This window comes from Pantoea sp. CTOTU46764, from assembly GCF_031974595.1.
In the GTDB taxonomy this organism is placed as follows: Bacteria; Pseudomonadota; Gammaproteobacteria; order Enterobacterales; family Enterobacteriaceae; genus Pantoea; species Pantoea trifolii.
In genome coordinates this window covers 1-56,154 of the sequence record NZ_DALYOQ010000006.1, presented here as the reverse complement: position 1 = coordinate 56,154, position 56,154 = coordinate 1, and the positions used below count along the sequence as shown (strand labels likewise).

Annotated in this window: 50 protein-coding genes, 1 pseudogene and 1 riboswitch; of the genes and pseudogenes, 21 read left to right on the top strand and 30 right to left on the bottom strand. The window is 56.2% G+C overall.

The window, feature by feature from the left end; translation table 11 throughout:
* The 5 genes from RTM06_RS03995 to RTM06_RS03975 all read left to right on the top strand — a co-directional run.
* Positions 1 to 465: alkaline phosphatase family protein (locus RTM06_RS03995; protein WP_312180094.1), on the top strand; the 465-nt coding region annotated here is incomplete at its 5' end.
* A complete protein-coding gene (locus RTM06_RS03990) occupies positions 465 to 1,310 on the top strand; it encodes an ABC transporter permease (protein WP_008109927.1) in 846 nt (281 codons plus the stop codon). The genes RTM06_RS03995 and RTM06_RS03990, both read left to right, overlap by 1 nt.
* A 10-nt stretch (positions 1,311 to 1,320) precedes the next feature.
* Positions 1,321 to 2,106, top strand: a complete 786-nt coding sequence (locus tag RTM06_RS03985; RefSeq protein ID WP_312180092.1) for an ABC transporter permease — start codon at positions 1,321 to 1,323, stop codon at positions 2,104 to 2,106.
* Positions 2,107 to 2,108: 2 nt separating this feature from the next.
* Complete coding sequence (locus RTM06_RS03980; protein WP_312180091.1) at positions 2,109 to 3,101, top strand: ABC transporter ATP-binding protein; 993 nt, start codon at positions 2,109 to 2,111, stop codon at positions 3,099 to 3,101.
* Positions 3,102 to 3,209: 108 nt separating this feature from the next.
* The gene (locus RTM06_RS03975; RefSeq protein WP_008109921.1) at positions 3,210 to 4,835 is read left to right on the top strand and encodes a Na/Pi cotransporter family protein; all 1,626 of its coding nucleotides are present in this window, start codon (positions 3,210 to 3,212) and stop codon (positions 4,833 to 4,835) included.
* Positions 4,836 to 4,878: 43 nt separating this feature from the next.
* Here the strand turns inward: RTM06_RS03975 and gntU are convergent, their stop codons facing one another.
* From gntU to gntR, 3 genes are all read right to left on the bottom strand, one after another.
* Positions 4,879 to 6,219 (bottom strand): gluconate transporter, encoded by a 1,341-nt coding sequence (gene gntU / locus RTM06_RS03970; RefSeq protein WP_154182470.1) that lies wholly within the window; start codon positions 6,217 to 6,219, stop codon positions 4,879 to 4,881.
* A 2-nt stretch (positions 6,220 to 6,221) separates the two neighbouring features.
* Positions 6,222 to 6,758, bottom strand: coding sequence for a gluconokinase (gene gntK, locus RTM06_RS03965; protein ID WP_008109916.1), 537 nt, complete (start codon positions 6,756 to 6,758; stop codon positions 6,222 to 6,224).
* Positions 6,759 to 6,900: 142 nt separating this feature from the next.
* Positions 6,901 to 7,896: a gluconate operon transcriptional repressor GntR gene (gntR, locus tag RTM06_RS03960; RefSeq protein WP_154194851.1), complete on the bottom strand. Its 996-nt coding sequence runs from the start codon at positions 7,894 to 7,896 to the stop codon at positions 6,901 to 6,903.
* A 175-nt stretch (positions 7,897 to 8,071) separates the two neighbouring features.
* On the opposite strand from gntR, the gene RTM06_RS03955 reads away from it, so the two are divergent.
* Together RTM06_RS03955 and RTM06_RS03950 are read left to right on the top strand one after the other, a co-directional pair.
* On the top strand, positions 8,072 to 9,643 hold the full coding sequence (locus tag RTM06_RS03955; protein ID WP_312180084.1) for an AbgT family transporter: 1,572 nt from the start codon (positions 8,072 to 8,074) through the stop codon (positions 9,641 to 9,643).
* Positions 9,644 to 9,870: 227 nt separating this feature from the next.
* On the top strand, positions 9,871 to 10,365 hold the full coding sequence (locus RTM06_RS03950; protein WP_312180082.1) for a GNAT family N-acetyltransferase: 495 nt from the start codon (positions 9,871 to 9,873) through the stop codon (positions 10,363 to 10,365).
* Positions 10,366 to 10,448: 83 nt separating this feature from the next.
* Here RTM06_RS03950 and ggt read toward each other — a convergent pair whose 3' ends face one another.
* Positions 10,449 to 12,200 carry a gamma-glutamyltransferase gene (gene ggt / locus RTM06_RS03945; RefSeq protein WP_061718397.1) on the bottom strand — a complete coding sequence of 584 codons (1,752 nt, stop codon included), beginning with the start codon at positions 12,198 to 12,200 and terminating at the stop codon, positions 10,449 to 10,451.
* A 328-nt stretch (positions 12,201 to 12,528) separates the two neighbouring features.
* Between ggt and RTM06_RS03940 the strand changes: the two genes are divergently transcribed.
* Positions 12,529 to 12,807, top strand: coding sequence for a DUF2756 domain-containing protein (locus RTM06_RS03940; protein ID WP_312180078.1), 279 nt, complete (start codon positions 12,529 to 12,531; stop codon positions 12,805 to 12,807).
* Here the strand turns inward: RTM06_RS03940 and ugpQ are convergent.
* The 10 genes from ugpQ to RTM06_RS03890 form a co-directional block, all read right to left on the bottom strand.
* Entirely contained in the window at positions 12,804 to 13,547 is a 744-nt protein-coding gene (gene ugpQ, locus RTM06_RS03935; protein ID WP_312180077.1) for a glycerophosphodiester phosphodiesterase, read from the bottom strand. The two genes, RTM06_RS03940 and ugpQ, sit on opposite strands and share 4 nt — an antisense overlap.
* On the bottom strand, positions 13,544 to 14,617 hold the full coding sequence (locus RTM06_RS03930; protein ID WP_008109908.1) for a sn-glycerol-3-phosphate import ATP-binding protein UgpC: 1,074 nt from the start codon (positions 14,615 to 14,617) through the stop codon (positions 13,544 to 13,546). The genes ugpQ and RTM06_RS03930 overlap by 4 nt, the downstream gene beginning before the upstream one ends.
* Positions 14,618 to 15,463: a sn-glycerol-3-phosphate ABC transporter permease UgpE gene (gene ugpE, locus RTM06_RS03925; protein ID WP_008109907.1), complete on the bottom strand. Its 846-nt coding sequence runs from the start codon at positions 15,461 to 15,463 to the stop codon at positions 14,618 to 14,620.
* Positions 15,460 to 16,347: a sn-glycerol-3-phosphate ABC transporter permease UgpA gene (gene ugpA, locus RTM06_RS03920; protein WP_008109906.1), complete on the bottom strand. Its 888-nt coding sequence runs from the start codon at positions 16,345 to 16,347 to the stop codon at positions 15,460 to 15,462. Before ugpA ends, ugpE begins: the two co-directional genes overlap by 4 nt.
* Positions 16,348 to 16,410: 63 nt before the next feature.
* Complete coding sequence (gene ugpB, locus RTM06_RS03915; RefSeq protein WP_312180075.1) at positions 16,411 to 17,727, bottom strand: sn-glycerol-3-phosphate ABC transporter substrate-binding protein UgpB; 1,317 nt, start codon at positions 17,725 to 17,727, stop codon at positions 16,411 to 16,413.
* Between the two features lie 304 nt (positions 17,728 to 18,031).
* A complete protein-coding gene (livF, locus tag RTM06_RS03910) occupies positions 18,032 to 18,745 on the bottom strand; it encodes a high-affinity branched-chain amino acid ABC transporter ATP-binding protein LivF (RefSeq protein ID WP_256698129.1) in 714 nt (237 codons plus the stop codon).
* A 1-nt stretch (position 18,746) separates the two neighbouring features.
* Positions 18,747 to 19,514, bottom strand: a complete 768-nt coding sequence (livG, locus tag RTM06_RS03905) for a high-affinity branched-chain amino acid ABC transporter ATP-binding protein LivG (protein WP_008109900.1) — start codon at positions 19,512 to 19,514, stop codon at positions 18,747 to 18,749.
* Positions 19,511 to 20,782, bottom strand: a complete 1,272-nt coding sequence (locus tag RTM06_RS03900; protein WP_008109899.1) for a high-affinity branched-chain amino acid ABC transporter permease LivM — start codon at positions 20,780 to 20,782, stop codon at positions 19,511 to 19,513. The genes livG and RTM06_RS03900 overlap by 4 nt, the downstream gene beginning before the upstream one ends.
* Complete coding sequence (livH, locus tag RTM06_RS03895) at positions 20,779 to 21,705, bottom strand: high-affinity branched-chain amino acid ABC transporter permease LivH (protein WP_008109897.1); 927 nt, start codon at positions 21,703 to 21,705, stop codon at positions 20,779 to 20,781. Before livH ends, RTM06_RS03900 begins: the two co-directional genes overlap by 4 nt.
* 66 nt (positions 21,706 to 21,771) lie before the next feature.
* Positions 21,772 to 22,899 (bottom strand): branched-chain amino acid ABC transporter substrate-binding protein, encoded by a 1,128-nt coding sequence (locus tag RTM06_RS03890; protein ID WP_008109896.1) that lies wholly within the window; start codon positions 22,897 to 22,899, stop codon positions 21,772 to 21,774.
* A 402-nt stretch (positions 22,900 to 23,301) separates the two neighbouring features.
* Between RTM06_RS03890 and panM the strand changes: the two genes are divergently transcribed.
* Positions 23,302 to 23,688, top strand: coding sequence for an aspartate 1-decarboxylase autocleavage activator PanM (gene panM, locus RTM06_RS03885; protein ID WP_312180070.1), 387 nt, complete (start codon positions 23,302 to 23,304; stop codon positions 23,686 to 23,688).
* A gap of 149 nt (positions 23,689 to 23,837) precedes the next feature.
* Here panM and rpoH read toward each other — a convergent pair whose 3' ends face one another.
* From rpoH to ftsY, 4 genes are all read right to left on the bottom strand, one after another.
* Positions 23,838 to 24,695, bottom strand: a complete 858-nt coding sequence (gene rpoH, locus RTM06_RS03880; protein WP_008109892.1) for an RNA polymerase sigma factor RpoH — start codon at positions 24,693 to 24,695, stop codon at positions 23,838 to 23,840.
* Between the two features lie 239 nt (positions 24,696 to 24,934).
* Positions 24,935 to 25,918 carry a permease-like cell division protein FtsX gene (gene ftsX, locus RTM06_RS03875; RefSeq protein WP_008109891.1) on the bottom strand — a complete coding sequence of 328 codons (984 nt, stop codon included), beginning with the start codon at positions 25,916 to 25,918 and terminating at the stop codon, positions 24,935 to 24,937.
* Entirely contained in the window at positions 25,908 to 26,576 is a 669-nt protein-coding gene (gene ftsE, locus RTM06_RS03870) for a cell division ATP-binding protein FtsE (RefSeq protein WP_008109888.1), read from the bottom strand. Before ftsE ends, ftsX begins: the two co-directional genes overlap by 11 nt.
* A gap of 5 nt (positions 26,577 to 26,581) precedes the next feature.
* On the bottom strand, positions 26,582 to 28,027 hold the full coding sequence (ftsY, locus tag RTM06_RS03865) for a signal recognition particle-docking protein FtsY (protein ID WP_256698127.1): 1,446 nt from the start codon (positions 28,025 to 28,027) through the stop codon (positions 26,582 to 26,584).
* Positions 28,028 to 28,259: 232 nt separating this feature from the next.
* On the opposite strand from ftsY, the gene rsmD reads away from it, so the two are divergent.
* Positions 28,260 to 28,856, top strand: a complete 597-nt coding sequence (rsmD, locus tag RTM06_RS03860; protein ID WP_256698126.1) for a 16S rRNA (guanine(966)-N(2))-methyltransferase — start codon at positions 28,260 to 28,262, stop codon at positions 28,854 to 28,856.
* Positions 28,846 to 29,115, top strand: coding sequence for a DUF1145 family protein (locus RTM06_RS03855; protein WP_256698125.1), 270 nt, complete (start codon positions 28,846 to 28,848; stop codon positions 29,113 to 29,115). Before rsmD ends, RTM06_RS03855 begins: the two co-directional genes overlap by 11 nt.
* Before the next feature lie 40 nt (positions 29,116 to 29,155).
* Here RTM06_RS03855 and RTM06_RS03850 read toward each other — a convergent pair whose 3' ends face one another.
* Complete coding sequence (locus RTM06_RS03850) at positions 29,156 to 29,512, bottom strand: DUF2500 domain-containing protein (protein WP_312180065.1); 357 nt, start codon at positions 29,510 to 29,512, stop codon at positions 29,156 to 29,158.
* Positions 29,513 to 29,676: 164 nt separating this feature from the next.
* Here RTM06_RS03850 and RTM06_RS03845 point away from each other — a divergent pair, with 164 nt between their 5' ends.
* Entirely contained in the window at positions 29,677 to 30,306 is a 630-nt protein-coding gene (locus RTM06_RS03845) for a lysoplasmalogenase (protein WP_256698123.1), read from the top strand.
* Positions 30,307 to 30,398: 92 nt separating this feature from the next.
* Complete coding sequence (locus RTM06_RS03840; RefSeq protein WP_312180063.1) at positions 30,399 to 32,675, top strand: zinc/cadmium/mercury/lead-transporting ATPase; 2,277 nt, start codon at positions 30,399 to 30,401, stop codon at positions 32,673 to 32,675.
* Here the strand turns inward: RTM06_RS03840 and tusA are convergent.
* The gene (gene tusA, locus RTM06_RS03835; protein WP_036649974.1) at positions 32,672 to 32,917 is read right to left on the bottom strand and encodes a sulfurtransferase TusA; all 246 of its coding nucleotides are present in this window, start codon (positions 32,915 to 32,917) and stop codon (positions 32,672 to 32,674) included. The genes RTM06_RS03840 and tusA overlap by 4 nt on opposite strands.
* 193 nt (positions 32,918 to 33,110) lie before the next feature.
* Between tusA and RTM06_RS03830 the strand changes: the two genes are divergently transcribed.
* Both RTM06_RS03830 and RTM06_RS03825 read left to right on the top strand, forming a co-directional pair.
* Positions 33,111 to 33,776 carry a 7-cyano-7-deazaguanine/7-aminomethyl-7-deazaguanine transporter gene (locus tag RTM06_RS03830; protein ID WP_256698121.1) on the top strand — a complete coding sequence of 222 codons (666 nt, stop codon included), beginning with the start codon at positions 33,111 to 33,113 and terminating at the stop codon, positions 33,774 to 33,776.
* 116 nt (positions 33,777 to 33,892) lie between these two features.
* Positions 33,893 to 34,450, top strand: a complete 558-nt coding sequence (locus RTM06_RS03825; RefSeq protein ID WP_256698120.1) for a DcrB family lipoprotein — start codon at positions 33,893 to 33,895, stop codon at positions 34,448 to 34,450.
* Between the two features lie 97 nt (positions 34,451 to 34,547).
* On the opposite strand, the gene glgP is transcribed toward RTM06_RS03825, so the two are convergent.
* The 6 genes from glgP to asd all read right to left on the bottom strand — a co-directional run bounded on the left by glgP (position 34,548) and on the right by asd (position 45,449).
* Positions 34,548 to 36,995, bottom strand: coding sequence for a glycogen phosphorylase (gene glgP / locus RTM06_RS03820; RefSeq protein WP_293791942.1), 2,448 nt, complete (start codon positions 36,993 to 36,995; stop codon positions 34,548 to 34,550).
* 21 nt (positions 36,996 to 37,016) lie between these two features.
* On the bottom strand, positions 37,017 to 38,450 hold the full coding sequence (glgA, locus tag RTM06_RS03815; protein ID WP_312180054.1) for a glycogen synthase GlgA: 1,434 nt from the start codon (positions 38,448 to 38,450) through the stop codon (positions 37,017 to 37,019).
* Positions 38,451 to 38,513: 63 nt separating this feature from the next.
* Entirely contained in the window at positions 38,514 to 39,806 is a 1,293-nt protein-coding gene (glgC, locus tag RTM06_RS03810) for a glucose-1-phosphate adenylyltransferase (protein ID WP_312180052.1), read from the bottom strand.
* Between the two features lie 10 nt (positions 39,807 to 39,816).
* Positions 39,817 to 41,796 carry a glycogen debranching protein GlgX gene (gene glgX / locus RTM06_RS03805; protein ID WP_312180050.1) on the bottom strand — a complete coding sequence of 660 codons (1,980 nt, stop codon included), beginning with the start codon at positions 41,794 to 41,796 and terminating at the stop codon, positions 39,817 to 39,819.
* A complete protein-coding gene (glgB, locus tag RTM06_RS03800) occupies positions 41,796 to 43,982 on the bottom strand; it encodes a 1,4-alpha-glucan branching enzyme (protein ID WP_312180048.1) in 2,187 nt (728 codons plus the stop codon). The genes glgX and glgB overlap by 1 nt, the downstream gene beginning before the upstream one ends.
* A gap of 357 nt (positions 43,983 to 44,339) precedes the next feature.
* Positions 44,340 to 45,449 (bottom strand): aspartate-semialdehyde dehydrogenase, encoded by a 1,110-nt coding sequence (gene asd / locus RTM06_RS03795; RefSeq protein ID WP_154194825.1) that lies wholly within the window; start codon positions 45,447 to 45,449, stop codon positions 44,340 to 44,342.
* 196 nt (positions 45,450 to 45,645) lie between these two features.
* On the opposite strand from asd, the gene RTM06_RS03790 reads away from it, so the two are divergent.
* On the top strand, positions 45,646 to 46,239 hold the full coding sequence (locus tag RTM06_RS03790) for a YhgN family NAAT transporter (protein ID WP_008109858.1): 594 nt from the start codon (positions 45,646 to 45,648) through the stop codon (positions 46,237 to 46,239).
* Between the two features lie 63 nt (positions 46,240 to 46,302).
* On the opposite strand, the gene panS is transcribed toward RTM06_RS03790, so the two are convergent.
* The 4 genes and pseudogenes from panS to RTM06_RS03770 all read right to left on the bottom strand — a co-directional run bounded on the left by panS (position 46,303) and on the right by RTM06_RS03770 (position 49,931).
* Positions 46,303 to 47,226 (bottom strand): ketopantoate/pantoate/pantothenate transporter PanS, encoded by a 924-nt coding sequence (panS, locus tag RTM06_RS03785; protein ID WP_008109856.1) that lies wholly within the window; start codon positions 47,224 to 47,226, stop codon positions 46,303 to 46,305.
* A 277-nt stretch (positions 47,227 to 47,503) separates the two neighbouring features.
* Positions 47,504 to 47,686 (bottom strand): annotated as a pseudogene (locus tag RTM06_RS22750) (aquaporin); the annotation flags it as partial.
* Between the two features lie 298 nt (positions 47,687 to 47,984).
* Positions 47,985 to 49,340, bottom strand: a complete 1,356-nt coding sequence (gene lysC / locus RTM06_RS03775; protein WP_176973482.1) for a lysine-sensitive aspartokinase 3 — start codon at positions 49,338 to 49,340, stop codon at positions 47,985 to 47,987.
* A 112-nt stretch (positions 49,341 to 49,452) separates the two neighbouring features.
* Positions 49,453 to 49,647, bottom strand: a riboswitch (Lysine riboswitch).
* Between the two features lie 149 nt (positions 49,648 to 49,796).
* Complete coding sequence (locus tag RTM06_RS03770) at positions 49,797 to 49,931, bottom strand: hypothetical protein (protein ID WP_265300584.1); 135 nt, start codon at positions 49,929 to 49,931, stop codon at positions 49,797 to 49,799.
* An 89-nt stretch (positions 49,932 to 50,020) separates the two neighbouring features.
* On the opposite strand from RTM06_RS03770, the gene pgi reads away from it, so the two are divergent.
* From pgi to RTM06_RS03745, 5 genes are all read left to right on the top strand, one after another.
* Positions 50,021 to 51,667 (top strand): glucose-6-phosphate isomerase, encoded by a 1,647-nt coding sequence (gene pgi / locus RTM06_RS03765; protein ID WP_312180039.1) that lies wholly within the window; start codon positions 50,021 to 50,023, stop codon positions 51,665 to 51,667.
* A gap of 523 nt (positions 51,668 to 52,190) precedes the next feature.
* A complete protein-coding gene (yjbE, locus tag RTM06_RS03760; protein ID WP_008109848.1) occupies positions 52,191 to 52,439 on the top strand; it encodes an exopolysaccharide production protein YjbE in 249 nt (82 codons plus the stop codon).
* Positions 52,440 to 52,512: 73 nt separating this feature from the next.
* Positions 52,513 to 53,160, top strand: coding sequence for a YjbF family lipoprotein (locus RTM06_RS03755; protein WP_312180036.1), 648 nt, complete (start codon positions 52,513 to 52,515; stop codon positions 53,158 to 53,160).
* Positions 53,157 to 53,894, top strand: coding sequence for a capsule biosynthesis GfcC family protein (locus RTM06_RS03750; RefSeq protein WP_312180034.1), 738 nt, complete (start codon positions 53,157 to 53,159; stop codon positions 53,892 to 53,894). The genes RTM06_RS03755 and RTM06_RS03750 overlap by 4 nt, the downstream gene beginning before the upstream one ends.
* The gene (locus RTM06_RS03745) at positions 53,894 to 55,984 is read left to right on the top strand and encodes a YjbH domain-containing protein (protein WP_312180032.1); all 2,091 of its coding nucleotides are present in this window, start codon (positions 53,894 to 53,896) and stop codon (positions 55,982 to 55,984) included. The genes RTM06_RS03750 and RTM06_RS03745 overlap by 1 nt, the downstream gene beginning before the upstream one ends.
* Positions 55,985 to 56,154 lie beyond the last annotated feature (170 nt).

The following is a 56,154-nucleotide window of genomic DNA, read 5'->3' as shown; positions in this document are numbered from 1 at the left end:
CCCGATCGGCCCATTCAGTACGGCCACTTTTACTGGGACGACGGTTATCCGGATTCCCACCTGTTCGAAGACGCAGAAAGCCTGCGTTTGCGGCACGATCCTGACTTCCTGCTGATCCACCCGATGAACATTGACGATGCCGGGCACAAGCACAGCTTGTCATCGCCGCAATATCGCAACCGCGCGCGCATGGCCGATGGTTATCTGTCGCAGTGGATGCCGGACTGGCTGGCGGCTGGCTATCAGGTGATTGTCACCGCCGATCACGGCATGAACGATGACCGCTCGCACGGCGGCATTTTGCCGGAAGAGACCCAGGTGCCGCTGTTCGTGTTTGGTAAAGGTTTCTCGCTGCAGCCGGATCTCCAGCCGCAGCAGACCGAACTGTGCGGCATCGTGTGCACCTTGCTCGGCGTCGAACATGACAAACCGCTATGTCGCGCGTTACTGGCGGAGCCGCAGTAATGAAAGGCAAAACGCTCGCCGCGCTATTGCTGCTGCCGTTTGCGCTGTTCTGGGTGGCATTCCAGCTCGCGCCGCTGCTGTGGATTGCCATCAACAGCTTCTGGAGCGACATCAATGAGCGTTGGGGCTTCGACAACTACAGCGATATCCTCACCTCGCCGTTCTATTTGCAGGCGTTTCGCCTGTCGCTCGACATCTCCATCTGGTCGAGCATTTACGGATTGCTGATCTCGCTGGTTGCCGGATACTCGCTACATCGCCTCGGCAGCGGCCGTTTTCAGCGCTTTTTGATGTCATTTACCAACATGACCAGCAACTTTGCCGGTGTGCCGCTGGCGTTTGCCTTTGTCATTCTGCTCGGACTGAACGGTTGTCTGACGCTGCTGCTGCGCCATTATGGCGTGCTGGAGGGCTTCAAACTGTTCTCGCGTGACGGCATGGTGCTGGTTTACACCTGGTTCCAAATCCCGCTCGGCATTTTGCTGCTCTATCCGGCATTTGATGGGCTGCGTCAGGATTGGCAAGAGTCCGCCGCGCTGCTGGGTGCAGGCCGATGGCGCTATTGGTGGCACATCGGTTTGCCGATTTTGTTCCCGGCGCTGCTTGGGACGTTCGTGATTCTGCTCGCCAATGCGCTCGGCGCGTACGCCACCATTTACGCGCTCACCACCGGCAACTTTAACGTGGTGCCGGTGCGCATTGCTGCGCTGGTATCCGGCGATATCTCGCTTGATCCCAACACCGGCGGCGCGCTGGCGATGCTGCTGGTGTTAATTATGGCGTTGATTACCGTGGTGCAGCAGTATCTGGTGCGCCGCAGCTATCTCAACGCCAAACCTTCCTGAGGAGCCAACCTTGTCGCGCGCGGAAAAATTTTACCATCGCCTGATTGTCTGGCTGCTGCTGGGCATTTTAGCCGCGCCGCTGCTGGCGACGCTGCTGTACGGCATTTCCACCAGCTGGAGCGATACCATCCTGCCGCAGGGCTTTACGCTGAAGTGGCTCAGCGCGCTATGGAGCGATCCGCGTTTCCTCACCGCGCTCGGTCATTCGTTACTGGTTTGCTTCGGTGCGCTGCTGTTCTCGCTGGTGCTGGTGCTGCCTGCCATGTTTGTGATCGCTTACTACTATCCGAAGCTGGATGCGGTGATGAACGTGCTGATCCTGATGCCCTTCGCCGTGCCGCCGGTGGTTTCGTCGGTCGGCCTGCTGCAGCTCTATTCGTCGTCGCCGCTGATGCTCACCGGCACACCGTGGATTTTGATCGGCTGCTACTTCACCATCGCCTTGCCGTTTATCTATCGCGCCATCTCCAACAATATGCAGGCCATCAACCTGAAAGAGTTGATTGATGCCGCCCAGCTGCTCGGCGCCAGCACCTGGCAAGCGGCGCTGTTTGTGGTGCTGCCGAACCTGCGCAAAGGCGTGTTTATCGCGGTGCTGCTCTCCTTCTCCTTCCTGATTGGCGAGTTTGTCTTCGCCAATATGCTGGTCGGCACCCGCTATGAAACCTTGCAGGTGTATCTGTTTAACATGCGCAACGGCAGCGGCCACTTCACCAGCGCGCTGGTGATCTCCTATTTTGCCGTCGTCCTGCTGGTCACCTGGCTGGCGAATGCCCTCAATCCTGAACGAGGCTGACCATGAGTTATTTGAGCGTCACCCAGCTGAATAAAAGCTACGGCCCAACCGCCATTTTTGAAAATATCGATTTCAGCGCCGAAGAAGGCGAATTTGTCACGCTGCTCGGTCCTAGCGGCTGCGGCAAATCCACGCTGCTGCGCTGCATCGCCGGATTGACCGAAGTGGATAGCGGCAAAGTATTGCTGCAAGGTCAGGATATCGTGCCGCTGCCGCCGCAGAAGCGCACCATCGGCATGGTATTTCAGAGTTACGCGCTGTTCCCCAACATGACGGTTGAGAAGAATGTGGCGTTTGGCCTGAAGATGCAGAAACTGGCGAGCGGCGAGATTCAAAAGCGCGTGATGGAGGTGCTGGCGCTGGTGGAACTCACCGAGTTCGCGCGGCGTTATCCGCATCAGCTCTCTGGCGGACAGTGTCAGCGCGTGGCGCTGGCGCGTTCGCTGGTGACGCGTCCACGCTTGCTGCTGCTGGATGAACCGCTGTCGGCGCTGGATGCGCGCATTCGTCGCCATCTGCGCGAACAGATCCGCAATATTCAGCGCGAGCTGAAACTCACCACCTTGTTTGTCACCCACGATCAGGAAGAGGCGCTGACCATGTCCGATCGCATCGTGTTGATGAATCGGGGCAAGATCGTGCAGAACGGCAACGCGGAAATGCTCTATACCCAACCGGCCGATCTGTTTGCCGCTGGCTTTATTGGCAACTACAACCTGCTGAGCGCGGAACAGGCAACGCAGCTGACCGGACAACCTTACAGCGGCCAGGTAGCGATTCGCCCGGAGTCGATCCAGCTGTGCGCATCGCAGGCTGGCATTCCCGCCACCATCCTCAGCCACAGCTTGCTTGGCAACGTGATTCGCTACCGCGTAGCAGCACAAAATATCGAGCTGTCTGTTGATGTGTTAAACCGCAGCGCAGCAGATTTGCACCCCGCAGGCATGCAGATTGGGCTACAGTTAGAGATGTCGACGTTGCGCCAGGTTGCTTAATTTAAACGAAAAAAGGCGACACAACGCGGCGAAGGTTTTACCGGTTGTGCTCACCGTCAGGCTGGCAATCGGTGTGATTTGAGCCTGACGGATGAGGAGCCTCTATACGTGTTAACTCTGCTTAATCTACTCTCCGCCGTTGCGCTGCTGGTGTGGGGCACACACATTGTGCGAACCGGCATCATGCGCGTTTACGGTGCCGATCTGCGTCGCGTACTCAGCCGCAGCGTCGAAAAAAAACCGATGGCGTTTCTTGCCGGCATCGGCGTGACAGCGCTAGTACAAAGCAGTAACGCCACCACGCTGTTGGTTACCTCCTTTGTTGCGCAGAATCTGGTGAGCCTGACGCCCGCGCTGGTGGTGGTGCTGGGCGCGGATGTCGGGACCGCGATCATGGCGCGCATCCTGACTTTTGATTTGTCGTGGCTGTCGCCGCTGTTTATCTTCTTTGGCGTGGTGTTCTTCCTCAGCCGCAAGCAAACGCGCGTTGGGCAGCTGGGCCGCGCCAGTATTGGGCTCGGACTGATTCTGCTGGCGCTGCAGCTGATTGTGGCGGCCGCCAAACCCATCACTCAGGCGGCGGGCGTTCAGGTGCTGTTCTCAACGCTGACCGGCGACGTGATGCTCGATGCGCTGATTGGCGCGGTGTTCGCCATCATCAGTTACTCCAGCCTTGCGGCGGTACTGATTACCGCCACGCTGACCGCCACCGGCGTGATCTCCTTCAAAGTGGCACTCTGTCTGGTGATTGGTGCCAACCTCGGCAGCGGCTTGCTGGCGATGATCAACGCCAGCGGCTCCAACGCGGCGGGCAAACGCGTCGCGCTCGGTAGCCTGCTGTTTAAGCTGATTGGCAGCATCGCCATTTTGCCGTTCGTCAATGTGGTAGCCGACGTGCTGGATAAAATGCCGGTCAACGATGAAGAGCTGGTCATCTTCTTCCACGTCTTCTACAACCTGATCCGCTGCTTGGTCATGGTGCCGTTTGCCGATCCGATGGCGCGCCTGTGCCGCCGTATGATCGCCGATGATCCTGAAAACGAAACGCATCTGAAACCCAAACACCTCGACAGCAGCGCACTGGATACGCCCGCGTTAGCGCTGGCTAATGCTTCGCGTGAAACGCTGCGCATCGGCGATGTGGTCGAGCAGATGATTGAGTCATTCAATAAAGTGGTGCACGGCGACCTGCGCGAAGAGCGCGCGGTGCGGCGGCTGGATGATGATGTGGATGTGCTCTACACCGCGATCAAACTCTATCTGGCGCGTATGCCGAAAGAGGACTTGCCGGAGGATGATTCACGCCGCTGGGCGGAGATCATTGAGATGGCGCTCAACCTGGAACAGGCGGGCGACATTATCGAACGCATGTGTGCCGACGTAGCGGATAAGTCGCTGACCGCGCGCCGCGCCTTCTCTGCGGAGGGATTAGAGGAGTTGCAAACCTTGCAGGAGCAGGTGCTGTATAACCTGCGCCTGAGTTTGTCAGTGTTTCTGTCGCACGATGTCACTAGCGCCAAGCGCCTGCGCCGCTCTAAGCATCGCTTCCGCATCCTGATTCGCCGTTTTTCGCACGCGCACGTTGAGCGTTTGCATCTGCAGAATGTGCAAAGCATCGAAACCAGCTCGCTGCATCTGGGTTTACTGGGCGATATGAAGCGTTTGAATTCGCTGTTCTGCGCCGTGGCGTACACGGTTTTAGATCAGCCGGATGACGAGCGGGAAGAGGATTAAATGTCGTTTCGTAGGGTCGCCATTGATGGCGACCACACCAAATTTACGACAACAAACTAAACGCAATCATGCCAACAATCGCGCCGGTGGTGCCCAGAATGGTTTCCATCAGCGTCCATGTCTTCAACGTTTCGGCTTCGGTGGCGCCGGTAAAGCGACCAAACAGCCAGAAACCGGCATCATTCACGTGACTGATAATGATCGAGCCGCCGCCGATACAGATCGACAGCGCAGCCAGCTGCGCGCCGCTGTAGTGCAGCGGTTCAATCACCGGCATCACTAAACCAACGGTAGTTAAACAGGCCACGGTGGCCGAACCCTGAATCACGCGAATTGCGCCAGAAAGGATGAAGCACGCCAGCGCAATCGGCATACCTGCGCCGGTCAACGCATGCCCTAAAACCGGGCCAACGCCCGAATCCACCAGCACCTGCTTAAACACGCCGCCCGCACCAATCACCAGCAGAATAATGCCCGCCGGTTGCAGCGCGCTGCCGCACACCTGCATCACCTTCTCTTTATCCATGCCCTGACGATAAGCCAGGCCATAAATCGCCACCAGACAGGCCAGCAAAATCGCGGTGAACGGATGGCCGATAAACTCCAGCCACTCATACAGATGGGAACCCGGCGTAGTGAAGCGTGCGCCGATGGTTTTCAGGCCCACCAGCAGCAGCGGGAACAGAATCAACGCCAGGCTGAAGCCAAACGACGGCAGTTTGCCCTCTTCCACTTCCGGCTGATGATCTTCCGGTGGCGCGCTAAAACTAACGTGACGCGCGATAAAGCTGCCAAACAGCGGACCTGCAATCAGCATGCCCGGAATCGCCGCGCACAGGCCCAGCAGAATCATCCAGCCAAAATCGGCGTGCATCTGCGCAGCCAGCAGCATCGGTGCCGGTCCCGGCAACAGAAACGCGGCAGAAGCCGCAACGCCGGCAAACAGCGGGATCACCAGCTTAACCAAATTGCCTTTAGTACGACGCGCTACGGCGAACGCAATGCTGATCAGCAACACTACCGCCACTTCAAAGAACAGCGGCAATGCACAGATCAATCCGGCGACGCCCATCGCATAGTGTGCGCGGCTTTCACCAAAGGTTTTCAACATGCGGATGGCGATCTGATCAACTGCGCCGGTTTCATGCAGGATTTTGCCGAACATCGCGCCCAACGCCACCACAATGGCGAGAAAGCCGAGCGTTCCGCCCATGCCTTTTTCCATGGTTTCAGCGATTTTATCGAGCGGCATGCCGGAGAACAGACCGGCACCAATGGAGACTAACATCAGGGCAACAAAGGCGTGCATACGCGCTTTCATCACCAAAAACAGCAGCAGCAGGACAGAGCCTGCTGCGGTTAACACTAACGTTGCGGTACTCATGACTAACCCTTATTGATTGCACCCTCAATGGTCGCAACCGTGGCCGCAACTACCTCATCCAGTGAATGATTGATATCAACCACCAGTACATCGGGCTCATCCGCGCCGGGTTCCTGCAGCGTGGCGAACTGCGTCACCAGCATCTGCGGTTTGAAGAAGTGGCCTTTACGCGCTTTCAGGCGGGATTCGATGGTTTCGAAGTCGCCCTGCAGATAGATAAATTTCAGGTTCTCGTTGCCCTGACGCAGAATGTCGCGATAGGACTTTTTCAGCGCCGAACAGACGATGATGGAGATCTCTTGGGTACGCTGCATGGCAAATGCCGCATCATTCAGCGCCTGCAGCCACGGCTGGCGATCTGTATCATCCAGCGGATGACCATCGGCCATTTTCATGATGTTGCTGCGCGGATGGAGGAAATCCCCATCGAGGAACGCGGTGTTTAACTGGTGAGAGACCTGATTGGCGACGGCAGATTTTCCGCTGCCGGAAACGCCCATCAGGATAAAGACGTGGTGTGATGGAGATGGCGTAGTCATTGTTTTGCGCTCCGGCAGTGAATTCTGCCCAATGTTACCGATAACAAATCGAGTTGCCATTGTCAGAGCCCACTTAAAGGCTGGCAACCCTTCTCAGGCGGAAAAGCACGAAAGTGTGAACTGACTCAAAAAATCGCCAAAATCAGATGCTGTCACCTTCGGAGATTTCAAATCCAACATCCAGCGGTTGCGTCATCGTGCGATCGCCACCAATCCGCGCCAGCAGCATCGCTGCCGATTCCCGTCCCATACGCTCGCGCGGCGTTAACACCGTGGCCAGGCGCGGATTGACCACTTGCGTGATGTCGTGCCCGTGAAAACCAGCAATTGCCATCTGCTCCGGCACACGCAATCCCTGACGCTGACACTCAAACATCGCGCCCACCGCCAGGTCATCGTTGGTACAAAATAGGCTGTCGGTTTCGGGATAACGCTTTTGCGCTTCACACAGCAGTTGCGCGCCGGCGCTGAACGAAGAGGCATCCTCCATCATCACGCTGTGTGGCGTGAGCCCCGCTTCGCGCATCGCTTTTTCGTAGCCCTGCTGCTTCTGCAAGGTACGTTCATCAAGGCGCGCGCCGAGATAGACGGTGTGGCGATGGCCTTTTTTCAGAATAGCATGCGTCATCTGCCGCGCGGCTTCGACGTTATCGAAGCCCACCGCCATATCGAGGCACGGCGTTACCGAATCCATCATCTCAATCACTGGAATGCCCGCCACTTCCAGCATGCGCAGCGTGCCTGGCGTATGGGTACGCTCGGTGAGGATTACGCCATCAATGTTCCAGCCGAGCAGCGATCGCAGCTGCAACTCCTCTTTCTGCGCGTTATAGCCAAAGTGCGCCACCAGCGTTTGATAACCCGCTTCGTCGGTGACGGCTTCGATCCCGCGCAAGACGTCGGCGAAAACCTGGTTAGTCAGCGAAGGCAGCAGCACGCCGATGGCGCGGCTGGTGGCGTTGGAGAGCATGTCGGGTGCGCGATTGGGGATGTAACCGAGCTCATCCAGCGCCACGGCAATCTTATCGCGCAGCGCTACCGAGACCTGATCTGGGTTGCGCAGGTAGCGGCTGACGGTCATTTTTGTGATGCCGACGCGATCGGCAACGTCCTGTAATACCGGTCTTTTCTTCTTCATCTTATGCGCCTGAGATCAGAGATAAACCGAGTTTATCATTTTTTTGTCAGGTGCAGGTTTTGCGGGCCCCCTCCTCAGGCAGAACTAACGAGAATGGTCTTGTAGCCAATCAGAGAAGGAACAAAGAGCATCGGCAGTCCTGCACAGTAGACTAAATGACGAAAAAAGGACCATTATGACGGACCATTCCTCTACACCAGCCAAACGCCCAATTGAGCGTTTTCTCAATACCGTTGAGTGGCTAGGAAACTTATTACCGCATCCGATTACGCTCTTCGCGTTGTTTGCATTGTTCATCATCGTCGCCTCCGCGATTGCCGCCGCCTTCGGCGTCAGCGTGATCGATCCGCGCCCGGTAGGTGCGGCGGGCCGCGCACCAGATGGTGTGATTCACGTGGTTAGCCTGATGAGTGCCGAAGGCTTGCAGCGCATCGTCAGCCATCTGGTCACCAACTTCACCGGTTTTGCGCCGCTCGGCACCGTGCTGGTTGCGCTGCTCGGCGTGGGGATTGCCGAGCATTCAGGGCTGCTCTCAGCGGCGATGCGTGCGCTGGTGTTCAACGCACCGAAAAAGCTCATCACCTTCACCATCGTCTTCGCCGGCATCATCTCAAACACTGCGTCTGAACTGGGCTATGTGGTGCTGATTCCGCTAGCTGCGATGATTTTCCACTCATTGGGACGTCATCCTCTGGCGGGTCTGGCAGCGGCCTTTGCTGGCGTTTCCGGCGGCTACAGCGCCAACTTGCTGCTCGGCACCATTGATCCGCTGCTGTCTGGCATCACCCAAAGCGCCGCACAGATTATCGATCCTAACTACCATGTTGGCCCGGAAGTGAACTGGTACTTCATGTTTGTCAGTACCTTCGTGATCTCCATTCTTGGCACCTGGATTACCAACAGCATCGTCGAACCTAAGCTTGGCAAATATCACGACGGCGAAGGCGAGGCGGTGCGTGGCGATATGGGCGCGCTATCGGCAGAAGAACGTCGCGCGCTGAAAGGCGCAGGCTGGGCGGTTCTCGGTGTTACGCTGCTGCTGATTCTGACCGTAATTCCAGGCTATGGGGTGTTGCTCAACCCGAAAACCGGCACGCTGGCGGGCTCGCCGTTCCTGAAAGGCATTGTGGTGTTTATCTTTGTTTTCTTCGCCATCCCCGGCATGGTTTATGGCCGCATGATTGGCAATATGCGCAACGATCGCGACGTGATCAATGCCATGTCTGCCAGCATGAGCAGCATGGGCATGTATATCGTACTGGTGTTCTTTGCCGCGCAGTTCGTGGCGTTCTTTAACTGGAGCAACTTCGGCACCGTGGTGGCGGTGAAAGGCGCCAATTTGCTGGCATCACTGGATATGGGCGCGCCGCTGCTGTTTGTCTGTTTCATCATGATCTGCGGCTTTATCAACCTAATGATTGGCTCCGCCTCGGCGCAATGGGCGGTGACCGCACCGATTTTCGTACCGATGCTGATGCTGGTCGGCTTTGCGCCGGAAGTGACTCAGGCGGCTTATCGCATTGGAGATTCGGTAACCAACGTAATTACGCCAATGATGAGTTACTTCGGCCTGATTATGGCGGTGGCGGCACGTTATCGTCGCGATATGGGCATCGGTACGCTGGTGGCGATGATGTTGCCGTATTCGGTGGTGTTTATGATTGGCTGGACGCTGCTGTTTGTACTGTGGGTGTTTGTCTTCAACCTGCCGGTCGGGCCCGGTGCAGCAACCTGGTACACAATGTAAAAGGCAAAAAAAAGCCAGCACCCGAGCTGGCTAAATAATACCTGGAAGCAATGTGAGCAATGTCGTGCTTACCCGGTTGTCAGGAGACGTTTCCGAGCCCGCATGACAATAATAATCATTATCATTCGCGTCTGTAAAGTATTTTTGCGGATTATTTTGCGTTGACGAAGCGCGTGAATTCCTTGATGTTACAGGGGATTTATTCCATTTTGCACAAGGAGCGCTCTATGAGTCAGATCGTCATTCGTCACGCCATTCCCGAAGATGCCGCCGCTTTAACGCGCATGTACAGCCAGCCTGAACCGCAGGCCAGCACGCTGCATCTGCCGTTTCAATCCCCGACGCTGTGGCAGGAACGCCTCAGCAATCTGCGGCCGGGTGTGCAGATGCTAGTGGCGTGTATTGACGATCAGATTGCCGGGCAACTCACCCTTGAAGTGCTGTCAGTGGCGCGCCGTCGCCATGCGGCGACGTTTGGCATGGGCGTCGATTCTGCCTTTCATCGGCGCGGCGTCGGTAAAGCGCTGATGTCAGCGATGATCGATTTGTGCGACAACTGGCTGCAGGTGACGCGCATTGAGCTGACGGTGTTCGCCGATAATCATAAAGCGCTTGGCTTGTATCAGCAGTTTGGCTTTGAGATTGAAGGCACCGCGCGTCGACACGCAATGCGCGACGGCGAAATGGTGGATACGCATTATATGGCGCGCTTGAAAGGTTGATGTGAATTCGCCAGTTGCTTGTAGAGTGCGCATTAATGCGCACCTGGAAACCAGGTCGCCATGAATGGCGACCCTACAAGTGATTAATAACCTGCGCTCAAATCATCCACCGAGCGCGGATCCGACGCGCCATAGCGCGTGCCATCCGGCCCAATCATAATGCTTTGCGTGCTGCCCATCGCCGGCATCACTTTCACATGCTGGCCTTTAGCTTCTAGCAGGCGCAGCGTATCCGGACTGAAGCCTTTCTCCACGCGCAGCTGATCCGGCAACCATTGATGATGGAAGCGCGGTGCGTTGGTCGCTTCTGCAACGTTCATCCCAAAATCGATGCTGTTCACCACCATTTGCAGCACGGTGGTGATAATGCGGCTGCCGCCTGGGCTGCCGGTCACCAGCCAGGTTTTACCGTCTTTAGCCACAATCGTTGGCGACATCGATGACAGCGGACGTTTGGCCGGTTGCACCGCATTCGCTTCACCGCCAACTAAGCCGTAGACGTTGGGCGTGCCCGGTTTGGCCGAGAAATCATCCATTTCATTGTTCATCAAAATGCCGCTTTGCCCGGCGACAATGCCGCTACCGAAATAGGTATTCAGCGTGTAGGTCACTGCCACCGCGTTGCCATCTTTATCCACCACCGAGAAGTGCGTGGTTTGATTGCTTTCATACGGCGCCAGTTTGCCCGGTTTGATCTCGCTGGATGGACGCGCTTTATTGACGTCAATCTGCTGCGCCAGGGTTTTGGCGTAGGCTTTGCTGGTCAGCGCCTGCTGCGGCACTTTGACGAAGTCAGGATCGCCAAGATATTCCGAGCGATCGGCATACGCGTACTTTTCCGCTTCCGCCATCACCTGCATGGCATCGGCGCTGCCAAAGCCAAACTTCGCGAGGTCGAAGTTTTCCAGGATATTGAGGATCTGCACGATGTGAATCCCGCCGGACGATGGCGGCGGCATGGAGAATACTTCGTAGCCGCGATAGGTGCCGCTCACCGGTTTGCGTTCAACCGCGCGATAAGCCGCCAGATCCGGCTTGCCGATCAGGCCGCCGTGCTGCGCCATTTCACCGGCAATTTCATCAGCGATCTTGCCCTTATAGAACGCATCCGGACCTTGCTGCGCAATAAGCTGCAGGCTGTGTGCGAGGTTTTTCTGCACCAGGCGTTCGCCCTTCTGGTACGGCTTACCGTCAGCTTTGTAGAAAATCGCGCGGCTGTTGTCGTGATTGATCAGCGTCTCTTTGCCGTAGGTGGCGAGATCGTCGGCCAGCGCATCGTTCACCACGATGCCATCGCGCGCCAGTTTAATGGCGGGCGCCAGTAATTTGCTCAGCGGCAAGGTACCGTACTTCTGTGCCGCCAGCGCAAAACCGGCAACGGTGCCCGGCGTGCCTGAGGCTAAGTGAGAAGTGAGTGACAACTTACTATCAGCGTTGCCCTGCTTGTCGAGGAACATATCGCGTGATGCGCGCGCCGGTGCCATTTCGCGGAAGTCGATAGCGGTGGTACGTCCGGATGCGGTACGCAGCAGCATAAAGCCCCCGCCGCCGAGGTTACCGGCCTGCGGATGCGTCACCGCCAGCGCGAAACCGACCGCAACGGCTGCATCCACAGCATTACCGCCCTGCTTGAGAATATCGACGCCAACTTCTGTCGCCATCGCGTCCACCGATGCCACCATGCCATGTTTGGCTTTTACCGGGTGAAAGGTATCGCTATCAACGCCATACGAAACCGGCGGCGCGTTGGCGGGCGCGGCTTGTGCACCCTGCACCACGGTAAAACTCATCAATAATGCCCAGCCGAACTGCCGCACGTTGCCCTGTATCCTCATCTGCCACCATCCTTTTAAAGTTATTTATACCCTTCATACTTCAAGGTGCAGATGCGTTGGCTGCTCTCGTTCACCCGAATCACTTACTTATGTAAGCTCATCGGGACTCTCTCGTTTGCCGCCTTCCTGCGCCTTGAATTATTTTGGGTATCCATTTGTTATTTATTGATGCAAGTGTTTGCAAACACGGTAAAAAGCGTAGCAGTAAGCTAAATTCGGCGCACTCCTGGATCATAGGTTTGTGATATCGCATAAACTTATGACTGCAGCGCGTGTTGCCACCTTGGCAGCATCAGCACACAGCAGGCTGCATGAATGGAGGAAGACCATGAACAAATGGCTAATTGTGATCGCAGCATTGCTGCCGTTAAGCAGCATGGCAAATACGTTGAACAGCACCAACGACCCGAACAAACCCGGCTATAACCCGAGCCAGCAACGGATGCAGTCGCAAATGCAGAGTCAGCAGCAACAGCAGAAGCTCAAGTTGCAGCAGAGTCAGCAACAGCAAAGTCAGGATGTACAGCGCAAGGTGCAGGAACAGCGGGATAGCGCCCAGCAGCGGGTGATTCAGTCGCAGCCGGGCCAGAATCAACAGCAGAACTAGCGGAAATCGGGCCCGATAATATCGATGCGGTCGGTGCAGATAGCATCGACGCCCCAATCTAACAGCTCGCGCGCCCGCGCGGGCTGATTCACGGTATACACCAGAATATGCAGACCGGCTGCTTTTAGCTGCGCGGTGCGTTCGGCATCGAGTAATTTGTGGTTCAGATGGATCGACACGCAATCCAGACGCGAAGTTAGCGCCTGCCAATCGTCGTGCCACTCATCCAACAGCAAACCGCGCGGCAGTTCCGGCGCCGCTTCCATTGCCGCTTCCAGCGCGGCGTAAGAGAACGAGGAGAGCAGCGGCGCGGTTTGTCCTTGCCACAGTTCGCGTGCGGCCAGCGCCACATTGCGGCCGGTTTCCACATCCTGCCCAGTGGTGGGTTTGATCTCGATATTCGCCATCATCTGACGCTGGCGACAACGCTCGGCCACTTCACTCAGCAGCGCCAGCGGTTCGCCTTCGTAATCGCGGCTAAACCAGCCGCCGGCATCCAGCTGTGACAGCTTATGCCACGACAGCGCGCCCGCCACGCCCCAACCGTTGCTGGTGCGATCCAGCGTGTCGTCGTGCAGCAGGAAAATCTGCTTATCTTCCGATAGCTTGGCATCAAACTCGATCATGGTGTGACCGTGCTGCGCACCGACATCAATCGCCGCGAGGGTATTTTCCGGGGCCAGTTTGCCGCCGCCGCGATGCGCGACAATGTGCGGATAAGGCCAGTTGTGTTGACTCATTCCAGACGCTTTCCATAGGTTGAATCGAAGAAGTGTAACGCATCTGACGGCAGATGCAGCCACAAGGTGCTGCCCGCCTGCGGGCGCTCGCTGTGCGGCAAACGCACCACCATGCGCGCATTACCGATGCGGCCGTGCGCCAGATTATCCGCGCCGAGCATCTCCAGCGTCTCCACCACCAGCGGAATGCCGCCCGCGTCGCGGCTGCTGAGCTTGATGTGCTCGGGACGAATGCCGAGCGTCAGCGGACGATTGGCCCATTTGGCTTTGCTTTCACCCAGCAGCAAGCTGTTGAGCGCATCCAGCGTGAAACGCGTGCCATCACTGCTGATTTGTCCCGGCAGCAAATTCATGGCGGGCGCGCCGATAAACGAGGCCACGAATTGGCTGGCCGGACGCTCATACACTTCCACCGGCGTGCCCACCTGCTCCACTACCCCTTTATTCATGACCATTACGCGTTGCGCCAGCGTCATCGCTTCCACCTGATCGTGCGTCACGTAGATGCTGGTGGTTTTCAGGCGACGATGCAGCTGTTGCAGCTCAAGGCGCATCTGTACGCGCAGGCGCGCATCCAGATTCGACAGCGGCTCATCAAACAGGAAGACCGCCGGTTCACGCACGATAGCGCGCCCCATCGCCACGCGCTGACGCTGTCCACCCGACAACTCGCGTGGACGGCGATGCAGCAGATGATCCAGCTCGAGGCTGCGTGCCGCTTCCATTACGCGTTGATCGATCTGCACTTTGCCCATGCCGCGAATTTTCAGGCCATACGCCATGTTTTCGCCCACCGTCATATGCGGATAGAGCGCGTAGTTCTGGAACACCATGGCGATGCCGCGATCTTTCGGTTCCATGTTGGTGACGCGTTTGTCGTCGATATAGATATCGCCCGACGAAACGCGCTCAAGGCCCGCCACCATGCGCAGCAGCGTCGATTTACCGCAGCCGGAAGGGCCGACCATCACCATAAATTCGCCATCGTTAATGGTGATATTAAGTGGCTGAATGATCTGATTTTTGCCGTCATACGATTTGGTCACGGTCTGAAGGGTCACGCCTGCCATTTATTTATCACTCTCTACCAGGCCACGCACAAACGCACGTTGCATCACGAGTACCACCACCACCGGTGGAATCAGGGTTAATAACATTGCCGCCATCACTTCATTCCACTGCGTCGGCCCGCCGCTGCTGTTGATCATGCTTTTCACTCCGGCGACGGCGGTGCTGAGGCTGGCATCGTTGATGATCAGCAGCGGCCACAGATATTGGTTCCAGCCGTAGATAAAGGTGATCACGAACAGCGCGGCGAGATTGGTTTTGGACAGCGGTAACACGATGTCCCAGAAAAAACGCATTGGGCTGGCACCGTCGATGCGCGCCGCTTCAATCAGCTCGTCCGGCAGCGACATAAAGAACTGACGGAACAGGAAAGTGGCGGTAGCCGACGCCATCAGCGGCAGCGTTAAACCGCTGTAGCTGTCGAGCATATTCAGCGTCGAGATCACTTCCACCGTCGGGAAAATGCGCACTTCCACCGGCAGCATTAAGGTGATGAAAATCAGCCAGAAAAACAGCGAGCGCAGTGGGAAGCGGAACCACACCAGCGCGAAGGCGGAGAGCATCGAGACGCTGATTTTACCGATGGTGATGCCGAGCGCCATCAGCAGGCTGTTGAGCATCATCATGCCAAACGCCGGACCGCTGCCATTCACGCCGTGCGTCCAGATACGCGAGATGTTCTCCCACAAATGCGTGCCCGGCAGCAGCGTCATCGGCACCTGATACACCGCCTCGTTATCCAGCGTCGCCGCGACAAAAGCGATGTAGAGCGGGAACAGAATGGTCAGCACGCCCAACACCAGCAAGGTATGGCTGAAGATGTCCAGCCCGCGTCGATTCTCAATCATTGGTATTGCACCTTACGCTCGACAAAGCGGAATTGCAGGATAGTCAGGCCAATCACCAGCAGCATCAGCACTACCGATTGCGCGGCGGAGGAAGAGAGATCCAGCCCGGTGAAGCCTTCGCGATAGATTTTGTAGATCAGCGTGGTGGTGGCCTGCACCGGCCCGCCGCCGGTGGCGGCATCGATCACCGGGAAGGTATCGAAGAAGGCGTACACCAGATTGACCACCAGCAGGAAAAAGCTCACCGGCGTGATCAGCGGCAGGGACAAATTGAAGAAGCGACGCACCGGACCGGCGCCATCGATCGCCGCCGCTTCCACCAGCGATTTGGGAATCGACTGCAGCGCGGCGAAGAAAAACAGGAAGTTGTAGCTCATTTGCTGCCAGATCGACGCCAATACAATCAGGAACATCGCCTGACCGCTGTTTTGCGCGTAGTTCCAGTTGTAGCCCATTTGGTTCAGCAGATGGCTAAACAAACCGAGGCCCGGATTAAACAGGAACATCCACAACACCGCCGCCACCACTGGCGCGACCGCGTACGGCAGCAGCAGCAAGGTTTGGTAGAGCTTGCGCAGGCGAATTACGTAATCGACCAGCGCCGCCAGCAGCAGGGAGAAGGTCATGCCGCAAATCGTGACCAGCGCACTGAACTCAATGGTGGTCCAGAAGGAGGCCAGATAGTATTCGTCGCTGAACAGGCGTTTAAAGTTTGCCAGCCCAACGAAGGTGCTCGAGATGCCAAAAGGATCAATGCTTTGCAGCGAATACCATAAGGCTTCACCGGCTGGCCACAGAAAGAAGATGGCCGTGATCACCAGTTGCGGCAGCAGCAGCAAATAGGGCAGAAAACGGGAGCGAAATACCGGGCGCGATGAGGACATAGCAGGCTCAATCAAAGAAGAAAATCGGGGCGAACGCCAGGCGTCGGCCCCGAGATAACAGCGTTACTTCACTTGCTGCTCAAAACGGCGCAGCAGTTCGTTACCGCGTTTCACAGCGTTATCCAGCGCAGCTTGCGGCGCCTGTTTGCCGGTCCACACGCCTTCCAGCTCTTCGTCCACGATGGTACGAATCTGCGGCATGTTGCCCAGACGCATGCCTTTGGTGAACGGCAGCGGATCTTTGTTCAGCATCTGACGCGTGGCGATGTCCGCGCCTGGGTTCTTGTCATAGAAGCCCTGTTGCTTGGTCAGCTCGTACGCGGCAGTGGTGATCGGCAGATAACCGGTTTTCTGGTGCCATTCGGCAGCGATTTCTGGCTGGGCGAGGAACTTCATGAATTCCGCCGCGCCTTTGTAGGTGTTGGCATCTTTGCCTTTCATCACCCACAGGCTCGCGCCGCCAATGATGGCGTTCTGCGGTGCGTTCGGTACGGTTTCATCGTACGGCATCATGCCCACGCCGAAGTTGAATTTGGCGTAGTGTTTGATGTCGGCCAGCGAACCGGAAGACGCGGTGGTGATGCCGCAATCGCCGTTATAGAACTTGGCGGTAGATTCATCTTTACGACCGAAGTAGGTGAAATCACCCTTCTTGTTCATCGCTTCGAGCATTTCGATGTGGCGCACCTGCACCGGCTTGTTGAATTCCAGCACCGCATCGGTACCGTCAAAGCCGTTGTTTTTGGTGGCGACCGGCAGCGCATGCCAGGCGCTGAAGTTTTCAATCTGAATCCAGCCCTGCCAGCCGCTGGCGTAACCGCAGGTCAGGCCCGCTTTGCGCAGCGCTTCAGCATCTTTTGCCAGCTCCTGCCAGGTTTTCGGTGGCTGATCCGGGTTCAAACCGGCTTTCTTGAACGCGTCTTTGTTGTAGTACAGCACCGGCGTGGAACTGTTGAACGGCTGAGAGATCAGCTGGCCTTTGCTGTCGCTGTAGTAACCGGCAACGGCTGGCACGAACTGCTTCGGATCCATCTGCACGCCAGCGTCTTTAAACACCTGGTTGACCGGGACGATAGCTTTGGACGCCATCATGGTCGCCGTACCGACTTCATACACCTGCAGCAGCGCAGGCGCTTTACCGGCGCGCACCGCCGCGATACCCGCCGCTAAGCTCTGCTCGTAGTTGCCTTTGTAAGTCGGAACGATTTTGTAATCGGGATGAGCCTGGTTAAAACGTTGTGCCAGAGAATCAACTTCTTTGCCTAACTCGCCTTCCATTGAGTGCCAGAAAGGAATCTCAGTTGCAGCCAGCGCATTACCGCTGAGCGCCAGACCGAGTACGACACTCATCAGGCGGGAACGAAGCGTAAAAGCGGACATAAGGTTTTTCCTGTGCTGTTAAGTACGCGCGAATGCGCGCATTTTTTAGTTCGCGACGTAACATGACACGGGGAAATGACGGATTAATAACAGGTTTATGACGGGGATGTGACAGATGGGTTGGGAGTGCTGGCTGGTACGTGCTGGCTGTTCTTTCGTACGTGCAGGCTGTCCCCCTCCTCGGTCCTCCCCCATTAATGGGGGAGGAAGATGCTGCCACATGTCAGTGTTGAAGCTGCATGTGGCAGCGTCTCCTTCCCCCGCTTGCGGGGGAAGGCCGGGATGGGGGACAGCGAGCACTAACTTACGCGCCTAAATAAGCACTCCGCACCGCTTCGTTGGACAGCAACGCTTCGCCGCTATCCTCCAGCACTACATGACCGTTTTCGAGCACATAACCCCGATCAGCCAGCTTCAGCGCCTGGTTGGCGTTCTGCTCGACGAGGAAGATGGTCATGCCCTCTTTACGCAACTGCTCAATGGTGTCGAAGATCTGCTGGATGATAATCGGCGCCAAACCCAGCGACGGCTCATCCAGCAGCAGCAAGCGCGGCTGGCTCATCAACGCGCGACCAATCGCCAGCATCTGCTGCTCACCGCCAGACATGGTGCCCGCGCGCTGCGCTTTACGTTCTGCCAGGCGAGAGAACAGCTGATAAACGCGGTCGATACGCTCCAGATACTGCTGACGCGTGGCGAAGAAGCCGCCCATCGCCAGATTCTCTTCCACCGTCATGCGCGAAAACACGCGACGGCCTTCCGGCACGATCGCAATCGCTTCACGCATGATTTTCGCGGTTTGCCAGTCGGTGATCTCTTTACCATCAAAGGTGATAGTGCCGCTGGTGGCGCGCGGTTCGCCGCACAAGGTGCCGAGCAGCGTGGTTTTACCCGCGCCGTTGGCACCGATCAGCGTGACGATTTCACCCTGATTGATGTGCAGATTAATGTTGTGCAGCGCCTGAATCGGACCGTAATGGGCGCTGACACTCTGCAAAGTTAAAATCGGGTTTGCCATGTTACGCCTCACCTAAATAAGCACGGATCACATCCGGATTGTTACGCACCTGTTCCGGCGTGCCGTTAGCCAGCGGCGTTCCCTGATTCACCACGTAAATGCGGTCAGAAATACCCATCACCAGCTTCATATCGTGTTCAATCAGCAGCACGGAAACCTTGTGCTCACCGCGCAGTTCGGCGATCAGCTCATCGAGTTCGTGCGTTTCTCGCGGGTTAAGACCGGCCGCCGGTTCATCCAGCATCAGGATTTCCGGGCGCGTCACCATGCAGCGCGCAATCTCCAGACGACGCTGCTGACCATAAGCGAGGTTGCCCGCCTGACGGTTAGCCAGATCCAGCAGGCCGATGCGGTCCAGCCAGGTGGCTGCGCGATCCAGCGCTTCGCTCTCACCGCGACGGAAAGCCGGGGTTTTGAATAGGCCGGAGAACACGCCGCTTTTCAGATGCTGATGTTGTGCCACCAGCAGGTTTTCAATCACCGTCATTTCACGGAACAGACGTACGTGCTGGAAAGTCCGCACGATGCCCATGCGCGCGATTTTCTGGCCAGGCAAACCTTGCAGCTGCTGATCGCGCAGTTTGATGGTGCCGCCGGTCGGTTTGTAAAAACCGGTCAGGCAGTTGAACACCGTGGTTTTACCGGCACCGTTCGGGCCGATCAGTGAAACAATTTCCTGTGGATGGAGCTCAAGCGCCACATTGTTGACGGCTAACAGGCCGCCGAAGCGCATCATCAGGCCTTCAACGGCTAATAAAGGCTGACTCATGCCTGCTCTCCTTGTTTACTGCTTTTCAACTTCAGATGCGGACGCTTCATCGGCAGCAGACCTTGTGGGCGCCAGATCATCATCAGCACCATCAAACCACCGAGCACCAGCATGCTGTATTCGTTCAAATCACGCATCAGCTCGCGCGATACCACCAACAGAATCGCCGCAAGGATCACCGCCAGCTGCGAGCCCATGCCGCCCAACACCACAATCGCCAGCACAAAGGCCGACTCGACGAAAGTGAAGGATTCCGGGCTGACGAAGCCCTGACGCGCCGCAAACAGCGTGCCTGCAAAACCGGCGAACACCGCGCTGATGGTAAATGCCGTCAGCTTGATGCGCGTCGGGCTCAGGCCGAGCGAACGGCAGGCGATCTCATCTTCGCGCAGCGCTTCCCATGCACGGCCCAACGGCATACGCAGCAAACGGTTGATAACAAACAGCGTCAGCACCACCAGCAGCAGCGCCACCAGATAAAGGAAAATTACACGGTCGCTGGGATCGTATTTCAGGCCGAAGAAGTCATGGAAAGTGCTCCAGCCGCCTTCGCTGACGCGGCGGCCAAACTCCAGACCAAACAGGCTTGGCTTGGGAATCTGCGCAATGCCGTTCGGGCCGCCGGTGATCGCGGTGTTATTCAGCAGCAGGATACGGACGATTTCACCGAAGCCGAGCGTGACGATCGCCAGATAGTCACCGCGCAGGCGCAGCACCGGGAAGCCGAGCATCAGGCCAAACGCACCGGCGACTAAACCGGCCAGCGGCAGACTTTCCCAGAAACCAAAGCCGTAATAGTGATTCAGCAAGGCGAAGGTGTACGCGCCGATGGCATAGAAACCGCCGTAGCCCAGCACCAGCAGACCAGATAAACCCACCACCACGTTCAGCCCAAGACCGAGCATCACATATATCAATGTCAGCGTGGCAATATCGACGCTGCCACGCGAGACCAGAAACGGCCAAATGACGGCGGCGGCAATCACCAGCGCCATCAACAGCTTCTGTTTTGGCGTCGATCCATCAAAGCCCGGCAGGACAAAACCTTTGCCGCTGCGCTTGAATTTACCCTGCACCAGCGGACGCAGCAGCTGGAAGACAAATACCACCGCACAACCAATGAAGATCCAGTTCCAGCGCACCGCGCCCGCGTTGGCGACCACCAGTTTGGTGCCGTCCAGATCGAGGCGCACGCCCATAAAGAAGGTGGCGAGAATCAGCAACATCACCGTGGAGATCACGGCGTTGACCAAACCGAGGCGTTTCATACTTTCTCCACCTCCGGACGGCCAAGAATCCCGGTTGGCATCACCAGCAGCACCACGATCAGCAGCGCGAAGGAGACCACATCTTTATATTCGGTCGAGAGATACGCTGAGGTCAGCGCTTCCGCAATACCCAGCACCAGGCCGCCAATCATCGCGCCAGGAATACTGCCGATGCCGCCCAATACTGCGGCAGTGAAGGCTTTCATCCCGGCCATAAAACCGATGAACGGGTTAATCGAGCCGTAGAATTGACCGAGCAATACGCCCGCCACCGCCGCCATCGCCGCACCAATGATAAAGGTGAGAGAGATAACGCGGTCGGTATTGATGCCCAGCAGGCTGGCCATTTTCAGGTCTTCTGCGCAGGCGCGGCAGGCGCGGCCCATGCGCGAATAACGGATAAACAGCGTCAGCGCCAGCATCGACAGGAAGGTCACCACCCAAATCACCAGTTGCATGGTGGAGAGCGTGGCAGCAAAGCCGTTGCTCTCGCCCAGCGTCCACTGGCCGGTGATCAGGCTTGGCAGCGCGAGATCGCGCGAGCCTTGCGTCAGGCTGACGTAGTTCTGCAGGAAGATCGACATACCGATCGCGGAGATCAGCGCGATCAGGCGTTTGGACGATCGCACCGGCTTGTACGCCACGCGTTCGATGCTCCAGCCATAGGCGCTGGAGATGATCACCGCCATGACGAAACCGGCGGCGATCATCAGCCACGAGGTATCGATGCCCATCATCATCAGGGCGGCAATCACGATAAAGGAGACATAGCTACCGATCATGTACACCTCGCCGTGGGCGAAGTTGATCATGCCGATAATGCCGTAAACCATGGTGTAACCGATGGCGATCAGCGCGTAGGTGCTCCCGAGGGTAACCCCGTTGAACATCTGCTGAATGAAATAGAGAAACTGCTCGGACATAGTGAGGACCTGCTCTGGAGCTGAATAATTCCCCCTCCCGCGCGCGGGAGAGGGAATTTGGGGGGATTACTTAACTGCGGTAGAAGAGCCGTCTTTGTGCCATTTGAAGACACCAAATTCGAAGCCCTTCAGATCGCCTTTCTCATCCCAGTTCAGGTTGCCCATCACGGTTGGAACGGCAGCACCTGCTTTCAGGTTCTTAGCAATCGCATCGGGCTCATCGCTCTTGCTGCGCTCAATACCGGCCACCAGCGACTGAATCGCCGCGTAGGTGGTCCAGACGAACGGACCGGTTGGATCTTTGCGATTCGACGCGGTGTTGGCTTTAATCGCATCAACAATCGCTTTGTTCTCTGGCAGCTGGTCATAGCGCTTCGGCAGTGTTACGAACAGGCCTTCAGACGCATCACCGGCGATGTTAGACAGAGAAGCATTGCCCACGCCTTCCGGGCCCATGAAGCCGGCATTCAGGCCTGCGGATTTTGCCTGACGCAGAATCTGGCCCAGCTCCGGGTAGTAACCGCCGTAGTAAACGAAATCGACGTTCTCTTTCTTCAGACGCGCAATCAGCGTGGAGAAGTCTTTATCACCGGCGGTGATACCTTCAAACAGCACCACGTTGCCGCCTTTGGCTTTCAGGGTTTTCTGCACGGATTCCGCCAGACCCTGACCATATTGCTGCTTGTCATGCACCACAGCGATGCGTTTTGGTTTGATGTGGTCGAGGATGTAGGTCGCCGCCGTTGGGCCCTGATCGGAATCCAGACCGGTAGTACGCAGCACGTCAGCATAGCCACGCGCAGTCAGTTCTGGCGCGGTCGCGGCTGGGGTAATCATCAGCACGCCTTCGTCGTTATAGATGTCTGAAGCAGGCTGAGTAGAGGAGGAGCAAAGATGGCCGATAACGTATTTAATGCCGTCGTTAACCACTTTGTTGGCAACCGCAACCGCTTGTTTTGGGTCACAGGCATCGTCATATTCCACGCCAACCAGTTTGTCACCGTTAACGCCGCCTTTGGCGTTGATGTCCTTAATCGCTTGCGCGGCACCGGTAAACTGCATATCACCGTACTGCGCGACCGGACCGGTTGATGCGCCGACGATGGCAATTTTGATGTCTTTTGCCAGCGCCGCATGGCTCATCGCCAGGGCAACGCAGCCCGCCAGTAATGCGCGTCCTTTACTCATTTTCATGCGAACTTCCCCATCTGTTGTGTCGTGTTTGTTGTGATTGTTTATTTTCTGCCAGTCAAAGAGGAAAACTCATTTTGCAATAATGGGTTAGCACGCTTTTCTGGCATTTATAGGTAATAAGGCTTTATTTTTCAGGTTATTAAACAGGAACTTTCTTCTGTAAATCAACTGACATATTCAGAATTGGCTGAGTGGATCAGCAGAATCGTCTGGTTGTTATGGCCGATTTTTCAGCAGGATACCAGCGCGTTATGCTGGCTTTTTTGGCTAACATTGATGGCTTACTCCACAATCCTGGCAAACTGGCTGGCATTTGACCTATTTTCATCAGAAAAAAGTGACAGCGCTCTGACTGTCTAAATTCGCTACACTATCGCCTTTGCACTAGTACAGGTATTAGGTATGAAGCTGACAATCCAGCGCTTAGCATCGTTAACCGCTCAGGATCGTATCGATTTAGCTAAAGTCTGGCCGGAAATCGATATTGTGCAACTGGAAGCGCAACTCAGCGACACGCAGCGTCTGTATGCGGCGCGTTTTAACGACAGATTGCTGGCGGCGCTGCAGCTGACCCTCCGCGGCACGCAGGGGAAAATCACTCATTTCAACGTGCGTGAAGTCACTCGTCGACGTGGCGTAGGACAATATTTGCTGGAAGAGACGATGACGCAGAACAGCGCGTTAGCGCATTGGTGGATTGCCGATGACGGCGACGCCGAGCAGGATGTGCGCGCGGCATTTATGCAGGCTTGTGGTTTTCGTGCGCAGGCTGAGGGTTGGGTGCGCTGAAGGGATTTCGTGCGGTTGGTGAAACGGTGCGCATAAATGCGCACCCTACAAAACCCGCGCCGTTCGTAGGGTCGCCATTCATGGCGACCGATTCGCGCGCAATAAAAAGGGCGACTTAAAAGTCGCCCCATTTTTCCACCCGATCGTTATCAGGCTTCAATCGCCACTCGCAGTTTCTTCATGGCGTTCTTTTCCAACTGACGCACGCGCTCTGCAGAGACGCCGTATTTATCGGCCAGCTCCTGCAGCGTGGTTTTGTTGTCATCGTCCAGCCAGCGGGCGCGGATAATATCCTGACTACGCTCGTCGAGGCTCAGCATCGCATCGCTCAGCTTATCCGCCGCATGTGCATCCCAGTTGTCCTCTTCGATGCCATCGGCAAAGTCAGAGGTTTTATCCTGCAGATACAGCACGGGCGCCATTGATTTGCCTTCGCCCGCTTCGTCATCAGACGACATGTCGAAAGTCATATCCTGCGCGGCCATGCGCGATTCCATTTCCAGCACGTCTTTGCTGCTCACGCCCAGCTCGCGTGCGACCATTTCCACTTCGTCCTGGTTGAACCAACCGAGACGCTGTTTGCTTTTACGCAGGTTAAAGAACAGCTTACGCTGAGCTTTAGTGGTCGCGACTTTCACAATACGCCAGTTACGCAGCACGTATTCGTGAATCTCTGCTTTAATCCAGTGCACGGCAAATGACACCAGACGCACGCCGACTTCAGGGTTGAAGCGACGCACCGCCTTCATCAGGCCGATGTTACCTTCCTGAATCAGGTCTGCCTGCGGCAAGCCGTAACCGGAGTAGTTACGAGCAATATGAACAACAAAGCGCAGGTGAGACAGGATCAGCGTCTTAGCTGCATCCAGATCGCCCTGGTAATGCAGCCGCTCAGCCAATGCTTTTTCCTCTTCTGCCGTCAGCACCGGCCAGTTGTTGGCAGCCCGGACGTAAGATTCCAGGTTACCCAGAGGAGCAATCGCTAAAGTTTGCATTTCTTTAGTCATTCAAACCCTCACAAATTCAATGGACTTGCTGCACGGTATTTTGCGCAGACGCTACATTATGTCAACGTCACGAGAAAACCAGAAGCAATCTGTGCTACTTGGACGACAAAGTTATCCACAAGTTCAATTATAGCAGTGAATATTTTACACACAGATGACGGCGGGGAAAATAGGAGGATTCCTCTGCTCCCAGGTCGTCGGCAGCAGAGGAAGAGTATATCAAAAAACGTTGCTTTTGGTTACTGCGGCGTAAAACGGCGTAAATGTTGTACCGTTGCTAGCCAGGCAGCAATCCAGCCGATGATGGCGGCGATCAACAATAACAGCAGCCCTTCATCCCAGGAAAAACCTTCCAGCACAAAGGTGGTACCGAATACTGTTGCCACTTGCGCCACCACCGATTGCAGGCGCAACACCAGCACTTCGGAGAGCAGCAGCGAGAGAACCGCGCCACCAAAGCCTAACAGCGCACCGCCGTACAGGAAGGGACGCAGAATAAAGCCGTCGGTGGCACCAATCAGCTTCTGCACGTTAATGGTATCGCGCCGCGCAAAAATGCTAAGCCGCACGCTGTTGCCGATCACCAGGAACACCGCGACCACCATCAGCAGGCCAATCATAGAAGCAATCTGCCCCACCAGCCCGGTTAAGGCCGCTAAACGCGCGAACCAGCTGTCATCCATGCGCACTTCATCAACGCCCTGCACTTTCGCGACGCGATCGCGCAGATTCGCCATGGTGTCCGAATTCTGGAAATTGAGTTTTGGCGTGATGATGGCCACCGCCGGCAGCGGATTCTGCTCCAGCATGTCCATCGAACCACCAAAACCAGACCAGTTACGGAACTCATTCAGTGCTTCTTCGCGGGTCAGGTAATTGACGTTATCCACGCCGTCGAGCTGCTTGAGCTGTGCAGTAACGTTCTCCGCCGCAGTGTCATCCAACGCTTTATCCAGATACACCGTTAACTGTGGCGCGGGATACCACTGCGTCGCCGCCTGGCTGACGTTCTTCCACACCATGTAGCACACGCTTGGCAGCGTCAGGGAAATGGCAATCACCATCACCGTCAGCAGCGTTGCCAGCGGCTGACGCCACATATCCGACAGCGTGCCGCGCAGCGCATAGCGCCACTGCTCCTGCCAGCCGCCTTTCAGCGCCTTGCTTTTAGAGGGCTGCTTCGCTTTCGGCGCAGGTGCGCGCTTGTTGCGTTTATTGACCATCGTGGCCTCCGTGCAGACGTCCCTGATTGAGCGTCATCACGCGATAATTCCGGCGTGCAATCAGCCCGACATCGTGCGTTGCCATTAATACCGTGACGCCAACGCGGTTGAACTCTTCAAACAGGCGCAGGATGTCTTCCGACAGCGCGTTGTCGAGGTTACCGGTAGGTTCATCCGCCAGCAGCACCGCAGGCTTGTTCACCACCGCGCGGGCAATGCCGACACGCTGTTGTTCACCGCCAGAGAGCTGAATCGGATAGCTTTTCGCTTTGTCGAGCAGGCCGACTTTATCCAGTGCTGCCGACACACGACGACGAATATCTTCGCCGCTGGCACCGGAAATAATCAGCGGGATCGCCACGTTGTCGTAGACCGAACGATCCATCAACAAATGGTGATCCTGGAAAATCATGCCGATCTGACGTCGCAGGAAAGGCACTTCGCTGTGACGCAGACGCGAAATATCGTGGCCGCTAAACCAGATCTGCCCGGCACTCGGGCGCTCAATGCCACAAATCAGCTTCAGTAAGGTACTTTTCCCCGCACCGGAATGGCCGGTCAGGAACGCCATTTCGCCGGGACGCAGATGGAAATCCACTCCCTGCAGCGCCTGACGTCCTCCCAGGTAAGCTTTACTGACCTCTTCAAAGCGAATCATCCCAATCATTCCTCTCGGGCAAACAGTGCCTCAATAAAGTCTGCGGCCTTAAACGGCCGTAAATCCTCGATGCCTTCCCCAACACCGATATAACGAATCGGAATGCCGAACTGATCGGCAACCGAGAAGATCACGCCGCCTTTGGCGGTGCCATCCAGTTTCGTCAGGGTGATGCCGGTCAGGCCCACCGCTTCATGGAACAGTTTGGCCTGGCTGATGGCGTTTTGCCCGGTGCTGGCGTCCAGCGTCAGCATCACTTCATGCGGCGCATCTTCATCCAGCTTCTTCATCACGCGGGTAATTTTCTTCAGCTCTTCCATCAGGTGCGATTTGTTCTGCAGGCGACCGGCGGTATCGGCGATCAGTACATCCACATTGCGCGACTTGGCGGCCTGAATGGCGTCAAAAATCACCGAGGCAGAATCGGCGCCGGTGTGCTGCGCCACCACAGGAATGTTGTTGCGCTGGCCCCAAACCTGCAGCTGCTCAACGGCGGCGGCACGGAAGGTATCACCCGCTGCCAGCATCACCGATTTGCCCTGCGCCTGATACTGACGCGCCAGCTTACCGATGGTGGTGGTTTTACCCACGCCGTTGACGCCCACCATCAGGATGACGAAGGGCGTTTTGCCACCCACTTCCAGCGGCTGATCCACTTTTTCCAAAATACCGGACATTTCAGCTTTCAGCAGGCCATACAGCGCTTCCGCATCGCGCAGCTGCTTGCGGTTGGCCTGTTGTGTCAGATTGGTGATGATGCGGCGCGTGGTTTCAACGCCAACGTCGGCAATCAGCAGCTGCTCTTCCAGCTCTTCAAACAGATCATCATCGATTTTCTTACCACGGAACAGGCTGATAAAGCCCGAACCGAGGTTTTCACGGGTTTTGACCAGGCTGCGTTTCAGACGGGCGAAAAAGCCCTCTTTGGTAGGACGTTCCTGCTCCTGCGCAATTATCGGCGCAGCGGCCAGCGGCAGATCGCTCACGGTATCCTGCGTAGCTTCGGCTAGCTCGGCATCTTCCGCATAGGTTTCCGCTAACGCCAGCGCTTCCAGTTCTTCATCGGTTAAAGGCGCTTCTTCATCCCGTTCTGGCTCATCAAGCGCCAGCTCTTCCCGCTGCGGCTCTTCTTCGATTGGTGCCACATCCGGCTGCGTTATCTCTTCCGGCAGCACGTCTTCAACGATGGCGGTAACCGGTTCAGGTTCCTGCGGCTCGATAACCGGCGCTTCAATCAGTTCCGCTTCAACCTGCTGCTGTTCCGCCACCTGTTCGGTGACGGCGACGGTTTCGACAGCCTGCGCTTCGGCACGATCGAGCGCACTCTCTTCAACGGCAGGCTCAGCGACCACCTCGGTGGTTTGCTGCTGCTCTTCAGCAGGTTGTTGCGTCTCTTCTTCTTTGCCAAAGCCTAACCAGGAAAAAAAGCCGCGTTTTTTCTCTTTTGCCATTGTGTGACCCTACTCCTCGATGGCTTATTCCCGGTAGCACGCTTGTTCCCAGGGGATAAAATATTCAATTTTAAGCGGGTGAGCGGCGTAAAAATCAGGTAATTACGCGCACTATACCAACTCAGTAGTCTAACACTTTCCAGCCAGCGCACCACAGCACCCTTTTTTAACGTTTCTTCTGCCCGCTGCGCCCGTTAAACTACGCAACAAATTATGACGAGTTGTGAGCAAAATGAGTAAAGCCCCCCGTAGCAGCAGCGCTGGCCAGATCCGCATCATTGGCGGTCAGTGGCGCGGCCGTAAATTACCGGTGCCGGATAGCGCAGGTTTGCGCCCCACCACCGATCGCGTACGTGAAACCCTGTTCAACTGGCTGGCACCGGATATTCAGGAAGCGCGCTGCCTCGATTGTTTCGCCGGCAGCGGCGCGTTAGGGCTGGAAGCGCTGTCTCGTTATGCGGCTTCAGCCACGCTGTTGGAGCTGGAGCGTGCTGTGGCGCAACAGCTGTCACAGAACCTGCAAACGCTGCGCGCCTCGCAGGCCAAGGTGGTGCAAACCAATACGCTGCAGTGGCTGAGCCAGCCGGGCGAGCCGTTTGATGTGGTGTTTGTCGATCCGCCGTTCCGTAAAGGGTTGTTACAGGAAACGTTGACGCTGCTGGAGAAAAATGGCTGGTTAGCGGCTGAAGCGCTGATTTATGTCGAGAGCGAAGTGGAAAACGGCACGCCCGTAGCACCCGCGAATTGGGATTTGTATCGCGAAAAGATTGCCGGTCAGGTGGCTTATCGCCTTTATCAACGTCAACAGGAGACGCACGATGTGGCTTAATGTGGGACGTTTGCTGATGATATGCGTCTGGGCCTTTTTACTGCTCAATCTGGTGCACCCTTTCCCGACGCCGCTGCGCTATTTCGTGCACGTGGCGCTGTTCTTTATGGTGATTATGCACGGCCTGCAACTGGTGTTGCTACGCGCGACCCAGTCGAAAGACGCCCCGAAACTGAGCGGCGTAACCCAGGCGAAGATCTTCTTCTTTGGCGTGTTTGAACTGTTGGCGTGGCAGAAAAAGCATTATCCGAAGATGTAGGTTGGTGCGGCCTATAACCAGGTCGCCATAAATGGCGACCCTACGGGACCGGGGTAAAACTTACGAAACGCGTGCCCTTCATTTTCAACTCGCCCTTCGCGCCCTTATCGATCTGGTGATATTCGTTCGCGTTCACCGTCACTTTAATATCGCTGGCACCGTTCAGCGGATGGAACCAGGCTTCATACTTCATCTCTTCCGCCACAATCTCTTCACGCTGACGTGAACGGCGATTGGGTGACGGAAATTCGCGTTTAGTTTTCACTTCCACGCTTAGCGAGCGCACCGGCGAGGCATCGTTCACCGCCGTTTCGCGGCGCTGTTTAATAAACTGACGGGTCGCCAAAACGGCAATAATGGCCAGTACGATGAAAAAGATTAGCGGTGGTTTGCTCATGATTTATCTCGTGCTTTGCGTTAATTCGGAACGGGTAAAGACGACAAAGCATACAACCAGAGTCGGCTGATTGTCACATTCGGCGGCGGTAACTTACACTGAGAAGGTGATTTTGGGAAAATTCATCAAACTGGCGGACATTTCGTCCAGAAAAGGGAGAAAAAATGCTTTGGTCTTTCCTTGCCGTACTTTTTTCCGGCTGGCTCTACGTCGATGCTTCATACCGCGGTCCGCAATGGCAACGCTGGCTATTTAAACCTGTCACCTTGCTGTTGCTCGTTGCCTGGGCGTGGCAAGCTCCAACCTTCAACACCACCGATTATTTGATTCTGGCCGGTCTGGTCGCCACGCTGGTGGGTGACGCGTTAATGCTGTTGCCGCGTCAGCAAATGCTCTATGCGCTGGGCGCATTCTTCCTGTCGCATCTGCTGTACACCATCAGTTTTGCCGCGCACATGACCATGAGTTTCTTCTGGCCGATTCCTCTCACCTTCCTGATTATTGGTGTGATTGTTATCGGGATTCTGTGGACCAAGCTGGAAGATCTACGCTGGCCGATATGCACCTTGATCGGCATGACGCTGGTGATGAACTGGATGGCGGCGGAGAACTACTTCTTCCGTCCAACTGACTTCAGCTTCTCGCTGCTGGTGGGTGCCGCGCTGCTGCTGTTGGCTAATATTGTCTGGTTTATCTCGCATTATCGCCGACGTTTCAGCGCCGATAGCGCCATCGTCGCCGCCTGCTACTTCGCCGGTCACTTCATGATTGTGCGTTCACTGTGGCTCTACTGAAGATAACCTCACCTTCCGCTTGACTCTGGAGTCCACTCCAGAGTGTAGCATTAGGGCGCGGGCATCAGCCCGCCCCTGATTCTGGAGGTTACATGCATCAACATGCTCACCCTTGCCGCTGTGGCAAATCTCACCGTCAGCCACAGCCGCTGTGCACAATTAGCAGCATAAAACCCGCAACATTAAAAATCTCAGCGGCGCAGCCCGTTACACCAGACAGCGATTGCGGCTGCTGTGACAGCGACAGCGGATCGCCTGGCGGCGAAAGCGACGCCGAAAGCGACAGGCCCGCGCTCACCTCACACCAATTCCGCTGGCAGATTGCTGGCATGGATTGCCCCAGCTGCGCGCGTAAAATTGAAACCGCCGTGCAACGCGTGCCGCAGGTACAGCAAGTACGCGTGATTTTTGCCAGTGAAAAACTGGTGGTTGATGCCGACCACGATATCCGCGCCATCATCGAACAGGTGGTGAAAAATGCTGGCTTCACGCTGAGCGCCAGCGATTCCCAATCGTCACCACAACCTGACAGCCGCTGGCAGGAAAATGCCGGTTTGCTGCTGCTTGGCGTACTGATGCTCGCCAGCTGGCTGCTGAGCCAGTTTTCGCCGCTTTGGGGCGATCGCCTGTTTATTGCCACCACGTTGATTGGCTTAGCGCCGATTGCCCGCAGTGCCTGGAAACTGCTGCGCAGCGGTTCGCCGTTCAGCATTGAGATGCTGATGACCATCGCCGCCGCTGGCGCACTGGTGATTGGCGCGCATGCCGAAGCCGCGATGGTGTTGCTGCTGTTTCAACTGGGTGAACGCCTGGAAGCTTACGCCGCCGCACGTGCACGCCGTGGTGTCACCGCGCTGATGGCGCTGCGCCCGGATACCGCCACGCGCATAAACGACACGCAGCGGGAAAACGTCCGCTTAGAGGTATTACAACCCGGCGATGTGATTGAAGTGGCGGCTGGCGGACGTTTACCGGCCGATGGCGAACTGTTGCACGCCAGCGCCAGCTTTGATGAAAGCGCGCTGACCGGCGAATCGCTGCCGGTAGCGCGTGAGCCAGGCGAACAGATCATGGCCGGCGCCACCAGCCTTGATCGTCTGGTGACGTTGAAAGTCATTTCCCAGCCGGGCCAAAGTGCCATTGACCGCATCCTGCAACTGATTGAGGAAGCCGAAAGCCACCGTGCGCCGGTTGAGCGTTTTATCGATCGCTTCAGCCGCATCTATACGCCCGCCATTATGCTGCTGGCGCTGCTGGTGATGGTGCTGCCGCCGCTGCTGGGCTTTGGCGAGTGGTTGCCGTGGATTTATAAAGGGTTGACGCTGCTGCTGATTGGTTGCCCGTGTGCGCTGGTGATCTCGACGCCTGCCGCCATCACCTCGGGCCTGGCCGCTGCCGCGCGTCAGGGCGCGCTGATCAAAGGCGGCGCGGCGCTGGAGCGTCTCAGTCGCGTGAGTATGATGGCGTTCGATAAAACCGGCACGCTGACCGCCGGTAAACCGCAGATCAGCCACATCCAGCCTTTTGGCGCGATGGCGGAAGACAATCTCCTAAGTATCGCCGCCGCCGTTGAACAAGGTTCCACCCATCCGCTGGCGCGGGCGATTGTCAGCGAAGCCGAGCGTCGCGCGCTCACCATTCCGCAAGCGGCACAGCAGCAAACCCTGGCCGGCAGCGGCATTCGTGCCGCGATCGCTGGCGTAACCTATCAACTGCTCACGCCGCGCGAAGTCAGCCATCTCGACGACGCACAGCAACAGCAGATTGCTGAATTGGAAGCGCAGGGCCAAACCGTGGTGCTGCTGTTGCAGGAGCAGCAGGTGCTGGGCGCGTTAGCGTTGCAGGACCAGTTGCGCAGCGAAGCAATCCGCGCGCTGGCTGAGTTGCAGAAGCTTGGCGTGAATAGCGTGATGCTCACCGGCGACAATCCACGCGCGGCCGCCGCCATTGCGGCTGAACTCAACATCGATTATCGCGCGGGTTTGCTGCCCGCTGATAAAGTTGAGGCGGTGAGGACGTTAGGCGCGCAGCAGGCATTGGCGATGGTCGGCGATGGCATTAACGATGCGCCCGCCATGAAAGCCGCCACCATTGGCATTGCGATGGGCAGCGGCACCGATGTGGCGCTGGAAGCCGCGGATGTGGCATTAACGCAAAACCAGCTGGCGATTCTGCCACGCACCCTTGTGCTGGCACGGCGCACGCGCGCCATCATTCGTCAAAACGTGGCGCTGGCGTTGGGATTGAAGGCGATTTTTCTGGTCACCACGCTGCTCGGCTTCACCGGTTTGTGGCTGGCGGTCTTAGCGGATTCCGGTGCCACCGCACTGGTGACAGCCAACGCGCTGCGCTTGCTGCGTCAGCGTTAGGCGCCTTTTTTAATCAGAAACTGGTACGGCAGGCTTTCGGTCTGCTGTGCCAGCAACTCATGCTCCATAAAGCGGCAGAAACCAGGAATATCGCGCGTAGTAGCGGGATCGTCAGCAATGATCAGCAAGGTTTCACCGGCCTGCATGCTGCGCACGGTTTTACGCACCATCATTACCGGCTCCGGGCAGCGCAGGCCAAGGGCATCAAGCTGATGGTCTGGCGCAGAAAAGGGATCGCTCATGATTCTCTGTCAGTTGTTAGTGATGGGCGCTCATTCTAGCGCGCGAATGAGCCAACGCAAGGCGATAACGATTGCGTTAAAATTAACCATTGCATAAATTGCGCAACGCGTTAAGATGCCGCCGATTTTTTATTTACCATCGTGCCAACGCACGAACCTGGGTTCCCTCACCCCATCACTAAAAAGGCTTACAATGATCAACTTTTCTGCACGTCAGCGCATGCATGCGCTGTTTTGGCTATCGCTTTTCCATCTGCTGGTGATCACCTCCAGTAACTATTTGGTACAGCTGCCGGTTTCCATCTTCGGCTTCCACACCACATGGGGCGCGTTTAGCTTTCCGTTTATTTTCCTCGCTACCGATCTCACCGTGCGTATCTTTGGCGCGCCGCTGGCTCGTCGTATTATTCTGGCGGTGATGATGCCCGCGCTGGTGATCTCCTACATCGTTTCCTGCGTGTTTTATCAGGGCGAATGGCAAGGTTGGGCATCACTGGAAGAGGTAAATCTGTTTGTTGCGCGTATCGCCTGCGCCAGCTTTATGGCTTATGCGCTGGGACAGATTCTCGACGTCCACGTTTTTAACCGTTTGCGCCGTTTATCGCAGTGGTGGATTGCCCCAGCGGCAGCGATGTTCCTCGGTAATATCAGCGATACGCTGGCCTTCTTTTTCATCGCCTTCTACAAGAGTCCAGACCCGTTTATGGCGGCGCACTGGGTCGAAATAGCACTGGTGGATTACAGCTTCAAGGTGCTGATCTGCATGATCTTCTTCCTCCCAGCTTACGGCGTACTGCTGAATGCCATGCTGAAGCGCTTAGCCGAACGTTCCGCGCAGCAGCAGATCAATTTCGGCTAATTACACATAGACGAAACGCCACCACACGCTAAGATTTCCTGACACTCCGGCGGTTGCTTTTGCTAACTAAATCCGCTTGTATAACGGCTGACTGGAATCATGTAAAAGGGAAAAGAATGCGTAACGTAGTGAAATATGTGGGTATTGGCCTGTTGGTTATCGGCCTGGCGGCATGTGACCAGAAGAAAGATGATGCGGCAGCGAACAGCAACGGTGCGAGCGCCAGCCAGTCGGCCCAGACGGTTAACCTGATGGACGGCAAACTGAGCTTCTCACTGCCTGCGGGCATGTCTGACAAGAGCGGCAAGCTCGGCTCTGAATCCACCAACATGCACGTCTATGCCGACGAAACCGGTCAGCGCGCGATTATCGTGATTGCGGGCGATCCCACCAACGAAGCGCTTGATGCGCTGGCACAGCGTCTGGAACAGCAGCAGCGCGGTCGCGATCCACAGTTGCAGGTGGTGTCTAACAAAGCGGTAACGCTGAAAGACCAGCCGGCACAACAGCTGGATACGGTGATTTCTGCCAACAATCAGACCTCATGGTCTTCGGTGATTCTGGCAAAAGTGGACGGAAAACTGCTGACGCTGCAGATTACCTTGCCAGCTGATAACCAACAGCAGGCGCAAAGCGATGCAGATAACATCGTCAAAAGCATCACATTGAAATAAGCTTTGGAACGGTCGCCATGAATGGCGACCCTACAAATGGCTCAATGCGGTTTTCGTAGGGTCGCCATTCATGGCGACCTGGTTTGCAACCCTCGCCTTACAATCTCACTGGCGAAATGTGCCAGATCTCATCCGCATACTCCTGAATGGTGCGGTCCGACGAGAAATAACCCATATTGGCGATATTCAGCGCCGCGCTGCGTTGCCACTTATCCGGCTGACGATAAAGCTTGTCCACCTTGTCCTGGGTATCCACATAGCTGCGATAATCCGCCAGCAGCTGGTAGTGATCGCCAAAGTTCACCAGCGCATCAAACAGATTGCGATAGCGCCCTGGCTCCTGCGGGCTGAACACACCGCTGGCGATTTGCGTCAGCGCCTGATGCAGCTCGGGATCATCCTCGTAATACTTACGCGGGTTGTAGCCGTCGGTGCGCAGCTTCTCGACCTGCGGCGTGGTGTTGCCGAAGATAAAGATATTCTCCTTGCCAACATGCTCGAGCATCTCGACGTTTGCGCCATCCAGCGTGCCGATCGTTAACGCGCCGTTTAGCGCAAACTTCATGTTACTGGTGCCAGACGCTTCAGTTCCCGCCGTTGAAATCTGCTCGGAGAGATCCGCCGCCGGAATAATGATCTGCGCCAGGCTCACGCCATAGTTCGGAATGAACACCACCTTCAGCTTGTTCTTCACCTGCGGATCGTTGTTGATCACATTGGCGACATCGTTGATCAGGTGAATGATGTGCTTCGCCACGTAATAGGCCGATGCCGCTTTGCCGGCGAAGATGTTGACGCGCGGCACCCATTCGGCGTTGGGATCGGCCTTGATACGGTTGTAGCGCGTAATCACGTGCAGCACGTTTAGCAGCTGACGTTTATATTCGTGGATGCGCTTAATTTGCACATCGAACAGCGCATGGGGATCAAGCACGATATCCATGTTCTTCGCCACCCAATCCGCCAGGCGTTTCTTGTTGGCGAACTTGGCGTCGGCGATCTGTTCGATAAAGGCCGGATAATCGACCTGCGTGGTCAGTTCATTAAGCTGGCCAAGATCGGTACGCCAGTTGCGGCCAATCGCCTCATCCAGCACGTCGGAGAGCGCCGGATTGGCCAGCGCCAGCCAGCGACGTGGCGTCACGCCGTTGGTTTTATTGCAGAAACGGCCAGGGAACAGACGCGCGAAGTCAGCGAACAGCGATTGCACCATCAAATTGGAGTGCAGCTCCGATACACCGTTAACCTTGTGACTCACCACCACCGCCAGCCATGCCATACGAATGCGGCGGCCATCGTTTTCGTCGATGATCGAGATGCGCGCTAACAGCTCCCAATCATCCGGATAGTATTCCTGGATGGTTTTCAGGAAGTAGTCGTTGATTTCAAAGATGATGCTGAGATGACGCGGCAGGATCTTGCCGATCATATCCACCGGCCAGGTTTCCAGCGCTTCGGTCATCAGCGTGTGGTTGGTGTAGGAGAACACCTGACAGGTCACTTCAAAGGCATCGTCCCAGCTGAATTTCTGCTCATCGATCAGCAGACGCATCAGTTCCGGAATGGCCAGCACCGGATGCGTATCGTTAAGGTGGATGGCAATTTTGTCTGGCAGATTGTCCCAGGTTTCATGCATCTGCCAATGACGGTTGAGAATATCCTGCACCGTCGAGGAAACGAGGAAATACTCCTGACGCAGACGCAGTTCGCGGCCTGAATAGGTGGAGTCATCGGGATAGAGCACGCGTGACACGTTTTCCGAGTGGTTTTTATCTTCTACCGCAGCGAAGTAATCGCCCTGATTAAACTTACCGAGGTTGATTTCATTACTGGCCTGCGCGCCCCACAGACGCAGCGTGTTGGTGGCATCGGTATCAAAACCGGGAATGATTTGATCGTAGGCCATCGCCACGATCTCCTCAGTTTCCACCCAGCGTACCCGCGCGCCTTCGTGTTGCAGACGGCCACCGAAGCGCACTTTGTAGCGCGTGTTAAAGCGCTGAAACTCCCACGGATTGCCGTACTCCAGCCAGTAATCCGGCGATTCGCGCTGCTGCCCGTCAACGATATTCTGCTTAAACATGCCGTAATCGTAACGGATGCCGTAACCGCGCCCCGGTAAACCGAGCGTGGCGAGCGAATCGAGGAAACAGGCTGCTAAACGACCCAAACCGCCGTTGCCGAGGCCGGGATCGTTCTCCTCTTCCATCAGCTCGCTGAGATCGAGGCCCATCTCCTCCAGCGCCTGATTGAGATCCTCATAAATGCCCATCGCCAGCAACGCATTGCCGAGCGTGCGCCCCATCAGGAACTCCATCGACAGATAATAAACCTGTCGCACATCCTGCGAGAGCTGCGCGCGGCTGGAGCGCAACCAGCGTTCCACCATGCGATCACGCACCGCCAGCAGCGCGGCGTTAAGCCACTCATGCTTATTCGCAATCGATGGATCTTTACCAATAGTAAACATCAGCTTATAGGCGATTGAGTGCTTCAGCGCATCAACCGTCAGCGTGGGTGAGGCATAGGTGAAAGGTGCATTCATATCAAGTATCCCAATCTCTCATTACAGCAAACGTTGATAAAGATCGCGGTAGGCTTGTGCTGCCACCTGCCAACTAAAATCCATCCCCATCGCCTGCCGCTGAACGTAGCGCCAGAGTGCAGGACGAGACCACAGAACAAATGCGCGCCGAATCGCCCGCAGCAGCGACCAGGCATTACTGTCTTCAAAGGTGAAACCGCTGGCGACGCCATCCGCCAGGTTCTCAAGCGAGCTGTCTTGCACCGTATCCGCCAGTCCACCGGTGCGACGCACCAGCGGCAGCGTGCCATATTTCAAACCGTACAGCTGGGTTAAGCCGCACGGCTCAAAACGGCTCGGCACCATAATCACATCCGCGCCGCCGACAATGCGGTGCGAGAAGGCTTCGTGATAGCCAATCTGCACGCCAACGCGGCCCGGATGTTCGGCCGCCGCCGCCAGGAAACCTTGCTGCAGCTCGGCATCACCCTGACCGAGCAGCACCAGCTGTCCGCCCTGCGCCAGCAAGCCCGGCAGCGCTTCCAGCACCAGATCCAGCCCTTTCTGTTTGGTCAGACGGCTGATAACGCAGAACACCGGCGCCTTATCATCCACCTTCAGGCCCATGGCAATCTGTAGCTGGCGCTTGTTCTCCGCTTTGCTCTCCAGCGTTTCGCTGTCGTAGCGCGCGGTGAGCAGCAGATCGTGCGCCGGGTCCCAAATGCCCGGATCGACGCCGTTCAAAATCCCGCTCAGTCGTCCTTCACGCAGTCTCTGCTCGAGTAGCGCTTCCATGCCGTAACCAAATTCCGGTCGGGTGATCTCCAGCGCGTAAGTCGGGCTAACCGCCGTTATATGATCGGCATAAAACAGGCCCGCCTTGAGGTAAGAAATTTGCCCGAAGAACTCCAGTCCATGCATGTCAAAGAAGGCGCGCGGGATCTGGATCTCATCCAGATGACGCGCAGAAAACAGCCCTTGATACGCCAGATTATGCACGGTGAACACCGTTTTTGCCGGACGACCGCGCGCGGCGATATAGGCGCAGGTTAAGCCTGCATGCCAGTCATGCGCGTGCACGATATCCGGCTGCCAATCCGTATCTAACCCGCTGGCAATCTCGGCGCCCATCCAGCCCAGCAGCGCAAAACGCAGGTAGTTATCGACGTAAGCAAACTGCGAGGTATCGTGATACGGGCTGCCGGGACGTTCATACAATCCCGGCGCATCGATTAAATAAATACCAACGCCGTTAAATTGTCCAAAAAGTAAGCGTACCGGTCCCGCAAAAGTTTGCAACTCCGCCAGGACCTCTGTATCAGGAATCCCTTTACGCAGATCCGGAAAGGCGGGAATCAACACCCGCGCATCCGTACCATCGGCTATTTGCGCCTGTGGTAATGCACCGACGACATCAGCCAGTCCGCCGGTTTTCAACAGCGGGAAAAGCTCTGAACAGACATGTAAAACCTGCATCCTGAACCCCTATTGTTATCGCACACGTTCCACGCGGCAATTTTCTCTATATTCTTTCGTCACTTACTGACCGCCTCCGGCCAATTTGGCCAGCATGGCGCGCGTCACCAGTACGATGCCCTCTTCAGAACGGTAAAAACGACGGCTGTCTTCGTCGGGGTTTTCGCCAATGACCATGCCTTCTGGCAGTTCGCAGGCGCGATCGATCACGCAGCGACGCAGACGACACGATCGGCCAACCACCACATCAGGCAGCAGCACTGCGGAATCAATATTGCAAAACGAGTTGATGCGAATACGCGGGAACAGCACCGAGTTCACCACCACCGAACCGGAGATGATGCAGCCGCCCGAGACCAGCGAATTCATTGTCATGCCGTGGCTGCCGGATCGATCCTGCACAAATTTCGCCGGCGGCAGCGGCTCCATGTGGGTACGAATCGGCCAGCTGTGGTCGTACATATCCAGCTCGGGCGTAACCGACGCCAAATCGAGATTGGCGCGCCAATATGCTTCCAGCGTCCCGACGTCGCGCCAGTACGGCTCGGCGTTTTCATCCACCTGCACGCAGGAGAGCGTGAATGAGTGCGCATACGCCTCGCCGCTGGCGACAATTTTCGGCAGCAGATCTTTGCCAAAATCATGGCTGGAATCGGCTACATGCAGATCCTCTTCCAGCAGCTGGTAAAGGTAATCGGCGTTGAACACATAAATGCCCATGCTGGCCAGCGCGCGGGTATCGTCACCCGGCATTGACGGCGGCTTCGGCGGTTTTTCAACAAAATCGACCACGTTGTTTTCCGCATCCACCGCCATCACCCCAAACGCCGTGGCTTCGGCCAACGGCACCGGTAAGCAGGCGATGGTGCATTTCGCGCCGCGATCGACATGGTCGAGCAACATGCGCGAGTAATCCATTTTGTAGATGTGATCCCCGGCGAGTATCACGATGTACTGCGCGTTGTAGCGGCGAATAATGTCGAGGTTCTGCGTCACCGCATCGGCCGTGCCGCGATACCAGTGTTCGGTAGCGGCACGCTGCTGTGCCGGCAGCAGATCGACAAACTCGTTCATCTCTTCGTTGAACAGCGACCAGCCGCGCTGGATGTGCTGCACCAGCGTATGTGACTGATATTGGGTGATCACGCCGATGCGCCGAATGCCCGAGTTGATGCAGTTGGACAGCGCAAAGTCGATGATGCGGAACTTGCCACCGAAGTGCACGGCAGGTTTGGCGCGTTTCGCGGTGAGATCTTTCAGGCGCGTACCGCGCCCGCCAGCAAGGATCAGGGCAACCGTTTGTGTAGGGAGCTGGCGCGCCAGCATCAGATGATCTGTTCTATCTAATTTCACCATGTCTGACTCCTTATGATTGCTTTAGGAACACACACACACCGTGTGCGGGACCGTGCCAGACAGTTGTCAGGATGGGGTTATCTTCCCCGGCGAAAGGAGGAATGGCACGCCACTCTCCGTCTGGTAAGGCGATATCACTCACCGATTCCGTGGCATTTATTGTTATTAACCAGCGGCCGGAGAGCAGGATCTGCATTCTGTGCGTCCCCTGTTCCCACTGCTCGGCTTCCAGTGGTGTGCCGCTGGCATTGCACCACTGCACGCTGCCATCGCCCTCCTGCCACCAGCGATCCTGCGTCAACGCGGGAATGCGCTGGCGCAGGCGGATTAACGCAGCAGTGAAGTCGACCAGGCCAAAATCATCCTGTTGCCAGTTCAACCAGGTCAGCGGATTGTCCTGGCAATAGGCGTTGTTGTTACCGTGCTGGCTGTGACCGCGTTCGTCACCCGCCAGCAGCATCGGCGTGCCCTGCGCCAGCAGCAGCGTGGTCAGCAAGCCATGCACGCTACGCCGCCGCTGTTCGACAATATCGAAATTAACCTGCAGCCCCTCTTTGCCGTGGTTATGGCTGAAGTTACTGCTGCTGCCGTCGCGATTGTCTTCGCCGTTGGCCTGATTGTGTTTGTTGTTGAAGCTCACCACATCACGCAGCGTGAAGCCGTCGTGAGCGGTGATCAGATTGATGCTGGCGTGCGGCAGACGCGCCTCACGCTGGAAAACGTCGCTGGATGCGGCAAAACGGCGGGCGAAATCGCCATTATTCAGTTGACCCTGCAGCCAGTAACGGCGTGCCGCATCGCGAAAATGGTCGTTCCACTCGGCGAAGTCCGGCGGAAAGTTGCCGACCTGATAACCGCCGGGACCGATGTCCCACGGCTCGGCAATCAGCTTCACCTTAGAGAGCAACGGACAGGCTTTGATGGCGGCAAACAGCGGCGCATCCTGATGAAATTCCGGCGTGCGCCCCAACACGCTGGCGAGGTCAAAGCGGAAACCATCAACATGGCAAACGCGCACCCAGTAGCGCAGTGCTTCCAGCGCCCACGCCATCACCTGCGGATGGCAGAGGTTCAGCGTGTTGCCGCAGCCGGTCCAGTTTTGGTATTCGCCGTTGCCATCCAGCCAGTAATAGCTGGCGTTATCCACGCCGCGCAGCGAAATCGTTGGCCCGATCTCTTCCAGCTCGGCGGTGTGGTTGAACACCACATCGAGAATCACTTCGATGCCCGCCGCGTGCAGCGCTTTGACCGCCTGCTGAAACTCCTGCAACGGCGTTAAACCGTTTTCGCCCGAGGCGTAACGCGCATCCACCGCCCACAAGGCAAACGGGTTATAACCCCAGTAATTACTCAACCCTAAGCGGCGCAGGCGCGGCTCGCTGGTGAATTGAGCAATCGGCAACAGCTCAAGCGCGGTGATGCCGAGATGGCGCAGGTACTTCACCATAGCAGGATGACCCAGCGCCGCATAAGTGCCGCGCAGCCTTTCCGGAATTTCCGGATGCTGCTGCGTTAAGCCGCGCACATGCGCTTCGTAGATCACCGTGTTGCCCCACGGCGTGCACGGCGCGCAATCGCCTTCCCAGTCAAAATCTTCGGCAATCACCAGCGATTTCGGCGCGATGGCAGCGTTGTCGGCACCATCCGGTTCACGTTCACCGCCGTTGAAACGCGCGTCGTCCACCACTTCATCCGTTACTGCTTTGGCACAGGGATCGACCAAAAGCTTGGCGGGATTAAAGCGATGTCCCTGCTGCGGTGCCCACGGACCGTGTACGCGATAGCCATAGCGCTGGCCGGGCTTCAGCGCGGGGAAATAGCCGTGCCAGATATCACCGCTGTGCGCGGGCAGCGCGTAACGGCGCTCAGCACCGTGCGCGTCGAACAGGCAGAGTTCAACGCGTTCAGCATGCTGGGAGAACAGCGTGAAATTAACGCCATGCCCATCATAGTGCGCACCTAAGGGTTCCGGCTGCCCCTGCTCCAGCATCAGTCGCTCTCCCGCACCAGCCAAAGCGTTGCCAACGGCGGTAAGGTCAAACTCAGCGACTGCGGCCGACCGTGGCTTTCAATCTCATCGGTGTGCACCACACCATGATTGCGCGTGTCGCTGCCGTGATAATCGTGCTGGTCGGTATTCATGATCTCGCGCCAGCCGCCACGCTGATTGACGCCAAAGCGATAGTGCGGACGCGCTACCGGCGTAAAGTTGCTGACCACGATGATCTCATTGCCCTCGCGATCGCGGCGCACAAACACGAACACGGAATTCTCATGGTCATCGACCACCAGCCACTCAAAACCTTGCCCATCAAAATCGAGCTGATGCAGCGGCGCGAAATGGCGATAAGTGTGGTTAAGATCGCGTACCAGACGCTGCACGCCGTTGTGCCAGTTATCCTCGCCTTCCAGCAGATGCCAGTCGAGGCTCGTGTCGTGGTTCCACTCGCGTCCCTGAGCAAATTCATTGCCCATAAATTGCAGCTTCTTGCCAGGGAAGCCCCACATCCAGCCGTAATAGGCGCGCAGGTTGGCGAACTTCTGCCAGGCATCGCCGGGCATGCGATCGAGGATCGAACGTTTGCCGTGCACCACTTCGTCGTGCGACAGCGGCAGCACAAAGTTTTCGGTGTAGTTGTAGAGCATGCCAAAGGTCATCAGCTGATGATGGTAGCGACGATGTACCGGATCGAGTTTCATATAATCCAGCGTGTCGTGCATCCAGCCCAGATTCCATTTGAACCAGAAGCCGAGGCCACCATCATCCGAAGGACGCGTAACGCCAGGATAATCGGTGGACTCTTCGGCTACCGTGACGCTGCCGGGCGCAGCGCGGCCCAGAATGCGGTTGGTATGACGCAGGAACGAAATCGCTTCGAGGTTTTCGCGTCCACCAAAGTGGTTTGGCACCCATTCGCCTTCGGCGCGGCTGTAATCGCGGTAGATCATTGACGCCACCGCATCGACGCGCAGCCCATCAATGCCAAAGCGCTCCATCCAGTACAAGGCGTTGCCGGAGAGATAATTGCTGACTTCACGGCGACCAAAATTGTAGATCAGCGTATTCCAGTCCTGATGAAAACCTTCGCGCGGATCGCTGTGTTCGTAGAGTTCGGTGCCATCGAACTTCGCCAGGCCGAAATCATCACTTGGGAAGTGGCCGGGCACCCAATCGAGCAGCACATTAATGCCGGCATCATGCGCGGCGGCAATGAAATGGCGGAACTCATCGCGGGTGCCAAAACGGCGCGTCGGCGCATACATGCCGAGCGGCTGATAGCCCCAGCTGCCGTCAAACGGATGTTCGTTAATCGGCATCAGTTCGATATGGGTGAATCCCATCTCTTTGACGTAAGGGATGAGCTGCTCCGCCAGCTCTTTGTAGCTGAGCCAGAAATTGTTGTCGGTGTGACGTCGCCATGAACCGAGATGCACTTCATAAATCGAAATCGGCTGGTCAAATCCATTGGCGGCTTTGCGCCGTGGCTGCATCTCGGTTTTCGGCGGCAGCCCGCAGATCATCGAGGCGGTTTGTGGACGCATTTGCGCTTCAAAGGCGAAGGGATCGGCTTTGATGCGCATCTGGCCGGAATTATCGACGATTTCAAACTTATACAGCTGGCCGTTCACCGCGCCCGGTATGAACAGTTCCCAAACGCCGAGTTCACGGCGAAAACGCATCGGATGGCGTCGGCCATCCCAGAAGTTGAACTCGCCCACCACCGATACGCGACGCGCGTTAGGTGCCCAAACGGCGAAGCGCGTGCCGTGTACGCCGTCAATGGTGGTACCGTGCGCGCCGAGGGTTTCGTAAGGACGTAGATGCGTGCCTTCACCCAATAACCAGGCATCCATCTCCTCCAGCAGCGGGCCGAAGCGATAGGCATCATCAATCAGGTTTTGCTGGCCGTGCCAGTTCACCGCCAGCTGATAGCCAAACCGGTTTTTTCGGCGCGGAATCACGCCACAGAAAAAACCGCGTGAGTCGAGGCAGGTTAGCTGGGCGCATTTGCGTCCAGTGTTGGTTTCAATCACCCAAACATCGGAGGCATCGGGCAGCAGCGCACGCACTTCAAGGCCTTGGGCAGTTTGATGCATGCCCAGTAGTGAAAAGGGATCGGCATAATTCCCGGCAAAAAGGGCATTGATCGCCTGGCGATCGGGAAGCTCTGACATGACTTTCTTCCTATGATTTTGCGCAGGCGACCCGAGTCGGCAGGATTATCGCCTCGGGTGCGCTGCTTTTCATTGAGCCATAGGTACACCGCGAGGACACAACCGTCCGTGGGAAAGATCTTCACCGTGTACAACAACCATTCAGTTCGAAAAAACAAAAACAGTTAACAACCGGCACATCTCTGTTAAATCATAGCTTGGGGACAGCAGAAACCAGGGAGGATCGTGAAAAATACTTATCGGGTAAGCAAAAAGGGGAAGCGGATCACTTGTCAGGCACAATTTGCATGACTTTTTGCAGCCTGGATTACTAAAAAAAGGCCGGGAAACCCCGGCCTGTCTGGTTTGCCGCTGCGCTTAGTCGATCAGCAGACGCAGCATACGACGCAGCGGTTCAGCCGCGCCCCACAGTAACTGATCGCCTACGGTGAAGGCGGAAAGGTATTCCGGTCCCATATTCAGTTTGCGCAGGCGACCCACTGGCGTGGTCAAGGTACCGGTGACGGCGGCGGGTGTCAGTTCGCGCATGGTGATTTCGCGATCGTTTGGCACCACTTTCACCCACTCGTTATGTGAAGCCAGCAGCTGTTCGATTTCGTTCAGCGGCAGGTCTTTTTTCAGCTTCAGAGTGAATGCCTGGCTGTGGCAGCGCAGCGCGCCAACGCGTACGCACAGGCCATCAACCGGAATCACATTGCTGGTGCGCAGAATTTTGTTGGTTTCCGCCTGGCCTTTCCACTCTTCGCGGCTTTGGCCGTTATCCAGCTGCTTGTCGATCCACGGAATCAGGCTGCCTGCCAGCGGTACGCCGAAGTTATCGGTTGGCAAGGTGCCAGAGCGAGTGAAATCGGTCACGCTGCGTTCGATATCCAGAATCGCCGACGCCGGATCCTGCAGGGATTTCGCCACGTGATCGTGCAGCATGCCCATCTGCGTCAGCAGTTCACGCATATGACGTGCGCCGCCGCCCGATGCCGCCTGATACGTGGCAACCGACGCCCACTCAACCAGATCGTTCGCGAACAGGCCGCCCAGTGACATCAGCATTAGGCTGACGGTGCAGTTACCGCCAACAAAGGTTTTGATGCCGTTGTCGAGGCCCTGACGAATCACATTATGATTAACCGGATCGAGAATGATGATGGCGTCATCTTTCATGCGCAGCGTGGAAGCCGCATCAATCCAGTAACCCTGCCAGCCGCTTTCGCGCAGCTTCGGATAGACTTCACTGGTGTAATCGCCGCCCTGGCAGGTGATAATAATATCCAGCGCCTTCAGCGCCTCGATATCAAAAGCATCCTGCAGCGCACCGGTCGACTTACCGCCGAATGTTGGTGCCGCCTGACCAAGCTGTGACGTGGAGAAGAAGACCGGATTGATGACATCAAAATCGCGTTCTTCGCTCATGCGTGACATCAGCACTGAGCCGACCATGCCACGCCAACCAATAAAACCTACATTCTTCATTTTCTGTCCGTCTCGGGTGCTCTCGAAAGAGGCCGTGTGGTGCGAGGAAAAGACTGGCCGGATAATCGTGCCAGTCTGCGTAATAATCAGGTTTACCTATGACCGTCAACTCTACAAAATGCAGCACTTCTGGCAAGTGAATTAATTCGATTGCGTTAACTTTTTCAGCAGTACAACTAATAATGGCTAACCCAACATGACTGAAATGATATCCGCGACCATATTGCTGTTGTTGATTATGGACCCGCTGGGCAACCTGCCGATTTTCATGTCGGTACTGAAGCATCTGGAACCCAAACGCCGCCGCGTGGTGCTGATGCGCGAAATGCTGATCGCGCTGATTCTGATGCTGCTGTTTTTATTCGCCGGTGAACGCATTCTGGCGTTTCTTAATCTGCGCACCGAAACCGTGTCGATCTCCGGCGGCATCATTCTGTTCCTGATCGCCATTCGCATGATATTCCCTTCCGAGGAGAGCAGCTCCAGCGGCTTACCGGCCGGTGAAGAGCCGTTCCTCGTGCCGCTGGCGATCCCGCTGGTGGCCGGTCCGTCGCTGCTGGCGACGCTGATGCTGTTGTCGCATCAATATCCTAATCAAATGACGCATCTGGTCGGTGCGCTGCTGATCGCGTGGGGCGTGACGGTGGTGATTTTGCTGATGTCAGGGCTGTTTTTACGCCTGCTGGGCGACAAAGGCGTTAACGCGCTGGAGCGCCTGATGGGATTGATTTTGATTATGCTGGCGACGCAGATGTTTCTGGATGGGATTCGCACGTATCTGAAGTTGTAACAGCAGAGAGGTGCGTTTTGCAGGGTCGCCATTCATGGCGACCGCTGTTTATTGAAACCGCAATTACTTCTGCTTCTTATCGATCGGTTTACCCGACCAGTAACCGGCCAGCAGCGAACCTGACAGGTTGTGCCACACCGAGAACAGCGCGCCCGGCAGTGCAGCCAACGGCGAGAAGTAGAGTTTGCCCAGCGTCGCCGCCAAACCTGAGTTCTGCATGCCGACTTCCAGCGCAAGCGTGCGGCAGGTCGATTCATCGAAACCAAACAGCTTGCCACCCCAATAACCGCCCAGCAGACCAATCGCGTTGTGCAGGATCACCGCCACAATCACCATCAAGCCGACGGAACCGATAAAGCCCTGGCTGCCTGCCACCACCGCACTGATGATCAGCAGAATACACACCATCGAAAACGCCGGCAGATACGGCTCAACGCGGCGCACCACGCTGTTCATAGAGTGATGGATAATCAGGCCGAGGCTAATCGGAATCACCACGATTTTCACGATGCTGAGCAACATGCCCACCACATCCACCTGAATGTGCGTATCAACGTAGAAGCGAGTCAGCAGCGGCGTGGCGAAAACCCCCACCAGCGCCGACACGGATGAGATGGTCACCGACAGCGCAACATCGCCCTTCGCCAGATAAATCATCACGTTAGAAGCGGTACCGCTGGCCACGCTGCCGACCAGAATCATCCCTGCTGCCAGATCAGGTGGCATCTGGAATAGCTTTGCCAGGCCCCACGCGGCCAGCGGCATCACCAGATAATGCAGGAAAGTACCGGCGATCACCGGCGCCGGACGCACCAGCACGCGTTTGAAATCATCGATATTTAGCGTCACGCCCATGCCAAACATGATCAGCATCAGCAGATAGGTCACCCACGGCCCAATGCCGAGAAAGGTGGTGGGAGAATAATAAGCAGCGACCGAGAGCAGCACGGCCCAGAGCGGGAACAGGCGGGTAAGTTTGCCGAGCATAACCAGACTTCCTTAGGAATTTTTTTATATTGCCACAGATGAAATGTCGCGCAGGGAACGACCACAGCGACGGACGCGGGATCATAACATTTCATTATCTTGACGTAAGGCGGGAAGTCGCTTGCGGGGGAAAATGCGGATCGGCTGCTGCCGATCCGCAGAAATACGGCGAAGTTACTCTGCTTTTTCCAGTACAAAGCGGTAGATCGCACCACCAATCGCGGCACCGATAATCGGTAACAACCAGAACATCCACAGCTGTTCCAACGCCTAACCCCCTGGAAGATCGCCACAGCGGTGCTGCGCGCCGGGTTAAATGGCCGCCTGAAATATGGCCGACGGCAAATGCCATCACCAACACCGTCAAACCAAACGCCAGCGCGACACCGGCAAAACCAATAGCTAATTCTGGAAAAGACGCAGCCAAAACCGTACTACCACAACCGCCTAAAACCAGCACAAAGGTGCCGAGTGTTCAGCCACTGATCTTTTCAAATCTATCCCCTCAAATAATTTAATCTTTTCGCGGCGGGATTATCGTTTTCGGCGATTAAAGCGCAACCGCTGAATGTGAGATTAGTGTGATTTTTAGGCAATTCCAGCGAAAAAAAGACGGTTCTCGCGAGCTATAATGGGGATCACCAGAAATGTCGGGATCGAAAGAGCGGCTGCCGCTGGGCTTAAAATATTGCTAACAAATTTAATCAATAAAAAAGCCGGACTCTGTCCGGCTTAACTCATTCTGCTAAAAATTTGCCTTAAGAACCAAAAAGATTCTTATGCAGCGCGCGTACCACTTCTTCCGCATCTGGGGTTGGAACCAGGAAGCAAAGGTTATAACTGCTGGCACCGTAACAAATCATACGCAGGTTAAACGGCTCAAGTGCGCCGAATACTTCTTTACCCACGCCACAGGCTTTTGACAGGTTGTTGCCGATGATCGCCACCAGCGCCAGGTTCTCTTCCACTTCCACACGGCACAGTGAAGAGAGTTCGGTCAACAGCGCCTGGGTCAGCAAGCTGTCGCCGGTGGTGGTTGAACCGGTGCTGTCCAGCGTCAGCGCCACGCTCACTTCGGAGGTAGTCACCAGATCGACAGAGATACTGTGGCGCGCCAGGATGTTAAACACCTCGGCAAGGAAGCCGTGTGCATGCAGCATGTTCAGGCTGTGCAGCGTTACCAACGTCTGCTTGCGACGCAGCGCCAGCGCACGGAACAGCGGTGGATTTTTGGTTTCGTTGCAGACGCGCGTACCGCCTGCGGCCGGATCTTTGCTCGAACCGACAAATACCGGGATATCGCTGCGTACGGCGGGCAGCAACGTTGCTGGATGCAGCACTTTGGCACCAAAGATCGCCATTTCCGCTGCTTCTTCGAAGGTAATTTCTTCAATGCGTTTAGCGGTGGACACCACGCGTGGATCGGTGGTGTAGATACCGGCCACATCAGTCCAGATATCAATACGTGCGGCCTGCAGCGCTTCGCCCAGCAGCGCAGCGGTATAATCGCTGCCGCCACGACCGAGCGTGGTAGTGCGGCCTTTGATTTCACTACCGATAAAGCCCTGCGTCACCACTAGCGCTTCCGCAATGCGCGGCTGCAGTTGTGTTGCGGCCAGCTCTTTCAGCGTCGCCACTTCCGGTTCTGCGCGGCCAAAACGATCGCTGGTGCGCATCACTTTACGCACGTCAAACCATTCACTGTTGACCTGACGCTCACGCAGAATCTCCACGAACAGCAGCGTCGACATCAACTCACCGTGGCTCACCAGCTCATCGGTCAGCGCATGTGAGGTCGCCAGCGAAGTGGCTTCAGACAGCATGGTGATGTTTTCCAGCATGCGATCAATCTCATCGCGGATCACATCCGGCGATTGCAAACGATCGATGATGGCGTATTGAATGCGGCGGATTTCATCCAGCAGGTAAGCGCGCTGCGCTTGTTCCTGACCTTCAGCAAGGGCAACCAGCAGATTGGTGACGCCAGCGGAGGCAGAGAGCACCACTAAACGCGTATTGGCATCCGACAGCACAACATCTGCACTGCGGTTCATAGCATCAAAATCGGCAACGCTGGTGCCGCCAAATTTAGCCACGATAAGAGTTTGGGACATATTACGAACCCCGTGTCAGGTTATCTTTCTTCCGTTTTGGGGCGGAAGACATAGTAGCAGCCTAGGCACAAGAGAAGAGCAGAATTGGGCAGACAAGATCAGTAGTAGACAAGTCACCAAAAGCGCTTCACCTTGCGAACCGTCCGACTGTGGACGATTCTGGTGACAACCCAGAGGATTCAGCCCCTGCAGCCGACAGTGCAACACCCCGCGTGTTGCCCCACCTCGGCGTCACACCCCCTGATGTGTTCTCTGCGGATACGGATCCTCAAACACACTGCCTGGGCGACGCGCCTCTTCTGGCTTACACCCGGAGGTGTAAGTAGCGCGCATAAATTACTGATTATTTTCCCCCCTGTCCATCCCTGCACTTTGAGGATTTCTCACTTTTACACTTCGGTAAACGCATCGTTGAACAAACGCGCCCGCCAACCGCGGCCTAAAGTAGTGTCCGAATCAGACAAAAGCGGCTTTTTTCTGATACGGCACAGGGAATTCTCCTGGCGCAGCACCGACAATCGCTGCCGGATTTACCTGAAACAGTGCGGCCACGGTCACAAATTTTTTCCCTTCATTGGTAACTGTGGTCATACTCTTCCCCGTGCAAGAGTGTTATGGATGCCGGGCCAGCAGGATGCCCCGGATGGAATGACGGTTCTTATTTCAACTAGAGTGTTGCCATGAAAAATATCAATCCGACACAAACCGCTGCCTGGAAAGCGCTGCAGCAGCATTTTGACCAGATGAAATCGGTGCAAATCGCCGACCTGTTTGCGCAAGATGCCGATCGTTTTGCGAAATTCTCTGCCACTTTCGATGACCAGATGCTGGTGGATTTCTCAAAAAACCGCATCACCGAGGAAACCCTCGAAAAATTACAGGCGCTGGCTAAAGAGACCGATCTGGCAGGCGCCATCAAATCGATGTTCTCTGGCGAGAAGATCAACCGCACCGAAGAGCGCGCAGTACTGCACGTTGCGCTGCGTAACCGCAGCAACACGCCAATTGTGGTGGACGGCAAAGATGTGATGCCGGAAGTCAACGCGGTGCTGGCGAAGATGAAAGGCTTCTCCGAGCGCATCATCAGCGGTGACTGGAAAGGCTATACCGGTAAAGCCATCACCGACGTGGTGAACATCGGTATTGGCGGTTCAGATCTCGGCCCGTTCATGGTGACCGAAGCGCTGCGTCCGTACAAAAACCACCTCAACATGCACTTCGTTTCTAACGTCGATGGCACGCACATTGCCGAAACGCTGAAAGATCTCAGCCCGGAAACCACGCTCTTCCTGGTGGCATCAAAAACCTTCACCACCCAAGAGACCATGACCAACGCCCACAGCGCGCGTGACTGGTTCCTGAAAACCGCCGGCGATCAGCAGCACGTGGCGAAGCACTTCGCTGCGCTGTCGACCAACGGTAAAGCGGTAGGTGAATTCGGTATCGATACCGACAACATGTTCGAGTTCTGGGATTGGGTTGGCGGCCGCTATTCACTGTGGTCAGCCATCGGTTTGTCGATCATTCTCTCCATCGGCTTTGAGAACTTTGAGCAGCTGCTAAGCGGTGCGCACGCGATGGATAAGCACTTCGCTAATACGCCTGCCGAGCAGAACCTGCCGGTGTTACTGGCGCTGATCGGTATCTGGTACAACAACTTCTTTGGTGCCGAAACCGAAGCGATTCTGCCGTACGACCAGTACATGCATCGCTTTGCTGCTTACTTCCAGCAGGGCAACATGGAATCCAACGGTAAATACGTTGACCGTGAAGGCAATCCGGTGGATTACCAGACTGGCCCAATCATCTGGGGCGAGCCAGGCACCAACGGCCAGCACGCGTTCTACCAGTTGATTCATCAGGGCACCAAACTGATTCCATGCGACTTCATCGCACCGGCGCTGAGCCACAACGTGCTGACCGATCACCATCCGAAGCTGCTGTCGAACTTCTTCGCGCAGACCGAAGCGCTGGCGTTTGGTAAGTCACGCGACGTGGTAGAGAAAGAGTTTACCGATGCCGGTAAATCTGCGGAATCTGTCGCGCACATCGTGCCGTTCAAGGTGTTCGAAGGTAATCGTCCAACCAACTCCATCCTGCTGCGTGAAATCACCCCATTCAGCCTCGGTTCACTAATTGCGCTGTATGAGCACAAGATCTTCACGCAGGGCGCGATTCTCAACATCTTCACCTTTGACCAATGGGGCGTTGAGTTGGGTAAACAGCTGGCAAACCGTATTCTGCCAGAGCTGGAAAATGACGCTGAAATTAGCAGCCACGATAGCTCCACCAATGGCTTAATTAATCGCTATAAATCCTGGCGTTAATTTCCCGGATAATATGCAGAAGGCGGCGTAATTGCCGCCTTTTTTTATGTCAACCAGGCCGCCTCACTCGCAATATTGTTTTTACTGCATTAAATAGGGTTAGAAAATTCTTAAAATGGCGTAAGGAAATTCGTAATTCACTTCAATCTACTGCAGATTACTCCGCTTTAAAATGGACCTAATTTAACCCAACCTATAATTTATCCATCTGATAGATATATGATTTTTATTTAAGCCTGCTGAGCAAATTCCGATTATTCCCATTCCGTACCAATAATTAGTGCAAAAGTGAAAAATTCTGCCGGGAAATCACCAGGTATGCAGTTGTTCTACTAGTCCAAAAAAAGGCATTTAAAAAAAGCAGCTAACGCCAATTCGCCTTATTTATCACCAGAAACATCCCTGGTTTCTGCCCTCTTTTACTCATGCTGAACTCTGGTAATTTGTTGCCCTATACTGAACGCGCCCGAAATCTGGGTAAATCCTACATTCATTGATTCATATAAATGCAGGAAACGTTGTTATGAAAAAACTGATGGTTGCCGGTGCAGCCTTACTTTACGTTGCCGTTTCTTCCGCTGCGATTGCCGCGCCGGAAGAAGCTGGTGCTGCAGCAGGCGCACAGGCGGGAGCAATCTCAACTGGCGCGTCAACCGCTGTGGGTATCGGCGCGCTCGGTGCGTTAGTGGGTCTCGGCATTGCTGCTTCTGGCGGCGGTGACGGTGCAAATACCGGTACAACAACCACCACCACAACGAGCACCACTCGTTGATGTAACACCTTTAAGCATAACCACACACCCGTGTGGTTATTTTTTGCTTGGCTTATTTAGACAGGGATACACTGTGCGCCGACTCTCTTTGCTACTTCTTTGCCTGTTGTTGCAGGCCTGCACACAAACGCAAAAAGGCCTTGAACAAACCGTGATGCTGGCCGTAAACGGCCCGGATGATGTCACGGTCAGCGACGAACAGGTTGCTAACCTGCCCTACGCCAGCCTCTATGCCCGCATCAATCAAGGTCCACGCATCTTCGTGGTACTCGGTTACAACGAAAACGGCCAACAGAAGTGGATCACCCAGGATAAAGCGATGCTGGTGATGCAGCATGGCCGCCTGATCAAAACCCTGGGGTTACCGAGCAATCTCACTGACGTCAGTAACCTGGCGCAGGATCCGCTCGCCGATGCGCTGCATCTGCAAAACGGTGCCAGCTGGACGCGCGTGGTGCAGTGGCGCGAGCAAGACAAAGTGCGTGCCGCCACCGCCGTTTCACGTTTCGAGCGCGGTGACGATACGGTGCTGGATATCACCGGTGAACGCGTGCCGTGCCGCGTCTGGCATGAAACCGTGCGCATGGAGAGCGTGGGCGCGGAGTGGCAGAACACCTTCTGGATCGATAACCGCGATGGCACGGTGCTGCAGGCCAATCAGATGCTGGCCGCCGATGCCTTCCCAGTTGAAACCACTATTCTGAAGCCGGCGAAATCATGAAAAAAATAACTCCAATGCTGGCAGCGTTAACGCTGCTCATGGCTGGCCACGCGCTGGCGGCGGCGCACGTCACCGTGCACGTTGTGCAGGGAAAAAACACTCTGCAAATCAACGATGCGCAGAATCTCAGTCAGTTACTTACCCAGCCTGAACTGCGCAGTTGGTGGCCGGGCACGGTGATTGCCGAGCGCGGTGCGACTGCGGTAGCACAGCAACAGCAGAAACAGCTGCTGGCCGATCTGCGTGCCTGGCAAGCCGACAGCGGCGAGTCGTTAGCCGCAACCATCGGATCGGTTATCCACCAGCTTGGCGCGGTGCAGGTAACGGGCCGCCAGTTCACCTCGCTCGATCCCGACGCCGTGCGCCTGCGTCCACAGGATAACCGCACGCTGCAAGGCAGCTATGACCTTTACACGCTGGCGCCGCCGACGCAGGTGTTGGTACTGGGGGCGTTGAGCAATCCGGGTAAAGAGAGCTGGCAGCCGGGCCGTGAAGTGCGTGATTACCTCGACGGCCACAATCGTCTTTCCGGCGCGGAACGTAGCTATGCCACGGTGATTGCGCCGTCCGGCAGCACTCAGCAAGTTCCGGTCGCGTACTGGAATCATCGCCATATCGAAGTGGAACCCGGCAGCATCATCTGGCTCGGTTTCACCTCATGGAGCTTGCCATGGGGCCAAAGCGATTTGAATGCGCGCATGCTTTCCGTTCTGACTCACCGGATACCAGACTGATGAAAAAACAATTACTTCTCAGCCTGTTGGCTGCTTCTGTTTCCGCCGCTTGCCAGGTGCATGCGGAAACCTGGCCTGAACCGGTCGGTCCTTCGCAATCAGATTTTGGTGGCGTCGGCCTGATGCAGACGCCGACCGCGCGTATGGCGAAAGAGGGCGAATTTAGCGTCAACTTCCGCGATAACGATCAATATCGCTACTATTCCGCCTCATTGCAGCTGTTCCCGTGGCTGGAAACCACCGTGCGCTATACCGATGTGCGTACCCGCCGTTACAGCGCGGTGGAAGGCTTTAGCGGCAACCAAAGCTATAAAGATAAAGCCTTCGATGTGAAGCTACGTTTATGGCAGGAGAGCTATTGGTTGCCGGAAGTGGCGGTTGGCTCGCGCGACTTAGGCGGCACCGGCTTGTTCGACAGCGAATATTTGGTGGCCAGCAAAGCGTGGGGGCCATTCGATTTCAGTCTCGGTATTGGCTGGGGTTATCTCGGCAACAGCGGCACCCTTAAAAACCCATTCTGCTCCTACAGCGACAGCTATTGCAGCCGCAGTGGCGGCGGCGAAACCGGCACCATCAACGGTTCACAGATGTTCCACGGCCCGGCAGCGCTGTTTGGCGGCGTGGAATACCAAACGCCGTGGCAGCCGTTGCGCCTCAAGCTGGAGTACGAAGGTAACGATTATCAGGATGATTTCGCCGGTCGCCTGGAGCAACGTAGCAAGGTTAACGTCGGTGCGATTTATCGCATCACCGACTGGGCGGACATCAACGCCAGCTACGAGCGCGGCAACACCTTTATGTTCGGCTTTACTCTGCGCACCAACTTCAACGATCTGCATCAGTCGCACATTGATAGCCAGAAGCCAACCTACAACCCGCAGCCGCAGGGCGACCTGTTGCAGCCGACGGTGGTGGCGAACCAGCTGACCGATCTGAAGTACAACGCGGGGCTGAATGGCCCACATATTCAGACCAAAGGCAGCACGCTGTATGTCTCTGGCGAGCAGACCAAATATCGCGACACGCGCGAAGGGGTCGATCGCGCCAATCGCATCATCATGAACAACCTGCCGGCCGGCATCGATACCATCGACGTCACCGAGTCGCGCTTTAATATGCCGCAGGTCAGCACGCGCACCAACGTCGCCAGCCTGCACAACGAGCTGACGGGTTATCCGCTGGGCCATGAACAGCCGCTACAGCAGACGCGTGAAGATCCGGTGGATCCCGGCACCACCGAGCAAGGTTTCTTTATCCGCAAAGATCGCCTGAACTACAGCCTGTCGCCAGTGCTCAATCAGTCGGTTGGTGGACCCGAAAGCTTCTACATGTATCAGGTTGGCGTAATGGCCAATGCCGATTACTGGCTTACCGATCACCTGTTGGTCGGCGGCAGCCTGTTTGGCAACATCGCCAATAACTACGACAAGTTCAACTACAACGGCGCTCCGGCGGATTCCACACTGCCGCGCGTGCGCACGCACATTCGTGATTACGTTGAGAACAACGTTTACGTTAATGACCTGCAAGCCAACTACATGCATGCGCTCGGCAACGGTTTCTACGGCCAGGTTTACGGCGGTTATCTGGAAACCATGTACGGCGGCGTCGGCGGCGAAGTGCTGTATCGTCCGATTGATAGCAACTGGGCATTCGGTGTTGATGCCAACTACGTGAAGCAGCGTGATTGGGACAACATGATGCAGTTCACCGATTACAAAGCGCCAACCGGAAATCTGACGGCGTATTGGCGCCCATGGTTTATGCAGGATGTGTTGGTGAAGGCCAGCGTCGGGCAGTATCTGGCGAAGGATAAAGGCGTGACGCTGGATGTGTCGAAGCGCTTTGACAGCGGCGTGATGGTTGGTTTCTATGCCACTAAAACTAACGTCTCTGCCGAACAGTATGGCGAAGGTACCTTCACCAAAGGCTTCTACATTTCGGTGCCAATGGACCTGTTTACCGTGACACCAACGCGTGGCCGTGCACAGGTGAACTGGGTGCCGTTGACGCGTGATGGCGGTCAGATGTTGGGCCGTAAATATCAGCTGTATGATCTGACGTCAGATCGGGATGCGCGGTTTAATTAATTGATTTATATACATTAATCGTAGGGTCGCCATTTATGGCGACCTTTTTAATTTGTGCGTGCATGTAAGAAGGTCGCCATGAATGGCGTCATGCTTGTCAGTTAAAAAAACATTTTGCTTCAAGTAGTTAGCGGGCGCTGACACATCTGCTGCGTCACGGGCCGTCCTCG

Excerpts from the sequence above, each read along its gene's own strand:
- glgB (WP_312180048.1), bottom strand. The coding sequence starts at position 43,982 with ATGTCAGAGCTTCCCGATCGCCAGGCGATCAATGCCCTTTTTGCCGGG.
- RTM06_RS03825 (WP_256698120.1), top strand. The coding sequence starts at position 33,893 with ATGCGTAACGTAGTGAAATATGTGGGTATTGGCCTGTTGGTTATCGGC.
- ftsY (WP_256698127.1), bottom strand. The coding sequence starts at position 28,027 with ATGGCAAAAGAGAAAAAACGCGGCTTTTTTTCCTGGTTAGGCTTTGGC.
- RTM06_RS03950 (WP_312180082.1), top strand. The coding sequence starts at position 9,871 with ATGAGTCAGATCGTCATTCGTCACGCCATTCCCGAAGATGCCGCCGCT.
- RTM06_RS03930 (WP_008109908.1), bottom strand. The coding sequence starts at position 14,617 with ATGGCAGGCGTGACCCTTCAGACCGTGACCAAATCGTATGACGGCAAA.
- asd (WP_154194825.1), bottom strand. The coding sequence starts at position 45,449 with ATGAAGAATGTAGGTTTTATTGGTTGGCGTGGCATGGTCGGCTCAGTG.
- RTM06_RS03990 (WP_008109927.1), top strand. The coding sequence starts at position 465 with ATGAAAGGCAAAACGCTCGCCGCGCTATTGCTGCTGCCGTTTGCGCTG.
- ugpQ (WP_312180077.1), bottom strand. The coding sequence starts at position 13,547 with ATGAGTCAACACAACTGGCCTTATCCGCACATTGTCGCGCATCGCGGC.
- gntR (WP_154194851.1), bottom strand. The coding sequence starts at position 7,896 with ATGAAGAAGAAAAGACCGGTATTACAGGACGTTGCCGATCGCGTCGGC.
- RTM06_RS03890 (WP_008109896.1), bottom strand. The coding sequence starts at position 22,899 with ATGAAAATGAGTAAAGGACGCGCATTACTGGCGGGCTGCGTTGCCCTG.
- panS (WP_008109856.1), bottom strand. The coding sequence starts at position 47,226 with ATGCTCGGCAAACTTACCCGCCTGTTCCCGCTCTGGGCCGTGCTGCTC.
- RTM06_RS03750 (WP_312180034.1), top strand. The coding sequence starts at position 53,157 with ATGAAAAAAATAACTCCAATGCTGGCAGCGTTAACGCTGCTCATGGCT.
- RTM06_RS03980 (WP_312180091.1), top strand. The coding sequence starts at position 2,109 with ATGAGTTATTTGAGCGTCACCCAGCTGAATAAAAGCTACGGCCCAACC.
- RTM06_RS03855 (WP_256698125.1), top strand. The coding sequence starts at position 28,846 with ATGTGGCTTAATGTGGGACGTTTGCTGATGATATGCGTCTGGGCCTTT.
- ugpE (WP_008109907.1), bottom strand. The coding sequence starts at position 15,463 with ATGATTGAGAATCGACGCGGGCTGGACATCTTCAGCCATACCTTGCTG.
- ftsE (WP_008109888.1), bottom strand. The coding sequence starts at position 26,576 with ATGATTCGCTTTGAAGAGGTCAGTAAAGCTTACCTGGGAGGACGTCAG.
- tusA (WP_036649974.1), bottom strand. The coding sequence starts at position 32,917 with ATGAGCGATCCCTTTTCTGCGCCAGACCATCAGCTTGATGCCCTTGGC.
- livH (WP_008109897.1), bottom strand. The coding sequence starts at position 21,705 with ATGTCCGAGCAGTTTCTCTATTTCATTCAGCAGATGTTCAACGGGGTT.
- ugpA (WP_008109906.1), bottom strand. The coding sequence starts at position 16,347 with ATGTCCTCATCGCGCCCGGTATTTCGCTCCCGTTTTCTGCCCTATTTG.
- glgX (WP_312180050.1), bottom strand. The coding sequence starts at position 41,796 with ATGCTGGAGCAGGGGCAGCCGGAACCCTTAGGTGCGCACTATGATGGG.
- panM (WP_312180070.1), top strand. The coding sequence starts at position 23,302 with ATGAAGCTGACAATCCAGCGCTTAGCATCGTTAACCGCTCAGGATCGT.
- RTM06_RS03900 (WP_008109899.1), bottom strand. The coding sequence starts at position 20,782 with ATGAAACGCCTCGGTTTGGTCAACGCCGTGATCTCCACGGTGATGTTG.
- RTM06_RS03940 (WP_312180078.1), top strand. The coding sequence starts at position 12,529 with ATGAACAAATGGCTAATTGTGATCGCAGCATTGCTGCCGTTAAGCAGC.
- gntU (WP_154182470.1), bottom strand. The coding sequence starts at position 6,219 with ATGAGTACCGCAACGTTAGTGTTAACCGCAGCAGGCTCTGTCCTGCTG.
- RTM06_RS03955 (WP_312180084.1), top strand. The coding sequence starts at position 8,072 with ATGACGGACCATTCCTCTACACCAGCCAAACGCCCAATTGAGCGTTTT.
- lysC (WP_176973482.1), bottom strand. The coding sequence starts at position 49,340 with ATGTCCCAAACTCTTATCGTGGCTAAATTTGGCGGCACCAGCGTTGCC.
- glgP (WP_293791942.1), bottom strand. The coding sequence starts at position 36,995 with ATGAATGCACCTTTCACCTATGCCTCACCCACGCTGACGGTTGATGCG.
- rpoH (WP_008109892.1), bottom strand. The coding sequence starts at position 24,695 with ATGACTAAAGAAATGCAAACTTTAGCGATTGCTCCTCTGGGTAACCTG.
- pgi (WP_312180039.1), top strand. The coding sequence starts at position 50,021 with ATGAAAAATATCAATCCGACACAAACCGCTGCCTGGAAAGCGCTGCAG.
- rsmD (WP_256698126.1), top strand. The coding sequence starts at position 28,260 with ATGAGTAAAGCCCCCCGTAGCAGCAGCGCTGGCCAGATCCGCATCATT.
- yjbE (WP_008109848.1), top strand. The coding sequence starts at position 52,191 with ATGAAAAAACTGATGGTTGCCGGTGCAGCCTTACTTTACGTTGCCGTT.
- livG (WP_008109900.1), bottom strand. The coding sequence starts at position 19,514 with ATGAGTCAGCCTTTATTAGCCGTTGAAGGCCTGATGATGCGCTTCGGC.
- glgC (WP_312180052.1), bottom strand. The coding sequence starts at position 39,806 with ATGGTGAAATTAGATAGAACAGATCATCTGATGCTGGCGCGCCAGCTC.
- RTM06_RS03830 (WP_256698121.1), top strand. The coding sequence starts at position 33,111 with ATGATCAACTTTTCTGCACGTCAGCGCATGCATGCGCTGTTTTGGCTA.
- ftsX (WP_008109891.1), bottom strand. The coding sequence starts at position 25,918 with ATGGTCAATAAACGCAACAAGCGCGCACCTGCGCCGAAAGCGAAGCAG.
- glgA (WP_312180054.1), bottom strand. The coding sequence starts at position 38,450 with ATGCAGGTTTTACATGTCTGTTCAGAGCTTTTCCCGCTGTTGAAAACC.
- RTM06_RS03790 (WP_008109858.1), top strand. The coding sequence starts at position 45,646 with ATGACTGAAATGATATCCGCGACCATATTGCTGTTGTTGATTATGGAC.
- RTM06_RS03770 (WP_265300584.1), bottom strand. The coding sequence starts at position 49,931 with ATGACCACAGTTACCAATGAAGGGAAAAAATTTGTGACCGTGGCCGCA.
- livF (WP_256698129.1), bottom strand. The coding sequence starts at position 18,745 with ATGGCAAACCCGATTTTAACTTTGCAGAGTGTCAGCGCCCATTACGGT.
- ggt (WP_061718397.1), bottom strand. The coding sequence starts at position 12,200 with ATGAGGATACAGGGCAACGTGCGGCAGTTCGGCTGGGCATTATTGATG.
- RTM06_RS03850 (WP_312180065.1), bottom strand. The coding sequence starts at position 29,512 with ATGAGCAAACCACCGCTAATCTTTTTCATCGTACTGGCCATTATTGCC.
- RTM06_RS03845 (WP_256698123.1), top strand. The coding sequence starts at position 29,677 with ATGCTTTGGTCTTTCCTTGCCGTACTTTTTTCCGGCTGGCTCTACGTC.
- ugpB (WP_312180075.1), bottom strand. The coding sequence starts at position 17,727 with ATGTCCGCTTTTACGCTTCGTTCCCGCCTGATGAGTGTCGTACTCGGT.
- RTM06_RS03745 (WP_312180032.1), top strand. The coding sequence starts at position 53,894 with ATGAAAAAACAATTACTTCTCAGCCTGTTGGCTGCTTCTGTTTCCGCC.
- RTM06_RS03840 (WP_312180063.1), top strand. The coding sequence starts at position 30,399 with ATGCATCAACATGCTCACCCTTGCCGCTGTGGCAAATCTCACCGTCAG.
- gntK (WP_008109916.1), bottom strand. The coding sequence starts at position 6,758 with ATGACTACGCCATCTCCATCACACCACGTCTTTATCCTGATGGGCGTT.